The sequence below is a fragment of the Enterococcus sp. DIV0901a genome (assembly GCF_051711525.1).
GTDB lineage: Bacteria > Bacillota > Bacilli > Lactobacillales > Enterococcaceae > Enterococcus_B > Enterococcus_B faecium.
Genome location: NZ_JBIOMW010000002.1, coordinates 115,343 through 173,013, shown reverse-complemented (window position 1 = coordinate 173,013; position 57,671 = coordinate 115,343). Strand labels below are relative to the sequence as shown.

At 36.2% G+C, this 57,671-nt stretch carries 53 protein-coding genes and 14 pseudogenes (2 of these 67 running past the window's edge); 48 read left to right on the top strand and 19 right to left on the bottom strand.

The window, feature by feature from the left end:
* The 4 genes and pseudogenes from IGL70_RS13770 to IGL70_RS13755 form a co-directional block, all read right to left on the bottom strand.
* Window positions 1–417: pseudogene (locus IGL70_RS13770) on the bottom strand (IS30 family transposase); its annotated part reaches 147 nt to the left of the window's first position; the annotation flags it as partial.
* Between the two features lie 282 nt (window positions 418–699).
* Window positions 700–897, bottom strand: a complete 198-nt coding sequence (locus IGL70_RS13765; RefSeq protein WP_002293041.1) for a cold-shock protein — start codon at window positions 895–897, stop codon at window positions 700–702.
* A 195-nt stretch (window positions 898–1,092) separates the two neighbouring features.
* Window positions 1,093–2,046, bottom strand: a complete 954-nt coding sequence (locus IGL70_RS13760; RefSeq protein ID WP_010722054.1) for an IS30 family transposase — start codon at window positions 2,044–2,046, stop codon at window positions 1,093–1,095.
* Between the two features lie 161 nt (window positions 2,047–2,207).
* Window positions 2,208–2,888 (bottom strand): IS6-like element IS1216 family transposase, encoded by a 681-nt coding sequence (locus tag IGL70_RS13755; RefSeq protein ID WP_001015311.1) that lies wholly within the window; start codon window positions 2,886–2,888, stop codon window positions 2,208–2,210.
* 61 nt (window positions 2,889–2,949) lie between these two features.
* On the opposite strand from IGL70_RS13755, the gene IGL70_RS13750 reads away from it, so the two are divergent.
* From IGL70_RS13750 to IGL70_RS13735, 4 genes and pseudogenes are all read left to right on the top strand, one after another.
* The gene (locus IGL70_RS13750; protein ID WP_240187450.1) at window positions 2,950–4,071 is read left to right on the top strand and encodes a primase C-terminal domain-containing protein; all 1,122 of its coding nucleotides are present in this window, start codon (window positions 2,950–2,952) and stop codon (window positions 4,069–4,071) included.
* 308 nt (window positions 4,072–4,379) lie between these two features.
* A pseudogene (locus tag IGL70_RS13745) lies at window positions 4,380–4,529 on the top strand (IS1380 family transposase); the annotation flags it as partial.
* 559 nt (window positions 4,530–5,088) lie between these two features.
* Window positions 5,089–5,619: a DinB family protein gene (locus tag IGL70_RS13740; protein WP_021400993.1), complete on the top strand. Its 531-nt coding sequence runs from the start codon at window positions 5,089–5,091 to the stop codon at window positions 5,617–5,619.
* 68 nt (window positions 5,620–5,687) lie between these two features.
* Window positions 5,688–6,593, top strand: a complete 906-nt coding sequence (locus IGL70_RS13735) for an aminoglycoside O-phosphotransferase APH(2'')-IVa (protein ID WP_021401024.1) — start codon at window positions 5,688–5,690, stop codon at window positions 6,591–6,593.
* Between the two features lie 197 nt (window positions 6,594–6,790).
* On the opposite strand, the gene IGL70_RS13730 is transcribed toward IGL70_RS13735, so the two are convergent.
* Window positions 6,791–7,189, bottom strand: a complete 399-nt coding sequence (locus tag IGL70_RS13730) for a hypothetical protein (RefSeq protein ID WP_021401123.1) — start codon at window positions 7,187–7,189, stop codon at window positions 6,791–6,793.
* Window positions 7,190–7,707: 518 nt separating this feature from the next.
* Here IGL70_RS13730 and arr point away from each other — a divergent pair.
* Together arr and IGL70_RS13720 are read left to right on the top strand one after the other, a co-directional pair.
* On the top strand, window positions 7,708–8,121 hold the full coding sequence (gene arr / locus IGL70_RS13725) for an NAD(+)--rifampin ADP-ribosyltransferase (protein ID WP_069955805.1): 414 nt from the start codon (window positions 7,708–7,710) through the stop codon (window positions 8,119–8,121).
* A gap of 145 nt (window positions 8,122–8,266) precedes the next feature.
* Window positions 8,267–8,557, top strand: coding sequence for a hypothetical protein (locus tag IGL70_RS13720; protein ID WP_010733534.1), 291 nt, complete (start codon window positions 8,267–8,269; stop codon window positions 8,555–8,557).
* Between the two features lie 50 nt (window positions 8,558–8,607).
* Here the strand turns inward: IGL70_RS13720 and IGL70_RS13715 are convergent, their stop codons facing one another.
* Complete coding sequence (locus tag IGL70_RS13715; protein ID WP_002325145.1) at window positions 8,608–9,066, bottom strand: hypothetical protein; 459 nt, start codon at window positions 9,064–9,066, stop codon at window positions 8,608–8,610.
* Window positions 9,067–9,127: 61 nt separating this feature from the next.
* Here IGL70_RS13715 and IGL70_RS13710 point away from each other — a divergent pair, with 61 nt between their 5' ends.
* The 16 genes and pseudogenes from IGL70_RS13710 (at window position 9,128) to IGL70_RS13635 (ending at window position 23,742) form a co-directional block, all read left to right on the top strand.
* A complete protein-coding gene (locus IGL70_RS13710; RefSeq protein ID WP_002294511.1) occupies window positions 9,128–9,712 on the top strand; it encodes a recombinase zinc beta ribbon domain-containing protein in 585 nt (194 codons plus the stop codon).
* 442 nt (window positions 9,713–10,154) lie between these two features.
* Complete coding sequence (gene lsa(E), locus IGL70_RS13705; protein WP_002294513.1) at window positions 10,155–11,639, top strand: ABC-F type ribosomal protection protein Lsa(E); 1,485 nt, start codon at window positions 10,155–10,157, stop codon at window positions 11,637–11,639.
* Between the two features lie 53 nt (window positions 11,640–11,692).
* Window positions 11,693–12,496, top strand: a complete 804-nt coding sequence (lnu(B), locus tag IGL70_RS13700; protein ID WP_002294514.1) for a lincosamide nucleotidyltransferase Lnu(B) — start codon at window positions 11,693–11,695, stop codon at window positions 12,494–12,496.
* 780 nt (window positions 12,497–13,276) lie between these two features.
* A pseudogene (locus IGL70_RS13695) lies at window positions 13,277–14,005 on the top strand (recombinase zinc beta ribbon domain-containing protein); the annotation flags it as partial.
* A 142-nt stretch (window positions 14,006–14,147) separates the two neighbouring features.
* Complete coding sequence (locus IGL70_RS13690) at window positions 14,148–14,372, top strand: helix-turn-helix domain-containing protein (protein WP_002303393.1); 225 nt, start codon at window positions 14,148–14,150, stop codon at window positions 14,370–14,372.
* A 14-nt stretch (window positions 14,373–14,386) separates the two neighbouring features.
* A complete protein-coding gene (locus tag IGL70_RS13685; RefSeq protein ID WP_002303392.1) occupies window positions 14,387–15,256 on the top strand; it encodes a nucleotidyltransferase domain-containing protein in 870 nt (289 codons plus the stop codon).
* A complete protein-coding gene (locus IGL70_RS13680) occupies window positions 15,237–15,971 on the top strand; it encodes a class I SAM-dependent methyltransferase (RefSeq protein WP_000662263.1) in 735 nt (244 codons plus the stop codon). Before IGL70_RS13685 ends, IGL70_RS13680 begins: the two co-directional genes overlap by 20 nt.
* Before the next feature lie 32 nt (window positions 15,972–16,003).
* Window positions 16,004–16,867, top strand: a complete 864-nt coding sequence (locus IGL70_RS13675) for an aminoglycoside nucleotidyltransferase ANT(6)-Ia (RefSeq protein ID WP_002294505.1) — start codon at window positions 16,004–16,006, stop codon at window positions 16,865–16,867.
* A 43-nt stretch (window positions 16,868–16,910) separates the two neighbouring features.
* Entirely contained in the window at window positions 16,911–17,438 is a 528-nt protein-coding gene (locus IGL70_RS13670) for a phosphoribosyltransferase family protein (protein ID WP_002294507.1), read from the top strand.
* 227 nt (window positions 17,439–17,665) lie between these two features.
* Window positions 17,666–18,985, top strand: a complete 1,320-nt coding sequence (locus tag IGL70_RS13665; protein WP_002338419.1) for an IS1380-like element ISSsu5 family transposase — start codon at window positions 17,666–17,668, stop codon at window positions 18,983–18,985.
* A 151-nt stretch (window positions 18,986–19,136) separates the two neighbouring features.
* Window positions 19,137–20,663, top strand: coding sequence for a type IA DNA topoisomerase (locus tag IGL70_RS13660; protein WP_226061412.1), 1,527 nt, complete (start codon window positions 19,137–19,139; stop codon window positions 20,661–20,663).
* 102 nt (window positions 20,664–20,765) lie between these two features.
* Complete coding sequence (locus IGL70_RS13655; protein ID WP_104866222.1) at window positions 20,766–21,662, top strand: ParA family protein; 897 nt, start codon at window positions 20,766–20,768, stop codon at window positions 21,660–21,662.
* Window positions 21,663–21,753: 91 nt separating this feature from the next.
* Window positions 21,754–21,969, top strand: a complete 216-nt coding sequence (locus IGL70_RS13650) for a peptide-binding protein (RefSeq protein ID WP_001835296.1) — start codon at window positions 21,754–21,756, stop codon at window positions 21,967–21,969.
* 16 nt (window positions 21,970–21,985) lie between these two features.
* On the top strand, window positions 21,986–22,258 hold the full coding sequence (locus IGL70_RS13645) for an antitoxin (RefSeq protein ID WP_005237730.1): 273 nt from the start codon (window positions 21,986–21,988) through the stop codon (window positions 22,256–22,258).
* A gap of 1 nt (window position 22,259) precedes the next feature.
* The gene (locus IGL70_RS13640; protein WP_104765522.1) at window positions 22,260–23,123 is read left to right on the top strand and encodes a zeta toxin family protein; all 864 of its coding nucleotides are present in this window, start codon (window positions 22,260–22,262) and stop codon (window positions 23,121–23,123) included.
* A gap of 130 nt (window positions 23,124–23,253) precedes the next feature.
* Window positions 23,254–23,742 (top strand): molecular chaperone DnaJ, encoded by a 489-nt coding sequence (locus tag IGL70_RS13635; RefSeq protein WP_074603863.1) that lies wholly within the window; start codon window positions 23,254–23,256, stop codon window positions 23,740–23,742.
* Between the two features lie 84 nt (window positions 23,743–23,826).
* Here IGL70_RS13635 and IGL70_RS13630 read toward each other — a convergent pair whose 3' ends face one another.
* Window positions 23,827–24,423, bottom strand: a complete 597-nt coding sequence (locus IGL70_RS13630) for a TetR/AcrR family transcriptional regulator (protein ID WP_002326773.1) — start codon at window positions 24,421–24,423, stop codon at window positions 23,827–23,829.
* Window positions 24,424–24,734: 311 nt separating this feature from the next.
* Between IGL70_RS13630 and narA the strand changes: the two genes are divergently transcribed.
* The gene (narA, locus tag IGL70_RS13625; RefSeq protein WP_074626908.1) at window positions 24,735–25,616 is read left to right on the top strand and encodes an ionophore ABC transporter ATP-binding subunit NarA; all 882 of its coding nucleotides are present in this window, start codon (window positions 24,735–24,737) and stop codon (window positions 25,614–25,616) included.
* A 23-nt stretch (window positions 25,617–25,639) separates the two neighbouring features.
* The gene (gene narB / locus IGL70_RS13620; RefSeq protein ID WP_104765523.1) at window positions 25,640–27,253 is read left to right on the top strand and encodes an ionophore ABC transporter permease subunit NarB; all 1,614 of its coding nucleotides are present in this window, start codon (window positions 25,640–25,642) and stop codon (window positions 27,251–27,253) included.
* Between the two features lie 71 nt (window positions 27,254–27,324).
* Here the strand turns inward: narB and IGL70_RS13615 are convergent.
* Window positions 27,325–27,837, bottom strand: a pseudogene (locus tag IGL70_RS13615) (IS30 family transposase); the annotation flags it as partial.
* Here IGL70_RS13615 and IGL70_RS13610 point away from each other — a divergent pair.
* Window positions 27,836–28,215 (top strand): annotated as a pseudogene (locus IGL70_RS13610) (zeta toxin family protein); the annotation flags it as partial. The pseudogenes IGL70_RS13615 and IGL70_RS13610 sit on opposite strands and share 2 nt — an antisense overlap.
* A gap of 262 nt (window positions 28,216–28,477) precedes the next feature.
* Here the strand turns inward: IGL70_RS13610 and erm(B) are convergent.
* Together erm(B) and IGL70_RS13600 are read right to left on the bottom strand one after the other, a co-directional pair.
* Window positions 28,478–29,221: pseudogene (gene erm(B) / locus IGL70_RS13605) on the bottom strand (23S rRNA (adenine(2058)-N(6))-methyltransferase Erm(B)); the annotation flags it as partial.
* A 118-nt stretch (window positions 29,222–29,339) separates the two neighbouring features.
* Entirely contained in the window at window positions 29,340–29,423 is an 84-nt protein-coding gene (locus IGL70_RS13600; protein WP_031929417.1) for a 23S rRNA methyltransferase attenuator leader peptide ErmL, read from the bottom strand.
* A gap of 783 nt (window positions 29,424–30,206) precedes the next feature.
* On the opposite strand from IGL70_RS13600, the gene IGL70_RS13595 reads away from it, so the two are divergent.
* Window positions 30,207–30,524, top strand: a complete 318-nt coding sequence (locus IGL70_RS13595) for a hypothetical protein (protein WP_002300567.1) — start codon at window positions 30,207–30,209, stop codon at window positions 30,522–30,524.
* A gap of 317 nt (window positions 30,525–30,841) precedes the next feature.
* Here the strand turns inward: IGL70_RS13595 and IGL70_RS13590 are convergent, their stop codons facing one another.
* Window positions 30,842–31,522: an IS6-like element IS1216 family transposase gene (locus IGL70_RS13590; protein ID WP_001015311.1), complete on the bottom strand. Its 681-nt coding sequence runs from the start codon at window positions 31,520–31,522 to the stop codon at window positions 30,842–30,844.
* Between the two features lie 61 nt (window positions 31,523–31,583).
* Here IGL70_RS13590 and IGL70_RS13585 point away from each other — a divergent pair, with 61 nt between their 5' ends.
* A complete protein-coding gene (locus IGL70_RS13585) occupies window positions 31,584–32,108 on the top strand; it encodes a YdhK family protein (RefSeq protein ID WP_438734872.1) in 525 nt (174 codons plus the stop codon).
* A 105-nt stretch (window positions 32,109–32,213) separates the two neighbouring features.
* Here IGL70_RS13585 and IGL70_RS13580 read toward each other — a convergent pair.
* Window positions 32,214–33,340, bottom strand: a protein-coding gene (locus IGL70_RS13580) for an IS3 family transposase (RefSeq protein WP_094850654.1) whose coding sequence is annotated in 2 segments (ribosomal slippage) — window positions 32,214–33,112 and window positions 33,112–33,340 — 1,128 coding nt in all. Because the reading frame shifts where the segments join, the coding sequence is not laid out codon by codon here.
* A 77-nt stretch (window positions 33,341–33,417) separates the two neighbouring features.
* Between IGL70_RS13580 and IGL70_RS13575 the strand changes: the two are divergent.
* From IGL70_RS13575 to IGL70_RS13510, 14 genes and pseudogenes are all read left to right on the top strand, one after another.
* Window positions 33,418–34,416 (top strand): annotated as a pseudogene (locus IGL70_RS13575) (heavy metal translocating P-type ATPase); the annotation flags it as partial.
* Window positions 34,417–34,604: 188 nt separating this feature from the next.
* A complete protein-coding gene (gene tnpA / locus IGL70_RS13570) occupies window positions 34,605–35,009 on the top strand; it encodes an IS200/IS605-like element ISEfa4 family transposase (RefSeq protein ID WP_002287522.1) in 405 nt (134 codons plus the stop codon).
* Between the two features lie 16 nt (window positions 35,010–35,025).
* Window positions 35,026–36,174, top strand: coding sequence for an IS200/IS605 family element RNA-guided endonuclease TnpB (gene tnpB, locus IGL70_RS13565; RefSeq protein WP_002323589.1), 1,149 nt, complete (start codon window positions 35,026–35,028; stop codon window positions 36,172–36,174).
* Window positions 36,175–36,391: 217 nt separating this feature from the next.
* Window positions 36,392–36,598 carry a copper chaperone TcrZ gene (gene tcrZ / locus IGL70_RS13560; RefSeq protein WP_002335389.1) on the top strand — a complete coding sequence of 69 codons (207 nt, stop codon included), beginning with the start codon at window positions 36,392–36,394 and terminating at the stop codon, window positions 36,596–36,598.
* A gap of 138 nt (window positions 36,599–36,736) precedes the next feature.
* The gene (gene tcrB / locus IGL70_RS13555) at window positions 36,737–38,869 is read left to right on the top strand and encodes a copper-translocating P-type ATPase TcrB (protein WP_002346660.1); all 2,133 of its coding nucleotides are present in this window, start codon (window positions 36,737–36,739) and stop codon (window positions 38,867–38,869) included.
* A 224-nt stretch (window positions 38,870–39,093) separates the two neighbouring features.
* A complete protein-coding gene (locus tag IGL70_RS13550) occupies window positions 39,094–39,774 on the top strand; it encodes an IS6-like element IS1216 family transposase (protein WP_002346958.1) in 681 nt (226 codons plus the stop codon).
* A 53-nt stretch (window positions 39,775–39,827) separates the two neighbouring features.
* Window positions 39,828–39,941: pseudogene (locus IGL70_RS13545) on the top strand (Txe/YoeB family addiction module toxin); the annotation flags it as partial.
* Between the two features lie 76 nt (window positions 39,942–40,017).
* Window positions 40,018–40,347, top strand: a complete 330-nt coding sequence (locus IGL70_RS13540) for an AbrB/MazE/SpoVT family DNA-binding domain-containing protein (RefSeq protein ID WP_002292678.1) — start codon at window positions 40,018–40,020, stop codon at window positions 40,345–40,347.
* Window positions 40,337–40,624 carry a type II toxin-antitoxin system RelE/ParE family toxin gene (locus IGL70_RS13535; protein ID WP_002311051.1) on the top strand — a complete coding sequence of 96 codons (288 nt, stop codon included), beginning with the start codon at window positions 40,337–40,339 and terminating at the stop codon, window positions 40,622–40,624. Before IGL70_RS13540 ends, IGL70_RS13535 begins: the two co-directional genes overlap by 11 nt.
* 285 nt (window positions 40,625–40,909) lie before the next feature.
* Complete coding sequence (locus IGL70_RS13530; RefSeq protein ID WP_002292680.1) at window positions 40,910–41,767, top strand: ParA family protein; 858 nt, start codon at window positions 40,910–40,912, stop codon at window positions 41,765–41,767.
* Window positions 41,768–42,316 (top strand): hypothetical protein, encoded by a 549-nt coding sequence (locus IGL70_RS13525; RefSeq protein WP_002292681.1) that lies wholly within the window; start codon window positions 41,768–41,770, stop codon window positions 42,314–42,316. It abuts the gene before it with no gap.
* A gap of 310 nt (window positions 42,317–42,626) precedes the next feature.
* Window positions 42,627–42,905, top strand: a pseudogene (locus tag IGL70_RS13520) (thermophilic serine proteinase); the annotation flags it as partial.
* Window positions 42,906–42,941: 36 nt separating this feature from the next.
* A pseudogene (locus IGL70_RS13515) lies at window positions 42,942–44,443 on the top strand (S8 family serine peptidase).
* Window positions 44,416–44,925, top strand: a pseudogene (locus IGL70_RS13510) (IS30 family transposase); the annotation flags it as partial. The pseudogenes IGL70_RS13515 and IGL70_RS13510, both read left to right, overlap by 28 nt.
* A gap of 11 nt (window positions 44,926–44,936) precedes the next feature.
* Here IGL70_RS13510 and IGL70_RS13505 read toward each other — a convergent pair.
* Window positions 44,937–45,335 (bottom strand): annotated as a pseudogene (locus tag IGL70_RS13505) (transposase); the annotation flags it as partial.
* A 174-nt stretch (window positions 45,336–45,509) separates the two neighbouring features.
* Between IGL70_RS13505 and IGL70_RS13500 the strand changes: the two are divergent.
* A complete protein-coding gene (locus IGL70_RS13500) occupies window positions 45,510–46,877 on the top strand; it encodes an ISL3 family transposase (RefSeq protein WP_043921381.1) in 1,368 nt (455 codons plus the stop codon).
* 337 nt (window positions 46,878–47,214) lie between these two features.
* On the opposite strand, the pseudogene IGL70_RS13495 reads toward IGL70_RS13500, so the two are convergent.
* Both IGL70_RS13495 and IGL70_RS13490 read right to left on the bottom strand, forming a co-directional pair.
* Window positions 47,215–47,586, bottom strand: a pseudogene (locus tag IGL70_RS13495) (transposase); the annotation flags it as partial.
* A gap of 36 nt (window positions 47,587–47,622) precedes the next feature.
* Complete coding sequence (locus tag IGL70_RS13490) at window positions 47,623–48,990, bottom strand: ISL3 family transposase (protein ID WP_043921381.1); 1,368 nt, start codon at window positions 48,988–48,990, stop codon at window positions 47,623–47,625.
* Between the two features lie 157 nt (window positions 48,991–49,147).
* Between IGL70_RS13490 and IGL70_RS13485 the strand changes: the two genes are divergently transcribed.
* Window positions 49,148–49,414 (top strand): hypothetical protein, encoded by a 267-nt coding sequence (locus IGL70_RS13485; protein WP_002328812.1) that lies wholly within the window; start codon window positions 49,148–49,150, stop codon window positions 49,412–49,414.
* A gap of 130 nt (window positions 49,415–49,544) precedes the next feature.
* On the opposite strand, the gene vat(E) is transcribed toward IGL70_RS13485, so the two are convergent.
* Both vat(E) and IGL70_RS13475 read right to left on the bottom strand, forming a co-directional pair.
* Entirely contained in the window at window positions 49,545–50,189 is a 645-nt protein-coding gene (gene vat(E), locus IGL70_RS13480) for a streptogramin A O-acetyltransferase Vat(E) (protein ID WP_089143697.1), read from the bottom strand.
* 110 nt (window positions 50,190–50,299) lie between these two features.
* The gene (locus IGL70_RS13475; RefSeq protein ID WP_002328814.1) at window positions 50,300–51,475 is read right to left on the bottom strand and encodes an IS256-like element IS1310 family transposase; all 1,176 of its coding nucleotides are present in this window, start codon (window positions 51,473–51,475) and stop codon (window positions 50,300–50,302) included.
* A gap of 111 nt (window positions 51,476–51,586) precedes the next feature.
* Here IGL70_RS13475 and IGL70_RS13470 point away from each other — a divergent pair.
* Both IGL70_RS13470 and IGL70_RS13465 read left to right on the top strand, forming a co-directional pair.
* Window positions 51,587–52,234: pseudogene (locus IGL70_RS13470) on the top strand (conjugal transfer protein); the annotation flags it as partial.
* Window positions 52,235–52,508: 274 nt separating this feature from the next.
* Window positions 52,509–52,601, top strand: a complete 93-nt coding sequence (locus IGL70_RS13465; protein WP_113809452.1) for a hypothetical protein — start codon at window positions 52,509–52,511, stop codon at window positions 52,599–52,601.
* A gap of 34 nt (window positions 52,602–52,635) precedes the next feature.
* Here IGL70_RS13465 and IGL70_RS13460 read toward each other — a convergent pair whose 3' ends face one another.
* Window positions 52,636–53,952 (bottom strand): ISL3 family transposase, encoded by a 1,317-nt coding sequence (locus IGL70_RS13460; RefSeq protein ID WP_104770650.1) that lies wholly within the window; start codon window positions 53,950–53,952, stop codon window positions 52,636–52,638.
* A gap of 183 nt (window positions 53,953–54,135) precedes the next feature.
* Here IGL70_RS13460 and tet(M) point away from each other — a divergent pair, with 183 nt between their 5' ends.
* The 3 genes from tet(M) (at window position 54,136) to IGL70_RS13445 (ending at window position 57,382) form a co-directional block, all read left to right on the top strand.
* Window positions 54,136–56,055, top strand: a complete 1,920-nt coding sequence (gene tet(M) / locus IGL70_RS13455) for a tetracycline resistance ribosomal protection protein Tet(M) (RefSeq protein ID WP_000691727.1) — start codon at window positions 54,136–54,138, stop codon at window positions 56,053–56,055.
* Between the two features lie 162 nt (window positions 56,056–56,217).
* Window positions 56,218–57,147 carry an IS30-like element ISLpl1 family transposase gene (locus tag IGL70_RS13450; protein ID WP_002328816.1) on the top strand — a complete coding sequence of 310 codons (930 nt, stop codon included), beginning with the start codon at window positions 56,218–56,220 and terminating at the stop codon, window positions 57,145–57,147.
* A 73-nt stretch (window positions 57,148–57,220) separates the two neighbouring features.
* The gene (locus IGL70_RS13445; RefSeq protein WP_096709348.1) at window positions 57,221–57,382 is read left to right on the top strand and encodes a cysteine-rich KTR domain-containing protein; all 162 of its coding nucleotides are present in this window, start codon (window positions 57,221–57,223) and stop codon (window positions 57,380–57,382) included.
* Here the strand turns inward: IGL70_RS13445 and IGL70_RS13440 are convergent.
* Window positions 57,379–57,671 carry the 3' end of an ISL3 family transposase gene (locus IGL70_RS13440; RefSeq protein ID WP_043921381.1) on the bottom strand. It continues 1,075 nt past the right edge of the window, so only the last 293 of its 1,368 coding nucleotides appear in the window; the start codon falls outside the window, past its right edge; the stop codon is at window positions 57,379–57,381. The two genes, IGL70_RS13445 and IGL70_RS13440, sit on opposite strands and share 4 nt — an antisense overlap.

Genomic DNA, 57,671 nt, shown 5'->3' with positions numbered 1-57,671 from the left:
TGGTAGTCCATCTTTTCGGAGGAGTCCGTTTGAATGTTCATTTAATCCCCGTTGGGAAGGCGTTCCTGGGTCTGCGAAATAAATATCAATATCATTCGTATTACTAATACTTTTCCAATTAGAGAATTCTTTTCCACAATCAAAGGTAATTGATTTGAAAAGATTTTTGGGTACGGATTGAAGCCATTCATTAATCGAATTTTCAATATCAACTGCCTTACGGCCTTCTGGTTTCAAGGCGATAATGGCTTTTGAAAGTCGCTCAACGAGCGTGATGACGGCACTTTTATGGTGGATGCCGACAATCGTATCACCCTCTAAATGTCCAAATTCTTCTTCGAAAACGACATAATCTTTTTTACGCTCAGAAATATTTCTTTTGAATGCCTGTTTTCCACGTTTTTCCTTATAACCATTTCATTGTGATCCACCTCTTTTGTTTATTAGTTTAAACCATCAAACCATTTTTAATAAAATATGTAAATTCCTTTGCTCAAAAAAGTAGCTTCTTTACGATTCGACAATTTCAAATAAAGCAGGTAAAAACTGGCTGTCAGAAAATAGCCAAACTGAAGCAAAAAATAATGTTAAAATTAATTAATGAACGAAAAAAATCCCTCACCTAATATTACGGTGAGGAATTTTTTCTACCGACATAAACAAAAAAACCACCTCATATGAGGCGGTTAACGTTCAACATTATTTTACGATATTTACTGCTTGAGGACCACGTTGTCCTTCTTCAATATCATAAGTAACTGCTTGGCCTTCATCTAAAGACTTAAAGCCTTCTCCTTGGATTGCTGAGAAATGAGCGAATACGTCATTTCCATCTTCACCAGTGATGAAACCAAAACCTTTATCTGAGTTAAACCATTTTACTGTACCGTTATTCATATATATTTCCTCCTGATACGTATATAATACGTGTTTTATTGCAATTAATATTACTTGGTAAAAGGAGTTTTTATAGTGTGAATATATCGCTCAGATTACGTTTCAAATTAGATTACTTATTTACTATAACACGGATGTAATGCTAACACAAGGATAATCACTCGATATACGGTTTAAATATTATTATTTGTCAAATTAAGCGAGACAAAACTTTCCATTTACGTAACTCAAAAAAACTTCTAATGGTGTTTGGTAATTTAGTGATTTTCTAGGGATATGGTTTCTTTTGGACGCAACGGATGAGATGAATCCTTGATTGACTTGGTTGAAGTCCATTTCTTTTGGTAGTCCATCTTTTCGGAGGAGTCCGTTTGAATGTTCATTTAATCCCCGTTGGGAAGGCGTTCCTGGGTCTGCGAAATAAATATCAATATCATTCGTATTACTAATACTTTTCCAATTAGAGAATTCTTTTCCACAATCAAAGGTAATTGATTTGAAAAGATTTTTGGGTACGGATTGAAGCCATTCATTAATCGAATTTTCAATATCAACTGCCTTACGGCCTTCTGGTTTCAAGACGATAATGGCTTTTGAAAGTCGCTCAACGAGTGCGATGACGGCACTTTTATGGTGGATGCCGACAATCGTATCACCCTCTAAATGTCCAAATTCTTCTTCGAAAACGACATAATCTTTTTTACGCTCAGAAATATTTCTTTTGAATGCCTGTTTTCCACGTTTTTCCTTATAACCATTTGGTTTTCGTTTTCCTTGCATCGGTAAATGTAAAACATTGAATTCTCCCGTCTTAAACCGGCGATAGAGGGTACTTACTGAACAAGAGAAGGTTCGCTCTGCACGGCCAATAATGACGTCTGGGGTCCAACCTTCAGTTGATCTTTTTGCAATGTATTCTTTTTCCTCAGCAGGAAAAATGATTTCGGTTCTCCCACAACGTCGCTTATTTTCTTTGTATTGTTCAAAGTATTCAAGTGCTGTTCCACCACATTTGAGAAAGTTATAGACATTGTAAATTGTTTGGCGTCCACGTTTAAGCTGCTTCGCAACGATGGCAACCGGAGTTTCTTGATGAAAATATGCTTCTATCATTACAAGCTCGTTTGGTGTAAGATGGGTATAAGTCATTTATGTTCACTCTCCTTGTATGCTTTAGCGGGTATTACAATTTGAGTGTAACATAAATGGCTTTTTTATTTGTCTCGCTTAATTATACAAACGGCGTTTTATAAAGCGGTTCTGTTGCAAAGTTTTAAATAAAGAATAAAATCCCTTACGGTATCTATGATTTAAGCTGGGATTCCCAATAATACCTTGATTTCAGTACAGACCGAAAACCCGAAGAGAGTGCCTTCTTTTCGGGTTTTCTTATATAATCCTCGAATGGCTTCCATGCCTTTAATCGTGGTAGAGGCAGTGCGTAAACTTCGATAGAATTTATTGCGTCTCTTTACTGGACGATGGTCTTGTTCAATCAAATTATTCAGGTATTTAATGGTACGATGTTCTGTCCCTTGATAAAAGCCGTATTCTTTTAGTTTCTTAAAGGCACTTGTAATAGAGGGGGCTTTATCTGTGACTACAACCTTCGGTTCATCAAACTGCTTCACTAACCGCTTAAGAAAAGCATAGGCTGCTTGTGTGTCCCGTTTTTTACGTAACCAAATATCCAAGGTTAAACCATCTGCATCGATGGCTCGATACAAATAATGCCATTTTCCTTTAATTTTGATGTACGTTTCATCCATTTTCCATGAATAAAAGGATTTTTTATTTTTCTTTTTCCAAATTTGATAGAGTAGTTTGCCATATTCTTGCACCCAACGATAAATCGTCGTATGAGAAACGTTAATGCCACGATCATATAAGATTTCTTGAACCTCACGATAGCTAAGGTTATAACGAAGATAGTAGCCCACGGCTACAATAATCACATCCTGCTGAAATTGCTTTCCTTTAAAATGATTCATCGTCATTCCTCCTGCTATCTTTTTCTATTATTCTACCTTATTTGATAGTAGATTTAAAACTTTGCAACAGAACCATTTAGGTTTTATGCCTACGTTAATTATCAAATCTGATAAAGGTTATCAAGCATATTTTGTTTTAGAAACGCCAGTCTATGTGACTTCAAAATCAGAATTTAAATCTGTCAAAGCAGCCAAAATAATCTCGCAAAATATCCGTGAATATTTTGGAAAGTCTTTGCCAGTTGATCTAACGTGCAATCATTTTGGGATTGCTCGTATACCAAGAACGGACAATGTCGAATTTTTTGATCCCAATTACCGTTATTCTTTCAAAGAATGGCAAGATTGGTCTTTCAAACAAACAGATAATAAGGGCTTTACTCGTTCAAGTCTAATGGTTTTAAGCGGTACAGAAGGCAAAAAACAAGTAGATGAACCCTGGTTTAATCTCTTATTGCACGAAACGAAATTTTCAGGAGAAAAGGGTTTAATAGGGCGTAATAACGTCATGTTTACCCTCTCTTTAGCCTACTTTAGTTCAGGCTATTCAATCGAAACGTGCGAATATAATATGTTTGAGTTTAATAATCGATTAGATCAACCCTTAGAAGAAAAAGAAGTAATCAAAATTGTTAGAAGTGCGTATTCAGAAAACTATCAAGGGGCTAATAGGGAATACATTACCATTCTTTGCAAAGCTTGGGTATCAAGTGACTTAACAAGTAAAGAGTTATTTGTCCGTCAAGGGTGGTTTAAATTCAAGAAAAAAAGAAGCGAACGTCAACGTGTTCATTTGTCAGAATGGAAAGAAGATTTAATGGCTTATATTAGCGAAAAAAGCGCGATAGATAAGCCTTATTTGGTGACGACCAAAAAAGAGATTAGAGAAGCGTTAGGCATTCCTGAACGGACATTAGATAAATTGCTGAAGGTACTGAAGGCGAATCAGAAAATTTTCTTTAAGATTAAACCAGGAAGAAATGGTGGCATTCAACTTGCTAGTGTTAAATCATTGTTGCTATCGATCATTAAAGTAAAAAAAGAAGAAAAAGAAAGCTATATAAAGGCGCTGACAAATTCTTTTGACTTAGAGCATACATTCATTCAAGAGACTTTAAACAAGCTAGCAGAACGCCCTAAAACGGACACACAACTCGATTTGTTTAGCTATGATACAGGCTGAAAATAAAACCCGCACTATGCCATTACATTTATATCTATGATACGTGTTTGTTTTTTCTTTGCTGTTTAGTGAATGATTAGCAGAAATATACAGAGTAAGATTTTAATTAATTATTAGGGGGAGAAGGAGAGAGTAGCCCGAAAACTTTTAGTTGGCTTGGACTGAACGAAGTGAGGGAAAGGCTACTAAAACGTCGAGGGGCAGTGAGAGCGAAGCGAACACTTGATTTTTTAAGTTGCTATCATTTATAGGTCAATAGAGTATACCTTTATTTAACTATGTCTTTATTATGAATGTTTCCATATTGTGAATATAGGCAGCAGATAAAGACATTTCGCTTGAAATACGTTTTTCTTGCGGCCAAAATTATCAAAACAGCTAGGTCTGTGATTATGAAGCTCTCAAGCAAATATCCTTATCAAGAGGTGTATAAAAAATGTATCTGCTTAGAGTCGTAACGATTGATAAATTGGCGCTTGAATCGCTTGAATGAATCGAGTGGTTTATTAATTGAACCTAGAATTGTGATATTTGCAACTTAATTGAGAATAATGGGTATATCTTATTCAAATGTGTTGAGGAAGGGGTGTGAATAATGTTAAAATGTAGGAGTAACTACTTGAATTCTTCGTAGGTTCAGCGAAAATATCGATTTTTAATGGTTTTCGTAAAACAACGTGGAATTTAGGTATTTAATAAATGCTTTATTTATAGGATTCAGAACAAAAAAAGTTTGTGAATAAACCTCATTTCAGAGGAATTGGGTGTTATTAATATGAAAGATACATTTAATCTCTCGTCAGACAGGCACCTGACTGATAAGGAACGATCATTAGTCTCGCCTAAACTTTCTGCTATTTTGGGAGCAGACATAAAACAGATGATGGAAGGTGAAATTATATCCGGTACAAAGTCCAGTTTTAAGAGTCCCACTTCTCAAGAGTGGTAAATTGTATGTTTATTGTATAGATCATGGACTTTTTGTCTATAATGACAATTTAAAAGGGGAAATTAGTAATGAAAAGCTTTCAGATAAGAGATAGCATCTTATTTCAGTTAGACATGTGCTGGCAGCTCTATAAATACCATACGGAAAATCTGGAAGAAGCAGAAGCATACTGGGCGTACAGCTTCGAAAGCCTTCAGGTACGAAAGGTAAATGATGGTTGGATCATAGACTGGCCGGAAAGTGAGAGCTATGAAATGGGACCGATGAGTATAGCCTGGTTAATGTGGCATATCATATATTGGTGGTCCACTGCATTAGATTACAACTTTGGAAATGGATCGATAAAAAAAGAAGATATCACATGGCCTGGAAGTATAGAAAACGCTAAAGAAGTCATAGAATCCCTGCACGAGAAATGGGTATCTAAATTAAGTGAGTTATCCGATGGGGAACTTTTAATGAAACACAATGCTAAATGGCCATTAGATGAGAGGAACTTTGCAGATACTGCACTTTGGTTAAATGCAGAGTTAATGAAAAATGCTGCAGAGATAGGTTATGCAAGATTTTTATATGGAAATAGCATGAAACAAAAATGAATTAACTATAATTACTAAATTCTTATTTACAGTCAATCAGATTTTTGATTAAAAGGAGTAGAGAAGTCATGAGAACTTATACTTTCGACCAGGTAGAAAAGGCAATAGAGCAGTTATATCCTGATTTTACTATCAATACAATAGAGATTTCAGGAGAAGGCAATGACTGTATTGCATATGAAATAAACAGGGATTTCATTTTTAAATTTCCAAAGCATTCAAGAGGATCTACTAATCTTTTTAATGAAGTAAATATACTCAAAAGAATCCACAATAAATTACCCCTCCCCATTCCGGAGGTGGTTTTTACAGGAATGCCATCAGAAACGTACCAAATGTCTTTCGCAGGTTTTACAAAAATTAAAGGAGTACCATTGACACCTCTTCTACTCAATAATCTGCCGAAGCAATCTCAAAATCAGGCAGCTAAGGACCTGGCCCGATTTCTAAGTGAACTTCACAGCATAAACATCTCTGGATTCAAAAGTAATCTGGTATTAGATTTTCGAGAGAAGATAAATGAAGATAATAAAAAAATCAAAAAGTTACTATCCAGGGAATTAAAGGGTCCCCAGATGAAGAAAGTGGATGATTTTTACAGGGATATTCTAGAGAACGAAATCTACTTCAAATACTATCCTTGTCTTATTCATAACGATTTTAGCAGTGATCATATTTTATTTGATACCGAAAAAAATACTATTTGTGGAATAATCGATTTTGGAGATGCAGCTATTTCTGATCCCGACAATGATTTTATAAGTTTGATGGAAGATGATGAAGAATACGGCATGGAATTTGTATCAAAAATATTGAACCATTACAAACATAAGGATATACCGACAGTTTTGGAAAAATATAGGATGAAAGAAAAATACTGGTCGTTCGAAAAGATTATCTATGGAAAGGAATATGGTTATATGGATTGGTATGAAGAGGGATTAAATGAAATCAGAAGCATTAAAATTAAATAGATATTTAATATAAAGGACTGCTAATGTACTCATCAATAGCAATCCTTTTTTAGAATCCGGAATCTTTTTTATTTTATTTCTAATGCCGAGGCAAATAAATCTACACAGGAATCGATTGGTATTTACTTTGGAGGTGGTTTTCCAGTAACATATAATACCTCATGTCATCTTTTGTATACTTCTCCATAAAAAAGAGCCTATACGGTCGTTTTAAAAACAACCTGATAAGCTCCTTTTCTCCTAAAAGCCTCTTTCCGATTCCCTATTAAAAGAAATTCTAAAAGGAAGAGACGCTGTCTTTCTTCTTTGACGTTGAGGATTTCTATTAATCCTCGTTTCTCCAGCTTTTTAAGTTGCTGAAGCATTCCTTCATGGGTTGTTGCTCTCATTTCCATCCCCTTGATTTTATCCGGGGGATTGTTAAAGAGAGAGAACAATTCCCTTGCGAAGTCTCGCCCACAATTCTTTCCACTTATCTTCAGCATCAGAAACCGAAGGGCACAATAAGGCCTTTGGGTAATCCGAATATGCTTCCACCTGAAAACGTAGGCAAGATAAGGATTGAGATTGTGTGGTATGATTGGCAAGTTAAACATAATAATCACCTCCATATGGGTGTCAAAAAAACGAGCAGCTCCAAAACGAGTCTGGTGCTGCTATACTAATAAACTTAATAAAATTAAAACTTAATGAGGTATTATTATTATACCACAAAATGGACATTCTGGCGGAGATTTTGACTCATCATAACATTCAATTAATTTGGAGGTAAGATTAGATGAATAAAAAATTTGATCCAAATAACGTTATTATTAAAATCTGCATGAGTGGGATGGGATTGGAGGACTGTGGAAACAGTGAGGGTGCGATTGCGATGTTTCATAAAGCATGGCACGAAGCAACGGATGACTATGAAAGATTTATCGCAGCTTATCATTTAGCTCGTATACAAGAAAATATTACAGATAAATTAAAATGGATGGAAACATCCTTACAGTGTGCACAAAATATAGATGATGATAACGTTAAGAGTGCTTACTCCACGTTGTATATAAACATTGCCAACTGTTATGAGGAGTTGGGTGATTCTGAACAGGCAACTAGAAATTATGAATTGGCCAAATCATATAATGGTGCACTAACAGATAAAGGCCCATTTTACCATGGGACAAAGGCAGATTTGAAAGTTGGTGATTTTCTGATAGCGGGTGGAAATTCAAATTACAAACCTGGGCTTAAAATGAACCATATTTATTTCACTGCTAATGTCAATGGGGCAGGTCTTGCAGCAGCATTAGCAAAAGGAAAAGGAAGAGAACGCGTTTATATAGTAGAACCTACAGGTGAATTTGAAAACGACCCAAATGTTACTGACAAAAAGTTCCCTGGTAACTTAACGCGTTCTTATCGCTCACAAGAACCTTTAAAAATTATTGGTGAAGAAACAGAGTGGACGAAACCGACAGCTACTAAGCGACGAGAATGGCATGAAAATTTAGCTAAAAACAAAGGCGATATTATTAACTAAACACATTTAATGGTGTGATAGTTGAAGGTCGATATGTTCCCGCCTACCGATAGTGCCAAAAACGTAGTGGATATGTTTCCGAGAACGGATACGCTCAAATGACATTCATTCTGTCCTCTCGAGCCACGTTGAGACGTGTGTTTTATTGTCCCACAAAAGTGCAGACGATTTTATCAGTGTAAAAATGGAGTACGCAGACGACCGAAAAATCCAGCCAGATCGTATCACCTACAGGCTTATTCAGGAGTATATCGAAGAAAAGTACGGCTTCAAAGTTCACACTGCAAACATTGCAGAGGTCAAAAGAAACTTAGGCCTGCCGATGTACGACGCACCAAACGCAGTTGAAGAACTAAAACGCCCATATAAACCAGCACCAGAATATAAAGTAGAAGCTATTAAAGACGCATTAAGGCACTTCAAGGTCATAGATTAAAGTAAAGTACCCTTTCAGCAGATCATTACTGTTGAGAGGGTCTTACTTTTTCAGAAGCCGGCCAATGTAAGGATAGCCCTACAAGATTGCGGGTCTTTCTCTTCGAGCCATGTTTCCAGATTGCTTATAGCGATATCCTTTTGAATATGGATGCTCTCTTCAAATCGATATTCGATTGCACATGTAAGGATATCAACAGGTTCATCAAGAACCTTACCGCCAAGAACTGGGTATTCGTCAATTACAATCCAGTCAGGTGGGAGACCATCAAAGAGAGCCTGCGGATACAATTCCCTAAAGTGAATCTCAATTTCCATAGCTTCGATCTCACCTTGTTCTTTATCTGGGTAACAAGTGGCATAAGATACATCGAAGCCTCTAGTGAGCAGCATCTGAACGACATTGATGAGTTCAATATCAACAGGAATGGTCTTATCGGCGCATTTACAACAAGGCTTCGACCAAATTTCACTGTATAGCTCTAAACATCGTGGACACATCGTCATCATACAATCACTTCCTTCACCAGTTTATAGAAAGTAGTTCTTTTAAGATTAAGTGCCTGCATAGTTGCAGTTGCAGTTTGCTCGCCAGTGCGGTGATATTTACCGCCGGGTACACTGGAATAACCGAGGTTACAAGTCTATTGTTTGGAGATGCGTCAGCCGTTTGGAGGAAAAAGGATCTGAATGTACTGCCCCTACCATAAACGAGGAAACATTGCAGACAGCAGTGGTCAAGGCTATTAACGAACTTTTGGCTAACAAAGAACCCTTCCTCCAGGCGTTGCAGAAAAACATAGCTACTATACTTAATGAAGAAAATGATAATGCCACCAATGATATTGATAGCAAATTGGAAGAATTACAACAACAGCTTCTTATCCAAGCAAAATCCAAGAATGACTATGAAGATGTGGCTGATGAAATCTACCACCTTCGAGAATTGAAGCAAAATGCACTTGTTGAAAATGCAGAGCGTGAAGGAAAAAGGCAACGAATCGCTGAAATGACTGATTTCTTTAATGAACAATCCTGTGAGTTAGAGGAATATGATGAGCAGTTAGTAAGGAGGCTTATAGAAAAAGTTACGGTATTTCATGATAAGTTCGCCGTTGAATTCAAATCAGGAGTCGAGATTGATGTAGAAGGGTAATCTTTAGAAAGAGAACAGAAGAATTATATTGGATTTTTAAAGATAATATGATATAATAAAACGACTTGGAGGTGGAAGAATGTATAACTTTTCTTGCTAATTATATGATGCATAATAAGATATTTAAAGAAACGGCTATAGAACCGTTTGTTTTGTTATGCAAATTGCAAGAAAGTTAAGTATTCTACACTCAATAATACATTACAGTAACCTTATGTTATGTATAACAAAAGGTAATAATAGTATTTGTTTTTGAGCCGTAAGAATTTACTTTCTTGCGGCTTTTAATATTTGTAAAAGAAAGGAAGATAAACGTGATAGACAATGATACTATGTCATTCATGACAAAATCCTTGCAGAGTTGGATAACATTATAGAGTAATTAATGCCGAAAACCGACTTTGCTTATAAAATTTTTATAATGTAAAGGAGGAAGAAATATATGTCCTTAATAAATGTTTCAAATCTAACTTTTTCATATGAAGGAAGTTATGACAATATTTTTGAAAATGTAAGTTTTCAGATAGATACAGATTGGAAACTCGGTTTTATTGGAAGAAACGGACGCGGTAAAACTACTTTCTTAAATTTACTGCTTGGCAAATATGCGTATTCCGGCAATATAAGTTCTACAGTTAAGTTTGAGTATTTTCCTTATGATGTGGAAGATAAGAGTCTATATACAATTGAAGTAATGAAGAGTATTTGTACGGAATGTATGGATTGGGAGATTTTTCGTGAAATATCATTGCTTGATGTTCAAGAAGATGCTTTATATCGTCCGTTTAATACATTGTCAAATGGTGAGCAAACGAAGGTCCTTCTTGCAGCTTTATTCCTTACAGCGAGTTGTTTCCTGCTTATTGATGAACCTACAAACCATCTTGACATCGATGCACGTAATGTAGTGCAAAACTATTTGAAACGCAAGAAGGGGTTTATTTTGGTATCTCATGATAGAAGCTTACTTGATCAATGTGTTGACCATATACTATCTATCAATAAAACGAATATCGAAATCCAAAAGGGAAATTTTACTTCTTGGTGGGAGAACAAAACGTTACAAGATAATTTTGAACTGGCAGAAAACAAGAAACTCCTTAAAGAAATAGGAAGGTTGTCTTATGCAGCAAAACGTAGTTCAAACTGGTCAAATAAAGTAGAAAAAAGTAAATATGGAACAACAAATTCTGGTTCAAAACTGGATAAGGGTTATGTTGGACATAAGGCTGCAAAAGCGATGAAACGTGCCAAAAATATTGAGTCAAGACATCAGGAAGCCGTTTTACAAAAATCAGAACTGCTCCACAACATTGAACAATATGATGACTTAAAAATTTCACCACTTGAATTTCACAAAGAGTGCTTAATAGAAGCGAATGATTTATCATTGTCTTATGGAGATAAAGAAGTATGCAGTAATCTTAATTTCAGAGTCAATATTGGTGATAGAGTTGCCATTATCGGAAAAAATGGGAGTGGTAAGTCTAGTATCCTAAAATTGATTAATGGAGATGATATTAAATTTACCGGAAATTTTATGCTAGCAAGTGGACTAAAAATTTCTTATATTTCGCAAGATACTTCATATTTAAAAGGTAATCTATCTGAATTTGCCTATAATAATAAGATCGATGAAACTCTATTTAAAACGATTCTTCGTAAACTGGATTTTAATAGAGAGCAGTTTGATAAGAACATGGTGGATTTTAGTGCTGGTCAGAAAAAGAAAGTACTAATTGCTAAAAGCCTTTGTGAAAGTGCACATTTGTATATATGGGATGAGCCATTGAACTATATTGATATTTTTTCACGTATCCAAATTGAAAAAATGATTTTGGAATATTGTCCTACACTATTGTTTGTGGAGCATGATGATGCTTTTTGCAATAACATTTGTACGAAAAATATTAATTTAGGTTTGTAGAGATTTTGAGTTGCCACAATAACTAAAAGATATTTACATGAAAGGGTGAAGAAATGTTAAAACAAAAAGAATTAATTGCAAACGTTAAGAATCTTACTGAGTCAGATGAACGAATTACAGCTTGTATGATGTATGGATCGTTTACCAAAGGAGAAGGTGACCAATACTCTGATATAGAGTTCTATATATTTTTGAAAGATAGTATAACCTCGAACTTTGATTCATCCAACTGGTTGTTTGACGTAGCTCCGTACTTGATGCTTTATAAAAATGAGTACGGAACAGAGGTAGTTATTTTTGATAATCTTATACGTGGGGAATTTCATTTCCTTTCTGAAAAAGATATGAACATAATCCCCTCGTTTAAAGATTCAGGTTATATTCCTGATACGAAGGCTATGCTTATTTACGATGAAACAGGGCAATTAGAAAATTATTTATCAGAGATAAGTGGTGCAAGACCAAATAGACTTACTGAAGAAAATGCTAATTTTTTGTTGTGTAATTTCTCTAATCTATGGTTGATGGGAATCAACGTTCTAAAAAGAGGAGAATATGCTCGTTCATTAGAACTCTTATCACAACTTCAAAAAAATACACTACAACTTATACGTATGGCAGAAAAAAATGCTGATAATTGGCTAAACATGAGTAAAAACCTTGAAAAAGAAATTAGCCTTGAAAATTATAAAAAATTTGCAAAGACCACTGCTCGATTAGATAAGGTAGAATTATTTGAAGCCTATAAAAATTCTTTGCTATTAGTTATGGATTTGCAAAGTCACCTTATTGAACAATACAACTTAAAAGTTACACATGACATTTTAGAAAGATTGTTGAATTACATTAGTGAATAGGAGAGTAACGTTATTCACAGTATTGGGTACTGAAAATTAACAGCATACCTCAGTTTTTCAAAAAACAGCGAAGCCTATGGATATGTTCCCGTCTACCGATAGTGCAAAAAGTGTCGTGGATATGTTTCCGAGAACGGACATACACAAATGACATTCATTCTGTCCTCTCAATCCATGTGGAAGCAGTATGTCTGTTAACAAGAAAATAATTATTGTTCGTCCTGACGAGTTGTTAGACTCGAAAAGGATAAACATCATTTTTAGAACCGGTAGCCGATTTTTGGCTAGCGGTTTTTTGGGCTCTTTGGCAAATAGTGGTGATTGAATCTCGCGCTATCCTATGGAAAACCGCCTTGTGTGAGGGGCTGCGAGACCGCTTCGATCCTAGAATTGCTGAAGCACGAATCTAGCGTCACTCACATTTCATCTTTTGACGTAGCTGAGACAAGGTGTTTTTCTTCGATCCGCTAGTGGTTAATCTCTTTTTGGTGCAAATATGGTTTAGAATTTCTTTGCATGGCTTAAGGGAGTGGAGAATCGGATATTAGTAGGATTTACATCCACAGATAAAAATAGGCTTGATTTTAACAGCGAAACTAAAATACCCTACTTAAATGAAGTGATAGATTAGATGTTGGGTTGTTAGGAGATGCTTAAAAATCCTATGCAATCAATAGTTTTTAGTGTTTGTTGACTTGATCCCTAAATCGCCTGAGTACTAAACGTTGAGTGTGTCTGCTTACTGTCACTAGCCAGTAAGTGAGACTGTAGTTAATCTCTCATTTTCCCCAGTATTATGTTGAAAATAGCCATGAAGCGATTATTTCTAAAGAGTTATTTTTGCAGGCTCAAGAAGAAATTTATCGGAGAAGTAATATCTACACAGGAGAAGGCAAGAACAAAAGAATTTATAGTAGCAAGTACGCTTTAAGTGCCATCACCTTCTGTGGATATTGTGGCGATATTTATAGGAGAACCTATTGGAATATTCATGGCAGAAAAGAATTTGTCTGGCGATGCGTGACTAGAATCGAGCAGGGTCCCGAGGTATGTAAGAACCGAACCGTAAAAGAAGATGAACTCTATGGTGCGGTAATGACCGCAATTAATAAGCTACTTGCTGGTGGCAACAATATGATAAAGACACTGGAAGAAAATATTCATGCTGTGATTGGAGAAACCACAGAATACCAAATTTCAGAGATTAATACCCTACTAGATGAAAAACAAAAAGAACTAATCAAGCTGGCCAATAAAGGTCAAGATTATGAATACCTGGTAGATGAGATCGATGAGATGCGAGATAAGCGTCAGACTCTTTTAGTAGAAGATGCCTCCCTCAGTGGCGAGAACGAGCGCATCAATGAGTTGATTGAATTTATCCGCAAGAACAAATTCCGCACCTTAGAATATGATGATAAGCTTGTAAGGAAGATAATCCAGAACGTTAAGGTCTATGAAGACCACTTCGTCATAGCCTTCAAACCAGGTATCGAAATGGAAATATGAAAACCAGAAGTAAATAGCCCATGACTCTGAAGTAGAGTTGTGGGTTTTCTTTTAATTGCTGATTATAATAATATTTTAATGACTATTGCATTTATCAACCAAATGGTTTATGTTATTCTTAGCATAAACTTGGAGGTGCTGTATGACTACGGCAGAAATGATTAAAGAACTGTGTGAGCAAATGAATATAAGTGTTTCCGAACTTGCTAGACGTATTGGCCAGACTCCACAGAATTTCAATAAAAAATTACAACGAGAAACAGTAACCTTGGATGAGTTGAAGGCCATTGCTGATGTGCTAGGTGTCAAGTTTGTGCAGGCATTTATTTTACCAGATGGAGATGAAATAAAAATATCTAACGAATAAAGGAGGATGTTTATATGGTAGGTAATGTTATTCAAATAGTAACAGAGAAATTATCATCTTTGCCTTTTATAGAAGGCATTGTATTAGGGGGCTCACGTGCAAGAAGCACCCATACAGAAAATTCTGATATAGATATCGGAATCTATTACAATTCAGACTCATTTGACCTGACAGCGATTAATCAAATTGCTACAGAGTTGGATGATGAGAATAGAAACAACCTTGTTGTACCTCCCGGAGCGTGGGGTGATTGGGTTAATGGCGGTGGATGGTTAGTTATAAACGGGTGTCATGTTGACTTGATATTACGTGATATAAAACGGGTGGAACAAATAATCAAAGATACGGAGCAAGGAATTGTTACTGCCAATTATCAGACCGGGCATCCCCATGGTTATATAAGTGCTATGTATCGTGGAGAATTAGCGATTAGTAAAATACTATATGCTAAGAACGAAAGCTTATGCGAATTAAAAAAGCAGGCAGAAATTTACCCTACTGCTCTAAAGAAAAGCTTGATGAACTTTTTTATATTTGAAGCTGAATTCTCTTTAATGTTTGTAAAAGCAAATGCGGGGGCAGAGGATAAATATTATATTGCAGGCCATGTTTTTCGTATTATTTCATGCTTAAATCAAGTACTATTTGCATGTAATAATGCTTATTGCATTAACGAAAAGAAAGCTATAAAACTGCTTGAAACTTTTGAATATAAACCTGAAAAATATGCCGAAAGAGTTAATCATATTTTTGAAGTACTCGGTCTTTCTCTTTTTGAATGCTACGATATGACCGAGAAACTTTATAAAGAAGTGAATGAAATTGTATCGGAGATAAATAACTTTTTAAACGAGGAGAGTTCAGATGAAAGAAAACAAATATGATGATAATATATTTTTTCAAAAATACAGTCAAATGAGTCGCTCGCAGAAAGGACTGGCTGGTGCGGGAGAATGGGAGACTTTGAAAAAGATGCTACCTGATTTTAAGGGTAAGCGTGTGCTTGATTTAGGATGCGGCTATGGATGGCACTGTATATATGCGATGGAAAACGGTGCTTCCTCTGTAGTAGGTGTTGATATTTCTCATAAAATGCTCGAAGTAGCAAAAGGAAAAACCCATTTTCCACAGATTGAATATGAATGCTGTGCCATAGAAGATGTGGATTTCCCAGAGGAGAGCTTTGATGTAATACTAAGTTCGCTTGCGTTTCATTATGTAGCAGACTATGAGAATTTAATAAAAAAGATATATAGGATGCTGAAGGCTGGTGGCAATTTAGTTTTTACAGTTGAACATCCTGTTTTTACTGCTCATGGAACACAAGACTGGTATTATAACGAAAAAGGAGAAATACTGCATTTCCCGGTGGACAATTATTATTATGAGGGCAAACGGACAGCTATGTTTTTGGAAGAAAAGGTTACAAAATATCATAGAACACTGACCACATATCTAAATACACTGCTTTCAAATAGTTTTATAATAAATCAGATTGTGGAGCCACAGCCGCCAGAGAACATGATGGATATTCCGGGGATGGCGGATGAAATGCGACGCCCAATGATGCTGATTGTATCGGCAAAAAAGAAGATGTAATAATATAGAAAAAATAAACGAGGAGTATGTAAATGAGATCAGAAAAAGAAATGATGGATTTAGTACTTTCTTTAGCAGAACAGGATGAACGTATTCGAATTGTGACCCTTGAGGGGTCACGCGCAAATATTAATATACCTAAAGATGAATTTCAGGATTATGATATTACATATTTTGTAAGTGATATAGAACCGTTTATATCTAATGATGACTGGCTTAATCAATTTGGGAATATAATAATGATGCAAAAGCCGGAGGATATGGAATTATTCCCACCTGAAGAAAAGGGATTTTCCTATCTTATGCTATTTGATGATTACAATAAAATTGATCTTACCTTATTGCCCTTGGAAGAGTTAGATAATTACCTAAAGGGCGATAAATTAATAAAGGTTCTAATTGATAAAGATTGTAGAATTAAAAGGGACATAGTTCCGACTGATATAGATTATCATGTAAGAAAGCCAAGCGCAAGGGAGTATGATGATTGCTGCAATGAATTTTGGAATGTAACACCTTATGTTATTAAAGGATTGTGCCGCAAAGAGATACTGTTTGCAATCGATCATCTGAACCAGATTCTACGGTTTGAACTACTTAGGATGATGTCGTGGAAGGTTGGGATAAAGACAGAATTTTCATTAAGTGTTGGGAAAAATTATAAGTATATTAACAAATACATTGATGAAGATCTATGGAATAGATTATTATCTACATATCGCATGGATTCCTATGAAAATATTTGGAAGTCATTATTTATATGCCACCAATTGTTCAGGGAAGTGTCCAAAGAGGTAGCAGAACTACTGGGGTTTGATTATCCAGAGTATGGTAAGAACATAACAAGATATACCGAGGACATGTATAAAAAATATGTTGAAAATGACTATTTTTAAAGATTAGCAAAGATTATTAACCATAAGCAAGGGGTGTAAATGTATGGAAAGTACTGATGTTATAAATGAAATTAGAGGTATATTACCTCGTAACTCAATTGGAAAATATGATTTACTAACTATTTTTACACATAAAACCGTTTTTGATAAAATTGTAAAAGTACTATCATTGGATTTTCAAAATAAAGTAGATTATGTGGCTGCCCCAGAAGCAATTGGATGGATACTAGGCACTGCCATAGCCAAAGAACTTGGAGTGGGGTTTATTGGAGTAAGAAAAGGTGATAAGCTGCCATACGCAAAAGAAGAGATTATTTCGACACATTTTACCGACTATTCAGGTCAAGATAAAAGCTTTGAAATATCTAAGAGTTCTATTGTGAGGAACAAAAGAGTTTTGATTGTAGATGATTGGATAGAGACAGGTTCTCAAATGAAGGCTTTAATAGCTTTGTTAGAGAAATTGGATTGCAGCATTATTGGGTTGGCTACTATTGGGATTGATATAAATGAGGTTACTCAAAAATGGATAGACAGCAGTTTTGTAGCTTATATTGGCTCAAACATATAATAAACCGAAAGAAAATCTTGAATCAAAATTTTGGATGGCGTTAATTTACAATACAACGAAAGATGTTTACCCTGAATAATTCATACTTTTTAATTGAAACCGTCTGAAACTGCCTAACGGCAGTCTGATAATTACTTTTTTAGTTTCACCCCTTAAGTGATGAAAAAAGAACCCCATTCTGCTATGGTAAAGGTGACGAAACCAACCATAAGAAAGGAGTTCTTCTCATGACTAGCTTACACAAAAATCAAGTTAAATTCAATTCAAATATCACTATTTCACATACCGGTGGTCGTCTATCAAGTGATTCGGGGTTAGTCCTGGTTAAAGAATTAATGAATACCTTCGGCTTTTCGCACTTAGCTAAACAATGGCTCCATATTACAGATCATCGGGCTTATTTTACCCATGATAACTTAGCGATATTGGAACAGCTTATTATGCAATTAATTGCTGGTTACTCGGCAGACTCATCAGCTAATCTATTAAGACGGGATCCTGTCTTTCAAGCTGTACTCGGTAAAAAACAGTTGGCATCACAATCCTCAATCTCACGGTTTCTGGATCGTTTCACCGAGGAGAACATCGATCAACTCCAAGCATTAAATCAGTCATTGATTGATAAAGCACGTTTAATTCGCAATGACACCGAGTTAATCATTGATGTCGATTCCACACATTCGGATACCTTTGGACGCCAAGAACAAACAGATTATAATGCCCATTATCAAACCTACGGCTATCACCCATTAGTTGCCTTTGATGGACTGACCGGAGATTTCTTAAAAGCTGAACTGCGTTCAGGCAATCAGTACACATCTAAAGGGGTAAAAGCCTTTATCAACCCGCTTTTACACCACTACAAGAGCACGTTACCTCATACCGAGATATTGGTTCGGGGTGACAGCGGCTTCGCCACACCAGAGGTGTATGAGTCTTGTGAAGCAACTGAAAGCCAGTACGTTATCCGATTAAAGAGCAATCGGAGGTTAAGTCAGTTAGCTGAACATTCTGTTCTTTACGGGGACAATCAAGAATGGGAAGAGCGAGAAGTGCAGTATTTTTCACTACCTTATCAAGCACAATCCTGGTCGAAACCTCGTCGTGTCTGTATACGCTCCGTCCGTGAAGGAGGAGAATTGCTATTTCATCATGCGTTTATTGTGACTAATCTATCCGACAATGTCTCGCCTGAAGTCATATTTTCTCTTTACGGCAAGCGAGGAACAATGGAAAATTTCATCAAAGAAGCGAAAGGTGGCTTTTACTTCGATAAAACAGATAGCCCGCGTTTCTTAGAAAATCATGTCAGAATGATGATCAGTGTCCTTGCATACAACCTCGTTAATTTTTTAAAAAGCATTGGTTTTGATAAAGTGAACCAGGGCATGACGATTCATTCCATCCGGCTGATATTGCTTAAAGTAGCCGGTAAACTTGTTCAGACTGGGAGACAGGTCTATCTCAAACTGTCAAGTTATCATGTGTATCAAACTGAATTTTATAAGGTTTTTGAACGCCTGCGGCGATCCAAACAATGGATTTAGACTAGTTATCACACAAATTTTTTAACCGATTCTTTTTCAAGGGATTCGTCTGCCCTTAAATAGACAAATAATTTTTATTATGATCTTCTTCCGTAGGCATCCTGTTCGAAAACACATTATTTTGGAAGAAAGTATCTGCCTAATTTAAAAATTGGCAATTTGTTCAAAAAAACAGGTTAAATTTAGAGCTATGAATTATTCAGGTTTTTTCGAGGTGGAAGCTAGTATAAAAGTAAACCAAGGGTCGTTTAAGGGCGTTCTAAGCCCCACACAGCGTTTTAAGAGCCAAGAGGAACTTTTATCCTTTGTTTCTTCTAAACAAGCTAAAATAGGCAATCAAGAGGGGATAATTGCTGATGTTCAAACCAAAGAGAAGAAAACGAATAGTCCGAGTTTGTTTTCTTTAAGTAGTTTACAATCAAAAGTCAATCAGCTTTATAAAGCGACAGCAAGCCAAACTTTAAAAGCTATGCAAGGACTGTATGAAGCAAAATTATTGAGTTATCCAAGAACAGATACACCATTTATTACAGAGAACGAATTTGCTTATTTAAAAGCAAATTTTGGCAAATATAGCGGTTTTTTAGGACTTGATCTCGAAATGGTTCAAACAGAGCCTAGAAAGCGTTATGTGGACGGTAGTAAGGTACAGGAACACCACGCCATTATCCCAACAAAACAAGTACCTACCGAATCTGCATTAGCAAAAATGGACGATTTACAACGAAAAATATATGCTTTAGTCGTTAAAACGACCGTTGCCATGTTTTTACCTGATTACTTGTATGAAGAAACCAAGATACAAACGAAAGTAGCTGATTTGCTGTTTCAATCGATCGGAAAGACACCAAAACAAGAAGGTTGGAAAATTCTTTTCAAACAACAAACCAAAGAAGAAAAAGAGGACGTTCAAACGTTACCCTTGGTTATCATTGGAGAACATGCCGAGGTTGACGTTAAGAGTGCCGAAAAAGAAACACAACCACCGAAAGCTTTTACAGAGGGTACATTATTAACTGCTATGAAAACCGCTAATAAAACGGTTGATGATGAAGAAGCAATCAAGATTTTACAAGAAGTCGAGGGGATCGGAACAGAAGCGACAAGAGCAAGTATTATTGAAGCGTTAAAACAAAAAGAATATATCCAAGTGATTAAGAATAAGCTTGTTGTAACTGAAAAAGGAAAATTATTGTGCCAGGCAGTTGAAAGTCAGCACCTTTTAACGAGTGCTGAAATGACGGCTAAATGGGAAACGTATTTAAAAAAAATCGGTAAAAGAGAAGGCAATCAAGAAAACTTTATTAATAATATCAAGAAGTTTATCGTTCATTTACTGGAAGCTGTACCTAACGATATAGAAAAACTAAATTTTTCTGATTACCAGGTACAGAAAGAAAAAGAAGCTGAAAAAAGTATTGTAGGAAAATGTCCTAAGTGTGGTAACAATATTGTATTAAAAAAATCGTTTTATGGTTGTTCAAATTATCCTGAATGTAAGTTTACTTTAGCTGAACATTTTAGAAAGAAAAAACTAACCAAAACGAATGTAAAAGAATTACTGGAGGGAAAAGAAACCCTGGTAAAAGGAATCAAAAACAAAGAGAAAAAGCCCTACAATGCCGTTGTAAAAATCGGAGAAAAGGGATATATTGATTTTATCTCTTTCTCAAAATAAACATAAAAGCCCTTTAAACAGGGCTTTTATATATTAATCACAAATCACTTATCACAAATCACAAGTGATTAATCACAAATCACTTGTGATTTGTGATTCCTAATGATACAATATTACTATACAAAAAAAGAATGGGGCGTAGTTATGGAGAAGGAAGAACTAAAAATACTTGAAGAATTAAGACGTATTTTAAACAGTAAAAATGAAGCAATTGTTATCTTAAACAATTATTTTAAAGGTGGTGTTGGAAAGTCAAAATTATCGACTATGTTTGCTTACTTGACAGACAAATTTAATTTAAAAGTTTTAATGATCGATAAGGACTTACAAGCAACATTGACAAAAGACTTAGCAAAAACTTTTGAGGTAGAATTGCCACGTGTCAATTTTTATGAAGGCTTGAAAAATGGAAACTTGGCTTCTTCTATTATTCATTTGACTGATAATTTAGACTTGATCCCTGGCACGTTTGATTTGATGTTACTGCCAAAATTAACTCGCTCATGGACGTTTGAAAATGAAAGTAAATTACTAGCTACTCTGTTGGAACCTTTAAAAAGTGACTATGATCTCATTATTATTGATACTGTACCAACGCCAAGCGTTTATACAAATAATGCAATCGTGGCAAGTGATTACGTTATGATCCCTTTACAAGCAGAAGAAGAAAGTACAAACAACATTCAAAACTATATTTCCTATTTGATTGATTTACAAGAACAATTTAACCCTGGACTAGATATGATCGGTTTTGTTCCTTATTTAGTTGATACGGACAGCGCAACGATAAAATCAAACCTGGAAGAACTGTACAAGCAACATAAAGAAGATAACTTGGTTTTCCAAAATATTATCAAGCGAAGTAATAAAGTAAGTACCTGGTCTAAAAACGGAATTACAGAACACAAAGGCTATGACAAAAAAGTTTTATCCATGTATGAGAACGTATTTTTTGAAATGCTTGAGCGAATTATTCAATTAGAAAACGAAAAAGAATAGAATCACAAATCACAAGTGATTAATCACAAATCACTTGTGATTTGTGATTGTTGATGATAAAATAAGAATAAGAAGAAATAGAAAGAAGTGAGTGATTGTGGGAAATTTAGGCGCACAAAAAGCAAAACGAAATGATACACCAATCAGTGCAAAAAAAGATATAATGGGAGATAAGACGGTTCGTGTTCGTGCTGACTTGCACCATATCATAAAAATCGAAACAGCAAAGAATGGCGGAAACGTAAAAGAAGTTATGGATCAAGCCTTAGAAGAATATATACGGAAATATTTACCTGACAAACTTTAAAAGGAGTGAAAATGAAATGGCAGTTACGTATGAAAAAACATTTGAAATAGAGATCATTAACGAATTATCGGCAAGTGTTTATAATCGGGTATTAAATTATGTTTTGAATCATGAATTAAATAAAAATGACTCTCAATTATTGGAAGTCAATTTATTAAACCAATTAAAGCTTGCAAAACGTGTAAATCTTTTTGAATATTCTTTAGAAGAATTACAAGCCGTTCATGAGTATTGGCGGTCAATGAATCGTTACTCAAAACAAGTTTTGAATAAAGAGAAAGTGGCTTAATATGGCAAATATAGTCAATTTTACTGACAAACAGTTTGAGAATCGCTTAAATGATAATTTAGAAGAATTGGTTCAAGGAAAAAAAGCGGTTGAATCGCCAACCGCTTTTTTACTTGGTGGGCAACCAGGGTCAGGAAAAACCAGTTTGCGATCAGAAATTTTTGAAGAAACACAAGGGAATGTTGTTGTCATTGATAATGATACCTTCAAACAACAGCACCCTAATTTTGATGAATTAGTGAAACTTTATGAAAAAGACGTAGTAAAACACGTTACCCCTTATTCGAATCGCATGACAGAAGCGATTATAAGCCGTTTGAGCGATCAAGGGTATAATTTGGTGATTGAAGGTACTGGACGAACAACAGACGTTCCCATTCAAACTGCAACAATGCTTCAAGCCAAAGGTTATGAAACAAAAATGTATGTCATGGCAGTACCTAAAATCAACTCATATTTAGGAACAATTGAACGGTATGAAACTATGTATGCAGATGATCCAATGACAGCCAGGGCAACACCAAAACAAGCGCATGATATTGTTGTCAAAAACTTACCGACCAATTTAGAAACCCTTCATAAAACGGGCTTATTTAGCGATATAAGGCTTTATAATAGAGAAGGAGTGAAACTCTATTCAAGCTTAGAAACGCCTTCCATTAGTCCGAAAGAGACCTTAGAAAGAGAATTAAATCGTAAAGTATCAGGGAAAGAAATTCAACCGACTTTGGAGAGAATAGAGCAAAAAATGGTTCAAAATCAACACCAAGAAACCCCTGAATTTAAAGCAATTCAACAAAAATTGGAAAGCTTGCAGCCACCTACACCACCAATACCCAAAACACCTAAACTTCCAGGACTTTAAACCTTAAAAAAGGAAAAGAGTAGTTACCAAAAAACGGTAACTACTCTTTTTTTATAAAAACATTTCCTCAAACGCCTAACAAAAATGGTTGTCAAAAAGCCAAAAATCAAAAAGAAAAGGAATGATAAAAATGAAATACATTAAAAATGTTGAAACATTGGAAGAATTGAAAAAAGCCTACAAAAAGTTAGCTTTTAAGTTACATCCCGATTGTGGCGGAAATGAAGAAGAAATGAAAATTTTGAACAATGAATATGACGAACTGTTTAGCAAACTTAAAAACACTCATAAGAATAAAGAAGGTAAAACTTACACCAAAGAAACAACAGAAACACCCGAACAGTTTAAGGATATTATTAATAAATTGTTCAATCTAAAAATGGACGGCGTAGCAATCGAAGTAGTAGGAACATTTATATGGCTAACAGGTAATACAAAACCATATAAAGAAGATATAAAAGCCCTAGAATTCCGATATTCACCTAAAAAATATGCTTGGTATAAAGCCCCTAAAGATTACAAAAAAAGAAGCCGACTACGATCAATCTGTGAGAAGCGGCTGTCTCTGAGACAATTGCATCACATTTTAGTTGTGAATATGTATCTCAAATACACCTAGCAGATGAATCGATTCTGATTTGTATGCATACATTTTATTTTTTTGTGGATTCGGCGAGTATTTCTTCTTTTGTTGTTCGTAAAACTATTGTCTCGGAGCGATTCCTTTTACCAACAGCTCAGTCCATTCCGCTGTATAAGGCAGGATTTTCTCATAAATCTGCGGATTAGAGATGCCTTCGATCATGGCTTGAAAATACAACATCAAAAATTCATCTGAATATTTTAAATCGACTTTTCCTTCTTTACGCCCGCGATGGAATAGATCCAACATAATGCCAAAACTTTGCTTTGTATAAGCTTCCATCATTCGGGTAAAGCCGCTGTCTTCTTTTTTAGTGTAATAGCTCATTAAATCTAAGTAAAATTGTTTATTGATTTTTTCGAGGTAATCGATTTTATTTTGACTCATGGCGATCAAGGTTTCTTCAAATGATGCATTTTTCTCCATGATTTTTTTAGCTTTTTCCCCCATTTCATCCATTGACCGGATAAAGACTTCATGAATGAGCTTTTCTTTGCTGCCAAAATATTTAAAAATAGAAGTTTTTCCTACATTGGCCTTTTTGGCCACAGCATCGATCGTTAAATTCTCGATTCCCGTATCTGTATTCATCAGATCAAAAGCAGCTCGTAAAACTTTTTTCTTTTTTTCTTCTGTTCTTCGTTCAAAACCATCCATTAAAAATGCCTACTTTCTATAAAAAAAGAACTTTTTGTTTATTGTAGTTTAAAACTAACTTCGTATATATTATATAGGAAAGAATACGAACTAACAATGGAATTGCAGGTTTAAATTTAAAATTATTTTTATTGACTGTTAAAATAAAAAAGAATATTATTGGAGTTGTAAAAGAGTTTTGGTTTGAAACAAAGTATAAAAGGGTATTTTATGAACGATACATATTGTATTAGTTCATAAAAAAGGTGCGTTTTGTTCAGAATGGAAAGCTCGTTATAAAATCATGTCAAAAGAAAAAGGAGTTATGTACCATGACAGAAATTGTAAAAGTACAAGGCTTGCAAAAAAAATTTGGTAAATTACAGGCGTTGAAAGATGTCTCATTCACAGTAAACGCCGGTGAAGTTGTTGGTTTTATCGGACCAAATGGAGCAGGAAAGTCAACGACGATCCGTACACTGCTAGGAATCATCAACCGAGACGAAGGAGATGTCCAAATATTCGGAAAAGATGTTTGGAAAGATAGTCTAGAAATCCATAAACGAATTTCGTATGTTCCTGGAGATGTTGCTCTTTGGGGCAGCCTGACTGGTGGAGAGATCATTGATCTATTTATCAAACTTCATGGCGGCGGGAGCAAAGCAAAGCGCGATTATTTAATCAAACGATTTGAACTTGATCCAAAGAAAAAAGCCAAAGGTTACTCTAAAGGAAATCGTCAAAAAGTCGGTTTGATTGCTGCACTTTCAGTTGAATCTGATCTGTATATTTTAGATGAACCGACTTCAGGACTAGATCCATTGATGGAAGCAGTATTCCAAGAAGAAGTAGAAAAAATCAAAAATGATGGCAAAGCGATTCTATTATCTTCACATATTTTAAGTGAAGTTGAACGATTAGCAGATAAAGTAGCAATCATTCGACGTGGAGAAGTAGTTGAAACAGGTACATTAGATGAATTGCGTCATTTGACTCGCTCAACAGTTACATTGGTGACAAAAGGCGATATTGAGAAACTTGCGACGCTCTCTGGCGTGCATGATTTTGTTCAAAAAGACGGCAAAGCGACTTTTTCTGCTGACAATGAAGCGATAAATACGATTCTGACCGAGGCAACCAAATTAGGTGTGACAAAAATCGAATCTGTACCGCCAACGCTTGAAGATTTATTCATGCGTCACTACGAAGGCTGATTGTCGGAACGGAGGAAAAGAAAATGAATGAAAAATTTGCCCGTTGGAACGTATTGTTCATTCAATACGTGAAACGCGATTGGAAAAAAATAATTGTTTGGGTTTTAGGTTTGGGTTTGTTCTCAGGAGCATATGTACCAGCATTTGAAGAGATTGCTAAAGGACAAGGCCTTTTAGGGATGTTTGAAACGATGCAAAATCCAGCGATGATCTCGATGGTTGGACCTACACCAATCAAAATAGGTACGGATTATACTTTAGGAGCGATGTATGCTCAAGAGATGTTGCTGTTTTGCGGATTGTTCGCAATGATTATCTCAGCACTCCATGTGGTGAGCCACACGCGAAAAGAAGAAGAATTAGGTTTGACTGAATTGGTTCGCTCATTTCGAGTAGGACGACAAGCCAATTCATTAGCTGTTATCAATGAGATGCTGTTGATCAATCTTTTATTAGGTCTTTTAATCGGCGGACTCATGATGAGTTTTGGTGTAAAAACGATTGATGCCGAAGGAGCTTTCTTGTTCGGAGGATCAATTGCATTGGCGGGAATTATCGGTGGTGTATTGGCACTTGTGATGTCGCAGATTATGGCGACTTCTACTGGAGCAACCGGCTCGACATTAAGTCTTATAGGACTTTTGTATATTGTGCGCGCTGGAACAGATGTGTCTAATCTTGATCTATCAATGTTCAATCCAATGGGATGGATTTACTTGACCTATCCTTTCACAAAAAATAACTGGCTACCATTATTATTTGCTTTGATTTTTAGTCTTGTTTTTACCGTACTTGCGTTTGTGTTGGAAGAACATCGCGACATGGGCGCAGGTTATCTTCCTGAACGAGAAGGACGTGCGACGGCGAAGAAATCACTACTTTCTGTACCTGGTTTGTTTTTCAAGATTAATAAAGGAGTAATGATTGGTTGGATGATCGCATTTGTGGTTATGGGAGCTGCGTATGGCTCCATTTATGGAGACATGCAAGTCTTTCTTGGCGGAAATGAACTGATGAAACAAATGTTCACTCAATCTGGCGTTTCCATTGAAGAATCCTTTACGGCAACGATCATGATGGTAATGATTGGATTAGTCACAATCTTGCCAATCGCGGTGGTCAATAAATTATTTGCAGAAGAAACAAGACTGCATCTGAGTCAACTGTATGTAACGAAGATTACGCGAGGCCAATTATATTGGACAACGATATTTTTAGCTATTTTTGCTGGAGTCGTAGGCATTGGCTTAGCATCAGCGGGATTAGGTGGAACGGCGATTTCTGCGATGAAAAATGAATCGACTATGGATCTGACCGATTTCTTAGCTGCTGGATACAATTTTCTCCCTTCCATCTTATTTTATATTGGTTTGGCTGCTTTAGCGTTAGGCTGGTTGCCAAAATTTGGAAAAGTAATCTATGCTTATCTAGGCTATTCCTTTGCTTTGAATTATTTCGGCGGAATCTTAGATTTGCCGGATTGGTTCTCAAAAACTGCAATTCAAAGTTGGATTCCACGCTTACCGATGGAAAAATTTGATGGAACGATTTTTGCAGTAATTACTGTTATCAGTATCGTCTTCTTATTTGTCGGCTATTTAGGATACAAACGCCGTGATATGGTAGAAGGCGCTTAAAAATTGAATTTCTAAAAAACCGTTCATATTTACGAAAGTCGATTTGAGCGGTTTTTTTATGGCTTCAATTGTCAAATTAAGTGCAACGATTCATTAAAAAATACTTCATAAGGGGTTTTCCAATTTAGACATTTCCGTGGTCGCGTGTTTAATTTATTCGCCCATTCTTGAATTTGACTATCGAAAATACCTGAAATATCTTCACCTTTGGGTGAATATTCTCGTAATAAACCATTAGTATTTTCGTTTGTACCACGTTGCCATGGAGCATGTGGATCTGGAAAATACACTTTAGTGCCATTTAATTCTAGCGTTATTCGACTATGTTGGGAGAATTCTTTTCCTCTATCGGGTGTAACGGTTTTACATTTATCTTCTCCTACATTTCTTAGTAGATTGATCATACAATCAACCACATTTTTAGAGATTTTCTTTTCAACTTTACCAAGTAGGGAGAAACGAGATCTACGATCGACTAGAGTTACAATACGAGCCCTACCTGTTTTACCGGCTACAGTATCAGCTTCCCAATTACCAATCTCAAGGCGCTCATTGGCAGCAGATGGCCTTTCATGGATCTTATTGTATGCAGATGATCCAATGACAGCTAGGGCACCACCAAAACAAGCGCATGATATTGTTGTCAAAACCTACCGACCAATTTAGAAACCCTTCATAAAACGGGCTTATTTAGCGATATAAGGCTTTACAATAGAGAAGGAGTGAAACTCTATTCAAGCTTAGAAACGCCTTCCATTAGCCCGAAAGAGACCTTAGAAAAAGAATTGAATCGTAAAGTATCAAGTAAAGAAATTCAACCAACTTTAGAACGAATAGAGCAAAAAATGGTTCTAAATAAACACCAAGAAGCCCCTGAATTTAAAGTAATTCAACAAAAATTAGAAAGCTTGCAGCCACCTACACCACCAATACCCAAGACACCTAAACTTCCAGGACTTTAAACATTAAAAAAGGAAAAGAGTAGTTACCAAAAAACGGTAACTACTCTTTTTTTATAAAAACATTTCCTCATGTTGGGGTCCCGAGCGCCTACGAGGAATTTGTATCGATAAGAAATAGATTTAAAAATTTCGCTGTTTTTTTCTAATTTCATTTTGAGGTGAATTAATTGGTAGTTATTAGAGGTGCCCTATACCTAATAATTTATCTACATTCCCTTTAGTAACGTGTAACTTTCCAAATTTACAAAAGCGACTCATAGAATTATTTCCTCCCGTTAAATAATAGATAACTATTAAAAATAGACAATACTTGCTCATAAGTAACGGTACTTAAATTGTTTACTTTGGCGTGTTTCATTGCTTGATGAAACTGATTTTTAGTAAACAGTTGACGATATTCTCGATTGACCCATTTTGAAACAAAGTACGTATATAGCTTCCAATATTTATCTGGAACATCTGTGGTATGGCGGGTAAGTTTTATTAAGACACTGTTTACTTTTGGTTTAGGATGAAAGCATTCCGCTGGCAGCTTAAGCAATTGCTGAATCGAGACTTGAGTGTGCAAGAGCAACCCTAGTGTTCGGTGAATATCCAAGGTACGCTTGTAGAATCCTTCTTCAACAATCAGATAGATGTCAGACGCATGGCTTTCAAAAACCACTTTTTTAATAATTTGTGTGCTTAAATGGTAAGGAATACTCCCAACAATTTTATACCTCTGTTTGTTAGGGAATTGAAACTGTAGAATATCTTGGTGAATTAAAGTGACACGAGTATTCAGTTTTAATTTTTCTGACGATAAGTTGAATAGATGACTGTCTAATTCAATAGACGTTACCTGTTTACTTATTTTAGCCAGTTTCGTCGTTAAATGCCCTTTACCTGTTCCAATTTCGTAAACGGTATCGGTTTCTTTTAAATTCAATTGTTTTATTATTTGGTTGAGTACTTTTTCACTCGTTAAAAAGTTTTGAGAATATTTTATATTTTTGTTCATGTAAACACTCCTGAAGTGATTACATCTATAAACAAATACAGAAGTTAAACGATTTGTTTGTAATTTTAGTTATCTGTTTAAAAAGTCATAAGATTAGTCACTGGTAGGAATTAATCTAACGTATTTATTTATCTGCGTAATCACTGTTTTTAGTCTGTTTCAAAACAGTAGATGTTTTATCTACATAACGCATTTGGAATACCAACATGACGAATCCCTCCTTCTTAATTACAAATTTTTAGCATCTAATTTAACTTCAATTCCTATTATACAAAATTTTAAGATAATGCTCAACACACTCTTAAGTTTGCTTCTAAGTCTTATTTCCATAACTTTAGGGTTAACCATACGCAAGACCAATCACTCTCGGACAATACTCATGATTTTAATGATAAAATCCATGTTAAACCCATAGATAAGAAATACACCTGCAATAACCGTTACCTGTTTGTGCCAATTTAAAAATGCACCACTTTTTTATAATTAAAACTGTTGAAAACTGTACCACTAATAACTCACAATAGAGAGATGTCACCGTCAAGTTAAATGTACAAAATAACAGCGAAATTTTTAAATCTATTTCTTATCGATACAAATTCCTCGTAGGCGCTCGGGACCCCATGTTTTAAAAGCTGATCGAGAAATAAAACACACAACGGTATTCTTTCTTTTTTCAGTTGGTACATTTTGCAGTCTGTAACGTGTCATTTACTGTTTGTTACCTTAACCTATCCAGTCGAAAACACAAGGGTATATAAACGAGCAAGCTCGCCCTTGTGTTTTCTTTGTGTCTATGTTGCGTACTCGTCACAGCAAACGACACGAACACACTGGCGAAAATGAACCAACAAAACGAAAAAAGAAAGGAGCGTACACTGTAATTTATTTCTAGCTTTTAAAACATGAGGAAAACAGCTTCACTTCCTCAAACGCCTAACAAAAATGGTTGTCAAAAAACTAAAAATCAAAAAAAAGAAAAGAGGAAAAGAAAATGGAAAAAACAAAAAAATTACAATTAGAAGATTTTACAGAAAATGAGTTTTTTGGAACACAAGAACAGCAATATCTAAAAGCTCAAGTAAGAGAAGAGCTAAAAGAGCAAGGCTTTATCATAGATAGCAGTTTTGAGGGCGATTTTAAAACATGGATAGGTGTATACGCAAGACCAAAAGATAAACCGACCTACTTAGACCCTCAAAACGATAAAGAAGCAGAAGAACAAGAGCAATATTCTATTAACGGCTTTAAACAAGATTTTAGCGAATGGTTTGAGTGGGAAATAAAAAATTTGAAAATTAAAGAAATGTAAAAGAAAAGCCTAGCAAAAAAAGCTAGGTTTTTCTTTTACATAAAACACCAAAAAGAAAAACCTAAGAAGGATAAAATAAGTTGTTCCACTTGCGGTGCAGTTGCTCCTCGTTCCAAACCCAACTTATTTCTTTGCAAAGATATTTGTATTTGACTAACACCTTTCCTCGAATGGTAAAAGCTAACCGTTCGTTACTCTACCTCAGATACTTTCTTTTTTCAGTTGGTACATTTTGCAGTCTGTAACGTGTCATTTACTGTTTGGGTTCTGTTGCAAAGTTTTAAATAAAGAATAAAATCCCTTACGGTATCTATGATTTAAGCTGGGATTCCCAATAATACCTTGATTTCAGTACAGACCGAAAACCCGAAGAGAGTGCCTTCTTTTCGGGTTTTCTTATATAATCCTCGAATGGCTTCCATGCCTTTAATCGTGGTAGAGGCAGTGCGTAAACTTCGATAGAATTTATTGCGTCTCTTTACTGGACGATGGTCTTGTTCAATCAAATTATTCAGGTATTTAATGGTACGATGTTCTGTCCCTTGATAAAAGCCGTATTCTTTTAGTTTCTTAAAGGCACTTGTAATAGAGGGGGCTTTATCTGTGACTACAACCTTCGGTTCATCAAACTGCTTCACTAACCGCTTAAGAAAAGCATAGGCTGCTTGTGTGTCCCGTTTTTTACGTAACCAAATATCCAAGGTTAAACCATCTGCATCGATGGCTCGATACAAATAATGCCATTTTCCTTTAATTTTGATGTACGTTTCATCCATTTTCCATGAATAAAAGGATTTTTTATTTTTCTTTTTCCAAATTTGATAGAGTAGTTTGCCATATTCTTGCACCCAACGATAAATCGTCGTATGAGAAACGTTAATGCCACGATCATATAAGATTTCTTGAACTTCACGATAGCTAAGGTTATAACGAAGATAGTAGCCCACGGCTACAATAATCACATCCTGCTGAAATTGCTTTCCTTTAAAATGATTCATCGTCATTCCTCCTGCTATCTTTTTCTATTATTCTACCTTATTTGATAGTAGATTTAAAACTTTGCAACAGAACCAATCGAATAATTCTAAAAGCACAAACGAGGAATCGACTTCTACAGCGTCTAGTGAAATGAATAGTATGGAGGGAATGAATCACGAAGGTATGGTTCCTTCTTCAATGAAAGATGCTGCGAACCCTAAATTCCCGGTGGGAAGTAATGTTATACTGCTAGGCGATCATATGGAAGGGATGAAAGGTGCAAATGCTCAAGTTGTAGGGGCCTTTGATACTACAATGTATGAAGTAAGCTATGAGCCAAAAACTGGGGGACCAATGGTTAACAATCATCGATGGGTAGTACAAGAAGAGTTAAAAAATACTGAGACTGTAGCAAATGAGGGCGATACTGTTATCTTGAATGCCGATCACATGGATGGGATGATGGGAGCTGAAGCAAAAGTAGATAAATCTATTACAGGAACTGTTTACGTTGTTAATTACACTCCAACCGATGGTCAAGAAGAAGTTAAGAATCATATGTGGGTAACTGAAGATGAGATGGAATATGACGAAAATAATGAGTAATTTTATATACTAAACCAATGAAAATTTAGGGCTCTTTGTCAAATGATGTTGGTAAAGAGAAATTGGATTTGAGTCAATATCTTGGACACATTTTAGTAGAGACGGTTAAGCCATTTTTTCTTTTGCTAATTCTTCAAATTCCTGTGGGGTTAGATAGTGAATCGAGCTATGGATTCGATTTCGGTTATAAAATCCTTCAATGTAGCTAAATAGCGCTCGATTTGCTTCTTCAAAATCTGAGTAGCTAGTCGTGTAGACTTCTTCTTTTTTCAATGAGGCATGGAAAGATTCGATTCCAGCATTATCATAAGGTGTTCCTTTTCTACTATAAGAATGCCTTATTTTGTTGGTTTTAAGCCATTGTTCCACTTCTCTTGCTGTGTATTGGCTGCCCAAGTCAGTGTGTAGAATCATTCCTTCTGGAATGTGATAATGTATTTTTGCTTTATTCAATGTTTGAATGACACAATCCACAGTCATTCGTTTTGAAAATGTATAACTAATAATTTTTTTCGTGTGTAAATCCATGATTGAAGATAAGTAACACCAACCATTTTTCTTAGTAGGAATGTACGTAATGTCAGCTGCCCATTTCTCACAGATCGTTTCAGTAGAAAAGTCCTGATTTAAGAGATTCTCTTTTGAAATGATCGGTTTATTAGACCTTTGAGGTCTATATTTTTTAACTACAATCGACCTTAAATTTAATTGTTTCATTAGCTTTTGGACATGTTTAAGAGATACTGAAATCCCTTCTTTTAATAAAACTTGATGGATCTTTGTGGCACCATAGCGTTGTTTATTCGTAAAAAAAATTGTTGAAATCTTCTTTTTCAACTTATTATTTCTGATTTCTGTAGCTGTCAACGGTTTATTCTTATAAAAATAATAGACACTTCTAGGGATTTCTAATAACCGACACAACAAAGAAACAGTGTAATCCTTACACCATTTTTCAATAAATTGAACAAGCGAATTTAGGTTTTCCGAGAGAATATGGCTGCGGCTTTTTTTAAGATTTCAAGTTCCTCATTTAAACGAGCATTTTCTTTTCTCAGTTCAGCTACTTCTTTTCCAGTCAGTCCTGTGGACTGATCAGGTAAATATAAATTCTTCCATTTGTAAATCGTTGCTTCAGATAAGCCATATTCTTTCGCTAACCCTCGAACAGAACGTCCAGTTTGATTCAGTTCAACAATCATTTGTTTAAAATTTTCTTCATATCGGGTCATAAAAATTCATCCTCTCGTAGATAAGTTTAATTTATTCTTGTCTCTACGAAAAGCTGTCTAAGATTTGATACTAACACCAAAGTGGTGAGGCGTTAGAAACCACTCATAATTTAGACACGATTGTATTTGATAAAACAGGGACACTGACAGAAGGTAAACCTATCGTGACGGATATTTTGGTAACTCCTCTTATTACTAAAGAAAATCTTTTATATTATGCAGCTTCTGGTGAAACAGGTTCTGAACACCCATTAGGCGAAGCCATCGTACAAAAATCAAAAGAAGAGAACATGACATTAGCTAAACCAGATCATTTTGAAGCGATTCCTGGACACGGGATTCGAGTTGAAATTGAGGGCAAAGATATGTACATTGGAAACCGTAAACTGATGCTAGAGCAAAAGATTGATTTATCAAGCATGGAAAAAGAATCCAATCGTTTAGCAGACGAAGGAAAAACACCGATGTATCTCTCTGTTGATGGAGAACTAGCTGGAATTATCGCAGTAGCTGACACACTCAAGGAAAATAGTATGAAGGCTGTTAAAGAACTTAGAAGACGCGGTGTTGAAGTAATCATGATTACTGGAGATAACAAACGTACAGCCAAAGCGATTGCTAAGCAAGTGGGTATAGACAGTGTATTAAGTGAAGTATTACCTGAAGATAAAGCAGAGGAAGTCAAAAAACTACAAGAGGCAGGCAAGAAGGTAGCGATGGTTGGAGACGGCATTAACGATGCACCCGCATTAGCTCAAGCAGATATCGGTATTGCAGTTGGATCAGGTACAGACGTGGCGATTGAATCGGCTGATATTGTCCTTATGCGTAATGATTTAACCGCTGTATTGACTGCGATTGATTTAAGTCATGCAACGCTACGAAACATTAAACAAAACTTGTTCTGGGCTTTTGCTTACAACCTTGTAGGTATTCCAGTCGCGATGGGTCTCTTGTATATTTTTGGCGGACCATTGATGAATCCAATGTTTGCGGCAGTCGCCATGAGTTTCAGCTCCGTATCGGTCTTGCTCAATGCTTTACGGTTAAGACGATTCAAACCAGCAGTTGTTTAGAAAACACGTAGCTTATCTGGGATTTAACAGAATTAGGCAGAAGTCGCCCATCCTCTATAGGTGGGTGATGAATGCCGTTCGGTATGAGGGTTACCGTTGGTAACTCGAAGACCGACAACTAAGGCGTATTGCCTTTTTATTTTGTCCCATGTTACAATCAGTCTATACAAGAAATGAGTTGATATAACATGGAATTAGATACAAATAATCATTCAGTATTTCTTCTTTATTACCACCTTGTTTTAGTAACGAAATATCGTAGACAAGTGATTGATGATGAAATATCTGATTATGCCAAAACTACTTTTGAAAGAATTTCAGAATCGTATCACATTACTTTAGTGGAGTGGAATCATGATAAAGACCACGTTCATATTATGTTCAAAGCTCAACCTAAAACAGAATTGACAAAATTCATCAATGCCTATAAAAGTGCCAGCTCAAGATTGATAAAACGTGACTTTCCAAGAGTCAAACAATTTCTTTGGAAAGAAATGTTCTGGTCTAAAAGCTTTTGTCTTCTGACAACTGGTGGCGCACCAATTGATGTGATTAAGAAGTATATCCAAAATCAAGGAAACAATCATAAATAGAAAGTAGGTGAACTTTATGGAACAACTAAAAGCATACAAATTCAGAATCTATCCAACAGAGGAACAAGAAATCTTCTTTGCCAAATCTTTTGGTTGTGTCCGTAAGGTCTACAATCTAATGCTTGATGACCGAAAAAAGGCGTATGAAGAAGTTAAAAATGATTCTTCTAAAAAAATGACTTTTCCGACACCAGCTAAATACAAGAAAGAATTTCCGTTTTTGAAAGAAATTGATAGCCTTGCTTTAGCCAATGCCCAACTTAATTTAGATAAAGCATACAAGAATTTTTTTCGGGATAAATCCGTTGGATTTCCACGTTTCAAAAGTAAGAAAAATCCTGTTCAGAGTTATACAACGAATAATCAAAATGGTACAATTGCTTTGATTGATAGTAAATTCATCAAAGTTCCTAAATTGAAGTCATTAGTAAGAATTAAGCTTCATAGACAACCAAAAGGGATTATCAAATCTGCTACAATATCACGTCATTCTAGCGGTAAATACTATATTTCTTTGTTGTGTAAAGAAGAAATTATCGAATTACCTAAAACTAATTCCACAATTGGTATTGACTTAGGCATTATGGACTTTGCGATTCTTTCTGATGGACAAAAAATTGATAATAATAAATTCACGTCCAAAATGGAAAAGAAACTAAAGCGTGAACAACGCAAATTGTCTAGGCGTGCTTTATTGGCTAAAAATAAAGGTACCAATCTATTTGAAGCTAAAAATTATCAAAAACAAAAACGCAAAGTAGCTAGATTGCATGAAAAAGTAATGAATCAACGTACTGATTTTCTGAATAAGTTGAGTACAGAAATGATCAAAAATCACGATATTATCTGTATTGAAGACTTAAACACAAAAGGTATGTTGCGAAATCATAAATTAGCTAAAAGTATTTCTGATGTTTCTTGGTCAAAGTTTGTGACTAAATTACAATACAAGGCTGACTGGTATGGACGAAAAATCATCAAAGTAGATAAATGGTTTCCGTCTAGTCAGATTTGTTCAGAGTGCGGACATAAAGATGGCAAGAAATCTCTTGAAATTCGAGAATGGACTTGTCCTGTTTGTCATACTCATCATGATCGTGATATCAATGCTAGTATCAATATTCTGACCGAAGGTCTAAGACTACATTCTATGGGATTGGCTTAGATCCAATCATCAAGAACCGTAGGAACTACGGGGATAGCTTGGTAAATAAGAGACACCGCTGTTAGTAAAGAAATACGCTATCAAGTATGCTCTATTCCCAAGAAGCTCCCACTTCAAGCGTTAAGAACCGTCAGGTTTAGCTAAGTGGTGAGTAGTTCACACTTCTTCCTATTCTAATAATAGGAGAAGATAAAAAAATAAAAAGGGGAATAGAATAATGAAAAAAGAAGTCTTATTAGATGGCGTAAAATGTGCAGGTTGTGCCAATACAGTGCAAGAAAAATTTTCAGCTATTGAAGGGGTTGAATCTGTAGAGGTTGATTTAGCGACTAAAAAAGCAGTACTTGAAAGTCAAACAGAGATTGATACCGAAACGCTCAATGCTGCTTTAGCAGAAACTAACTATTCAGTATTAAGTGTATAAAGTACGAATACCATTTATTCATAGATAGTAGATAGAGATAAAATATAGAACCCTTTTCATGAGAATTATATGCAGTGTTAGATGAGAAAGTTCTAAAATTTTAAAATCAGTCTCTAATATAATAAGGAGGAATTAAAAATGAGGAATAACAAAAAGCATTCGTCACATAGTCATCATAATCACGGCGACATGGATCACTCAAAACACGACCATAATGAAATGGAACATAGTCAGATGGATCACAGCAAGATGAATCATAGTGCGATGGATCACAGCAAGATGAATCATAGTCAGATGGATCACAGTGAAATGGATCATGGCGCAATGGGAGGGCATGCCCACCACCATCACGGTAGCTTTAAGGAGATTTTCTTGAAGTCACTCCCATTAGGAATTGCAATCTTACTCATTACTCCTATGATGGATATTCAGTTGCCTTTCCAAATCATCTTTCCTTATGCAGACGTTGTAGCAGCTGTATTGGCAACAATTCTATACATTTATGGCGGAAAACCATTCTACATGGGTGCGAAAGATGAGTTTAATTCAAAAGCTCCAGGCATGATGTCCTTGATTACTTTGGGAATAACGGTTTCTTATGCCTATAGTGTTTACGCAGTGGCCGCTCGATATGTAACTGGAGAACATGTCATGGACTTCTTCTTTGAGTTTGCAACGTTAATTTTAATCATGTTATTAGGACACTGGATTGAAATGAAGGCATTGGGTGAAGCAGGGGACGCGCAAAAAGCATTGGCTGAGTTGGTGCCGAAAGATGCTCATGTTGTTTTAGAAGACGATTCGATTGAGACGCGCCCTGTGTCTGAACTTCAGGTTGGAGATGTTATCCGTGTTCAAGCAGGAGAAAATGTTCCAGCTGATGGTATCATTATTCGCGGAGAATCCCGTGTAAACGAAGCGCTTGTGACTGGGGAATCGAAACCAATTGAAAAAAATCCCGGAGATGAGGTCATCGGTGGATCAACCAATGGTGGCGGAGTCCTCTATGTGGAAATAAAGCAGACGGGCGATAAGTCCTTCATTTCTCAGGTTCAGGCATTAATCAGTCAAGCTCAAGGCCAATCTTCTCGAGCAGAAAATCTTGCACAAAAAGTTGCAGGATGGCTCTTTTATATTGCGGTTATTGTAGCGCTTATTGCCCTTGTTATATGGATGATTATCGCTGATGTACCAACGGCAGTTATTTTTACAGTCACCACATTAGTTATTGCTTGCCCGCATGCCCTGGGTCTGGCTATTCCATTGGTGACTGCTCGTAGTACCAGCTTAGGGGCCAGTCGGGGATTATTAGTGAAAGACCGGGACGCTTTGGAGTTGACTACAAACGCAGATGTTATGGTTTTAGATAAAACTGGAACTTTAACAACTGGTGAGTTTAAAGTATTAGATGTTGAACTCTTTAATGATAAATATACGAAAGATGAAATCGTTGCCTTATTGTCAGGTATCGAAGGTGGATCTAGTCACCCTATCGCTCAGTCAATTATTAGTTACGCAGAACAGCAAGGGATACGTCCAGTAAGTTTTGATTCGATTGATGTTATTTCTGGCGCTGGTGTAGAAGGTCAAGCTAACGGACATCGTTATCAATTAATCAGTCAAAAAGCATATAGACGTAATCTGGATATGGATATTCCAAAAGGAGCAACCCTCAGTGTCTTAGTAGAAAACGACGAAGCAATCGGTGCTGTAGCTTTAGGGGATGAATTAAAACCGACAAGTAAAGACTTAATACAAGCCCTTAAAAAGAACAAGATTCAGCCGATTATGGCAACGGGTGACAATGAAAAAGCGGCTCAAGGAACTGCAGAAATTTTAGGTATTGATTATCTAGCTAATCAATCTCCTCAAGATAAATATGAATTAGTTGAAAAACTTAAAGCAGAAGGAAAGAAAGTTATCATGGTCGGTGACGGGGTCAACGATGCACCTTCTCTTGCATTAGCAGACGTTGGTATAGCTGTTGGTGCCGGAACTCAAGTAGCATTGGATTCAGCCGATGTCATCTTGACACAGTCAGACCCTGGCGATATTGAATCCTTTATCGAGTTGGCTCAGAAGACCACACGTAAGATGAAAGAAAATCTTGTTTGGGGAGCAGGGTATAACTTTATCGCGATCCCAATAGCTGCAGGAATACTAGCACCAATTGGCATAACATTAAGTCCAGCAGTCGGTGCCGTCTTGATGTCACTTTCGACTGTAATTGTTGCCATCAATGCTATGACATTGAAATTAGATCCAAAATAAACAGTTATTTGGCACATGAAATAATTGAATGACCTTATCGTGTAAAAATACAATAGTTTCACAGGAAAGGAAGAGATGAAATGATTTAAAAAATCATCTCTTCCTTTTTTAGTTTATAAGGAGGAAAAATTATGAGGCTAGTCCTTTTAGGGTTCTGTTGCAAAGTTTTAAATCTACTATCAAATAAGGTAGAATAATAGAAAAAGATAGCAGGAGGAATGACGATGAATCATTTTAAAGGAAAGCAATTTCAGCAGGATGTGATTATTGTAGCCGTGGGATACTATCTTCGTTATAACCTTAGCTATCGTGAAGTTCAAGAAATCTTATATGATCGTGGCATTAACGTTTCTCATACGACGATTTATCGTTGGGTGCAAGAATATGGCAAACTACTCTATCAAATTTGGAAAAAGAAAAATAAAAAATCCTTTTATTCATGGAAAATGGATGAAACGTACATCAAAATTAAAGGAAAATGGCATTATTTGTATCGAGCCATCGGTGCAGATGGTTTAACCTTGGATATTTGGTTACGTAAAAAACGGGACACACAAGCAGCCTATGCTTTTCTTAAGCGGTTAGTGAAGCAGTTTGATGAACCGAAGGTTGTAGTCACAGATAGAGCCCCCTCTATTACAAGTGCCTTTAAGAAACTAAAAGAATACGGCTTTTATCAAGGGACAGAACATCGTACCATTAAATACCTGAATAATTTGATTGAACAAGACCATCGTCCAGTAAAGAGACGCAATAAATTCTATCGAAGTTTACGCACTGCCTCTACCACGATTAAAGGCATGGAAGCCATTCGAGGATTATATAAGAAAACCCGAAAAGAAGGCACTCTCTTCGGGTTTTCGGTCTGTACTGAAATCAAGGTATTATTGGGAATCCCAGCTTAAATCATAGATACCGTAAGGGATTTTATTCTTTATTTAAAACTTTGCAACAGAACCAAGGTAGGTATTTTAGAAGATTGAATAGACAACACCGGGTTGTTTATAAGGTAGATGAAGATGTACACGTGGTTGAAATTTATTCAGCAAGGACGCATTACGAGTCACAGTAATTACTTGTAAATACATTATCTCGTGGTATAATGTATTTACTAAGTAATTACATACTGTTAGAAATGAGGGATTTAAATGATTACAAAAACAAGAAAACAAGGCAATTCAATCATGTTGACAGTACCTAAAGATTTTAATGTTCCTAATGGAGTCGAAGTTGAAGCAAAGTTGGTAGAGAATGGTATTCTTTATGAATTTGTTGAACCACAAAAAGAATTTTATGATTTTAGCGAAGATATTTTGTCTGATATAATTGCAGAAGGCTACGATAAAGATGAGATTCTTGTAGAATTTAAGAATAGAAAAAACAAAATGCATTCTTCCTTTAGAGATATTGCTGAAGATACACTTACTAATTCTAAAGTAATGACTAAAGAGGAGTTGGCAACAGAAATTGGCTTATGAAATCGTTCCTTCAAAACATGTCATTAAGTATTTAAAAAAGCTAAAAGAGAAGCCATTGAAAGAAAAATTTTTGAATTTAATTTATGATGAAATTGCGATTGATCCATATAAGGGTGAACAAAAAACTGGGGGTTTATCAGGTATTTGGTCTAGTGGGTTCAAATATGCGGGCACAACATATAGAGTAGCTTACGAGATTATAGAAAACAAGGTTATTCCAGTATTGTTATGTGGAACGCATGAAAACTTTTATGAACAGTTGAAAAAATTAATCTAGTGATTTGTTGTCGTTCTTAAGAAGGACGGCTTCTTTTTTATCGAAAATCTGATTCGTCTACATGACTAAAGTCGCGAGTATTCTCTGCTTCTCGATAAATTAAATAACGTCATTACTTTGAGGAAAGCTATAAATCAATATATTTCAGCTTTTCCTTATTTATGTACTACCTTTTACTTATTAATTATAAGGTAGTACATATATATCTTTTTTTTGGTAGTAACTAAAAATAAATATGTTATAATAGTATCAAATGAATATTGCTAAAAGAAAAGAGGTAGGAACGTGGTAGCGAAGAAATATGTAATCGGTAATTTTAAAGGTGGCGTAGGTAAAAGCACGTGCGCGCAAATGTTAGGGTTTGAATCAGCAGTTAATGAAGGAAAAAGAACCTTGATAATTGACTTGGATATGCAAGGAAATACTTCTGATGTGATGAACTTAACGCATATGAACTTCACTAACGAAGAAGGAGGCGGAGAAGGTGAACCGATTGTTTACGAAAATACTGTGACTGACGTGTTGATAAACAATCTTCCACCTAAAGAGGCCGTCTATAAAGTAATCAATAACCTCTATATACTTCCAGCAGACATGTCCTTTGAAATGTATGATGATTGGATCAAAGACCAATATAATGATTCATTATCCCAATTCAAATATATGAAAGAAAAGCTAGAACCATTATTTGATGAGTTTGACGTCATCTATTTAGATGTTCCACCTTCTATTTCTGTATATAGTAAATCCGCGATGTACATTGCGGACTGGGCAATCGTCGTCTTGCAGACCCAAGTAAAATCGATGAGAAATGCGATGCAATATCTTGAGTATATGGACTTTTTTGTGAAAGAATTTGATACAAATTTATATGTTGCTGGTGTTATTCCTTTCATGTTGGAAAGCGGTGACGCAGTAGATCAGGAAATGTATAAACAAGCCCAAGAGATTTATGGGGAACATTTGATTAAAAATGTTGTACTCAAAAATGCGCGCTTAAAACGATACGACGGATCAGGTATTACGATGGAGAAGACAAAGAAAGGTCTCTTAAAACAATGGGATCGCAAAAGCCACGAATTATTTATCAGTATTTTGAAAGAATTGGAAGAACACGAGAATTGGTATGCGGAGGTGGAGTAATTGGCTGACATCAAAGGACTTGATATTTTTGGGAACAACAAAGGACTCGCCAAAATAAAAAAAGAAGCAGAAGCAAAGAAAAAGCAGCAAGCAATTACACCATCTGAAAATAAGCAATTAGAAGTGCACCAAGTTCAAGAAATAAAAACTTCCTCCAATGTTGAAAGACAGAGTAGAGGAAGAACAAAAAAAGTTGGCGCACCAATCAGAAAGTTTGATAAGGTTTATTCTACCAAGCATCCTTTAAAACTGTCGACTTTGTTAAATGCGACTTCCAGAGTTTTAGTAGAAAAGTATGAGACTAATATGACAAGAGATGAATTGCTTAGAAAAGCTTTAGATGAGTATATTAAACAGAATCTTACGCAAGAAGATAAGCAAGATTTGTTTAATGACGTGGTGAAAGAACTAGACTTGTTCAGAGAAAAATATCCAATTGTTCCAGAATTAGATGATCGTGGAGAAATAATAAGAACTACCAGTCAGATAAAACAAGATACCGAAGACTCACTGCGCAAAGGGTGGGGAATGAATAATAAAGTTAGATAATAATCAAAGAAGAACTAAGTAACTACCTTTAAACGGTAGTTACTTAGTTCTTCTTTGATTTGCGTGAAATAGAGAGGATTTATTTTTCTGGTTACGTGATTAAAAAATCCAAAAAATGAGCATAGGAACGGTTATGATTTTAGGGTGTGTTTTAATGAGATATTGTAATTTCATTAACAAGTGTATGATAATCTGTTGTTGAGTTAGTAAATAAGTAATAGAGCTAACTCTAAAATAAAACTATTAGGAGGAGATGTAGGTGAAAAAGTTTAAAAAGAAAATATATTTAGGATTGGTTGTTGGGGTGAGTATGTTTGGGTTCATGGCTCATACTAAACAAGTAACTGCAGATACTAACCAAAAAGAAAGGATTATGAGCCAATTAGATGACTCTCAAATAGAGTATGTACCCAATGAGCTAATTGTCAGTTTAAAGGCTACACAAAGAATTTTAACAGAGAAAAATAAACCGCAAAATTTATTGGGTGTAAAAGTTATGGTGGAAAAAGATTTGACTCTTAGGACAAATGAAAGCGATTATAATAAGCGAGATCAAGTATTATTAGTGAAATTGAACGAAGAAATTAGTGTGGAAGAGGCAGTAAGAACATTTAATGCTTCTGATATGGTCAATTATGCAGAGCCAAACTATGTGGTTGAACTAGAGCCGTTGAATGATGTTGAGGAGCCAAATACAACTGATTCTTTAGGAAATCGATCAATTATTCTTAACGATCCTAATTGGAGTAAACAAGCTAATTTAAGAGAGATTAGCATGCCATCCGCTTGGGAAGAAACCAAGGGTTCTAAGGATGTGAAGGTAGCGGTCATTGATTCAGGAATTGATTATCAACATGAAGATCTTTCTGGAAATGTAGATGAAAGTTTGAGATACGATTTTTTTGACGATGATACAGATCCTATGGATACTATGGGACATGGACACATATTGCCGGGATTATTGGTGCTCAAACAAACAACGAATTAGGTGTTGCTGGAATAAATTGGGATGTTACGATGGTACCTATACGTGTATTTGGTAGTAGTGGAGGTACCAGTTTGGCAATCTTAACTGAAGCTATTAATTATGCATCCCAAAAAGGGTTTCCAATTATCAATTTTAGTATAGGTAGTGTTGTTTATAGCAGTACAGAAGAAGCAATTAAAAACTATCCTGGATTATTCGTAGCAGCAGCTGGAAATAATGGGATAGATATGACTGATAAACCTTTTTACCCAGCTTCTTTGGATATACCTAATATTATTACTGTAGGAAATTCTAGTGGTTATGAACGAAGTTCTGATTCAAATTATAGTAAAACAGGTGTTGATTTATTCGCTAGAGGGTTTCGTGTTTTTAGTACATTTCTAGGAAGTAAATACACGTATATGTCAGGTACCTCGATGGCAACACCTCATGTCACTGGTAGTGCTGCATTAGCATTGTCACTAGATCCTGATCTATCTACTGATGAATTAAAAAAAATCATTTTAAATAGTGTTGATTCATTTTATGAACTATCTGATTTATGTCTTACAGGGGGAAGACTAAATACGAATAATGTCGTACGACAAGTAACGGGTAAACTTACTGCATCTAATATCACATTAAGATTAAATAGTGAATGGTCAGATGAAATTGCTAAAGAGATGTGTCACGTTCACTGGATTGACCAGTCAGGAAATGATTTGACGGATCAAGTGGTTGTTCTAAAAAACGAAGTGGATACATCTAACTTTGGCGATTACGAAGTAGTATTTGCATCACCTGATTTAACAGATCAAATCTCAGTTACAGTGACCGTACCTCGATTACGTAAACTTACGCTAGGAAAAGAAACAGCAACCATTGATATTGGTTCCGCATGGGATAGTGTCATAGCCATTAATACTTTTCAAGTGAAAGCTATAGATGATTTTGGGAATGATGTTACAAATCAAGTACAGGTTACTATTAATGCTGATATAGATACAATTAATTCAATTCAAGCAGTGATTAAGTTTGAAGTTCCAGAATTAGGCTTAGCCCAAATTGGTAGACTGAATATTACTGCAAAAAATAGTACAATCAATGGATTGAATGAAGTTAGCATCGAGCACGTAAAAAAGATTATGTCGTTTTCGTAGAAGAATTTGGACATTTAGAGGGTGATACGATTGTCGGCATCCACCATAAAAGTGTCGTCATCACACTCGTTGAGCGACTTTCAAAAGCCATTATCGCCTTGAAACCAGAAGGCCGTAAGGCAGTTGATATTGAAAATTCGATTAATGAATGGCTTCAATCCGTACCCAAAAATCTTTTCAAATCAATTACCTTTGATTGTGGAAAAGAATTCTCTAATTGGAAAAGTATTAGTAATACGAATGATATTGATATTTATTTCGCAGACCCAGGAACGCCTTCCCAACGGGGATTAAATGAACATTCAAACGGACTCCTCCGAAAAGATGGACTACCAAAAGAAATGGACTTCAACCAAGTCAATCAAGGATTCATCTCATCCGTTGCGTCCAAAAGAAACCATATCCCTAGAAAATCACTAAATTACCAAACACCATTAGAAGTTTTTTTGAGTTACGTAAATGGAAAGTTTTGTCTCGCTTAATTTGACAAATAATAACCATTTGGTTTTCGTTTTCCTTGCATCGGTAAATGTAAAACATTGAATTCTCCCGTCTTAAACCGGCGATAGAGGGTACTTACTGAACAAGAGAAGGTTCGCTCTGCACGGCCAATAATGACGTCTGGGGTCCAACCCTCAGTTGATCTTTTTGCAATGTATTCTTTTTCCTCAGCAGGAAAAATGATTTCGGTTCTCCCACAACGTCGCTTATTTTCTTTGTATTGTTCAAGGTATTCAAGTGCTGTTCCACCACATTTGAGAAAGTTATAGACATTGTAAATTGTTTGGCGTCCACGTTTAAGCTGCTTCGCAACGATAGCAACCGGAGTTTCTTGATGAAAATATGCTTCTATCATTACAAGCTCGTTTGGTGTAAGATGGGTATAAGTCATTTATGTTCACTCTCCTTGTATGCTTTAGCGGGTATTACAATTTGAGTGTAACATAAATGGCTTTTTTATTGGTTCAGTATAAATTCTTGTGTAAATAGAAATTAGATAACAAAAAAAGAAGGGTTGTCCCTTACAATGTTAATAACGACAAAAACATGGGGAGCCCTTCTTACTATGAATTATACAGAACTGTCAGTTACTACTCAAGATGTTATGCCTAACAAAGGTGTCTTATCCTTTAATTCTGGTCTTACCGACTTTATTCAAGTTGGCGAGCCAATTCAAAATGAAGGTGGATTAACCTTTGTAGGAAAGCTAGATGAGCGTGGTGATACCTTCTGTCCTAATTGCTCAAGAAAACTAGTTAAAAATGGGTCTTTAGAATCTACCCTTAAGCACGTCGCTATTGGTGGAGTACACACCAATATCAGAGTGTCCTATGCACGTTTTCGTTGTCTTAACATTGATTGCCAATTCAACACTAGAAGCCAGTCTATCCCTTTTAAAGCTGATGGTTATCGCATCACCAAACCTTTAAAAGAATACACTGAGAAACTGTTAAGCTATGGCCTTACTCTAAAGGCAGTGGCTTGGCTTACTGGCTTGGACAAGATGACTGTAAAGTCAATTCACAAGTCTCTTCTACTGTCTAAATTTACAACTGATGGCAAGACACTCATAAAACCTGAAAGGCAGGCAAAATACTTAGCCATTGATGAGTTTAAGCTCCACGATGGCCATAAGTACGCCACCGCAATCATAGACTGGGAAACAGGGTATATTCTCTACTTAGCCCATGGCAAGAAGAAAGCCGTTGTTTTCGAGTTTATGGATCATGTTGGCGATGAGTGGATGTCAAAAGTTGAGGCGGTGGCTTGCGACATGAATTCAGACTTCGAAGAAGCTTTTAAAGGGCGCTATCCCAAGCTAGACATCGTCTATGATCGCTTCCACATTATCAAGAATTTCAACGATAAAGTGGTTTCAGAGATCAGAAAGGATGAACAAAGACGGCTGGCTGAAGAAGGCTCTCCAGAGGCTGCTAAGTTGCTTAAGAACTCACGTTACATCTTGATGTCTAAGAGGTCCACATTAGTTCAGAAGGACGAGGATGCCCGTCAAGGCAAGCTAGTGTCTACTGCTGGTGAAATATTCAATACACCAGAAATAAAGGCTTATGGCGGTAATGAAGCATGGTATGACGAGCTGTTGGAAGAAAACAAGCTCTTCTTCACAATAGACCTCGTCAAAGACTTGCTAGACCAGGCATACAACTCACATGACGAGGTGGAAATGTGCGTTAGACTTGAAGGGATCATAGACATCTGCAAGGCAACTGAGAATAGCCACTTTATTTGGTTTGCGCGTCTCTTAAATAACCATTTGAGAGGGATCTACACGTTCGCCAAATACGGGATATCAACTGGCAAACTTGAGGGTATCAACAATAAGATCAAGACTGAGAGACGTAAGGGTTATGGGTATCCAGATGATGAATACTTCTTTCTGCGATTAATGGAAATATCCCGAAAGGCATCCTAAATCTCACAGCCGTTTACACAAGAATTTATACTGAACCTTTTTATTTGTCTCGCTTAATTATACAAACGGCGAGAATATCGACAAGACTAGGATATTTTTTTATATATGCATATCCTTGTGGTGCAGTAACTCCTAAATTTTTTAAATTAGACAGACTTATTGGTAAAAGTATTTCTTCTAGGTGGATAATTTCGTAAGCATATTTTCCCTTTTAAACTAATTGTTCAAACTCATCGTCTCCTAAAAAGTAGTGTTGATTTTTCTTAAGTTTAGTAATTGGATTTTTTAGTCAAGTCCAGACTCCTGTGTAAAATGCTATACAATGTTTTTACCATTTCTACTTATCAAAATTGATGTATTTTCTTGAAGAATAAATCCATTCATCATGCAGGTCCATAAGAACGGCTCCAATTAAGCGATTGGCTGATGTTTGATTGGGGAAGATGCGAATAATCTTTTCTCTTCTGCGTACTTCTTGATTCAGTCGTTCAATTAGATTGGTACTCTTTAGTCGATTGTGGGAATTTCCTTGTACGGTATATTGAAAGGCGTCTTCGAATCCATCATCCAATGATGCGCAAGCTTTTGAATATTTTGGTTGATCGATATAATCATGAATCAATCGATTTTTAGCCTCACGCGCTAAGTTAATATCTGTGAACTTAAAAATTCCTTTAACAGCTTCTCTGAAAGATCTTGAATTTTTTTGGTTCAGTATAAATTCTTGTGTAAACGGCTGTGAGATTTAGGATGCCTTTCGGGATATTTCCATTAATCGCAGAAAGAAGTATTCATCATCTGGATACCCATAACCCTTACGTCTCTCAGTCTTGATCTTATTGTTGATACCCTCAAGTTTGCCAGTTGATATCCCGTATTTGGCGAACGTGTAGATCCCTCTCAAATGGTTATTTAAGAGACGCGCAAACCAAATAAAGTGGCTATTCTCAGTTGCCTTGCAGATGTCTATGATCCCTTCAAGTCTAACGCACATTTCCACCTCGTCATGTGAGTTGTATGCCTGGTCTAGCAAGTCTTTGACGAGGTCTATTGTGAAGAAGAGCTTGTTTTCTTCCAACAGCTCGTCATACCATGCTTCATTACCGCCATAAGCCTTTATTTCTGGTGTATTGAATATTTCACCAGCAGTAGACACTAGCTTGCCTTGACGGGCATCCTCGTCCTTCTGAACTAATGTGGACCTCTTAGACATCAAGATGTAACGTGAGTTCTTAAGCAACTTAGCAGCCTCTGGAGAGCCTTCTTCAGCCAGCCGTCTTTGTTCATCCTTTCTGATCTCTGAAACCACTTTATCGTTGAAATTCTTGATAATGTGGAAGCGATCATAGACGATGTCTAGCTTGGGATAGCGCCCTTTAAAAGCTTCTTCGAAGTCTGAATTCATGTCGCAAGCCACCGCCTCAACTTTTGACATCCACTCATCGCCAACATGATCCATAAACTCGAAAACAACGGCTTTCTTCTTGCCATGGGCTAAGTAGAGAATATACCCTGTTTCCCAGTCTATGATTGCGGTGGCGTACTTATGGCCATCGTGGAGCTTAAACTCATCAATGGCTAAGTATTTTGCCTGCCTTTCAGGTTTTATGAGTGTCTTGCCATCAGTTGTAAATTTAGACAGTAGAAGAGACTTGTGAATTGACTTTACAGTCATCTTGTCCAAGCCAGTAAGCCAAGCCACTGCCTTTAGAGTAAGGCCATAGCTTAACAGTTTCTCAGTGTATTCTTTTAAAGGTTTGGTGATGCGATAACCATCAGCTTTAAAAGGGATAGACTGGCTTCTAGTGTTGAATTGGCAATCAATGTTAAGACAACGAAAACGTGCATAGGACACTCTGATATTGGTGTGTACTCCACCAATAGCGACGTGCTTAAGGGTAGATTCTAAAGACCCATTTTTAACTAGTTTTCTTGAGCAATTAGGACAGAAGGTATCACCACGCTCATCTAGCTTTCCTACAAAGGTTAATCCACCTTCATTTTGAATTGGCTCGCCAACTTGAATAAAGTCGGTAAGACCAGAATTAAAGGATAAGACACCTTTGTTAGGCATAACATCTTGAGTAGTAACTGACAGTTCTGTATAATTCATAGTAAGAAGGGCTCCCCATGTTTTTGTCGTTATTAACATTGTAAGGGACAACCCTTCTTTTTTTGTTATCTAATTTCTATTTACACAAGAATTTATACTGAACCAAAATTATTAGTGTTAACATAATATACGCTGAATTAATTATGGGGGTGTAATTATGTTAGGGATTATTTTTATTGTAGTTTCAATCGCCTCTCTGATTCTTGAGAAATATGTGCTAGGTAACAATTCACATGTTTGGTTAGGCGCAATTATTCCATTTTTAGCAATTGCCTTTATCGTTGGAATGATGCTCACTAATAACATGAAATTCGATGTTTTCAATATAATATTGGCTGTCGTTTATGTTTCACTAAGCTTTATTTTCTGGGGACAGGGAAGTGACCTTTATCATCAGAAGGTCGTAAATAAAATATACGAGTAGAGTACCGCCAGAGGTGGCTAGTGTATTTTTTACTGGTATATCATATCTATTATTAATAAATTGGATTCACTAAATAGTAAAGGCCGTGTAAACAATCATTCTTGGATTGCTTGCACGGCCTTTTTTGCTTTTATTTTTCCATTAAACTGTTTATCAATTCAACTGTGGGCGTTGTTTGCATTAGTTTAGGAACATTAACAGTTATCCATTCAACATCTTTATTCCACCATGCCAGGTTTTCTAATGCTTGAATAACTTCTGGTTCAAATCTTGGTTTGATGAGTTGAATTGGATTGCCACCGACAATTGTATATGGAGCGACGTCTTTTGTTACGACACTATTTGCTCCGATAATGGCACCGTCACCTATTTTTACGCCTGGTAGGACGGTCACATTTTGCCCAAACCACACGTCATTTCCGACTACAGTATCACCTTTCAACGGCAAATCAGTCAGTTCAGGAGTATATTTCTGCCAATCGCCACCCAAAATATTAAATGGATAAGTTGAAATACCTTTCATTACGTGATTGGCACCGTTCATAATAAATTCAATACCACTGGCGATAGAACAGAATTTACCGATGATTAATTTGTCGCCTAGAAATTCATAGTGATGGGTAACGTGTTTCTCAAAATCGGTGGGATTTACTGGGTCATCATAATAGGTGTAGTCCCCAATTTCAATATTGGGACTTTTGATCACGTTCTTGATAAAGACAACCTCTTTGATGGCTGGATTGGGATAAATTGCATTTGCGTCAGGTATGGTCATGTTAGTACCTCCGAATTGAGTTATTTGATTTTAATTATAGTCTAGAAGATTGGTAGCGTCAAGAATCTTGTGTAAATGAAATGCCTTCGTACATATAATATGTAACTAACTCAAATAAATGATGCTTCCAAGGTGTCCTGGAGTCCTTTAAAGCCTCGGTGGATCCGCTTCAGAGACTTCTCGTTATAAGCATTAAACTGAGAAACCAGGAATCGATCCAGTGAATCTTCCGTTGGAAATTGTTCTTTGCGGTGGGTGGTGCGCTTGAGATGCTTGTTAAAGTTCTCAATCAAGTTAGTGGAGTAGAGTGATTGCCGAATGGCTGGTGGAAAGTCCATGAAAGTGAGCAGATTCGGCATTTTAAGCAGATCTTTGATTAACTTGGGATAGGTACGATGCCAGTTGTTGGCGAACTCATTCAGTTTCAGTTCGGCTGCTTCACGATTGGCAGCCCAATGAACTTGTTTAAAGTCATTGATCACGGCCTTACGGTCTTTCACCCGAACTTTGTTTATCAAATTACGCCCAACATGAACCAGGCAACGTTGTCGTTTAGCTTTGGGAAAATGCCGATTTAAACCTTCATCCAAACCAACTAACCCATCGGCCACAAACAACAGCACATCTTTGACACCTTGCTTAATCAGGGTTCCCAGTAATTCAGTCCAGATCCCAGTTGATTCCGTCGGCGCCACTTGGTAGTTCAGCACTTCTTTCGTACCATCTGGACGAATGCCAATCGCAATATGAACCGCTTCTTTTTGAACGGTATCCCGCTTTAACGGCAAGTAAGTGGCATCTAAGAAGATAGCCGCATATTGTGAAGCCAGTCGACGTTGCTGGAAAGCTTGAACCTGTTCATTGACGGCTTTAGTCATGTTGGAAACCGTGGCTTTGGAGTAGTGAGCACCGTACATATTCTCAATGAGTTCGGCAATTTCAGCAGTGGTAATTCCCTTGGTATACAACTGAATAACCGTTGTTTCTAAATTATCACTGTGCCGACCGTAGGCTGGCAAGGTATGATTTTCAAACCGGCCATTGCGATCTCGAGGAATGGTTAAGTTAAGTTGGCCGTACTTCGTATCAAACGAGCGCTCATAACTGCCGTTGCGGTTATTACCAGTGTTAATCCCAGCGTATGAGTAGCGTTCGTAACCCAAAAACTCTGCCAATTCAGTTTGAAGCAGCTGGTTGATGGCGATTTCAAGGTGGTGACGAAAAACTTCGTCCAAATCTTGTTTTTGGGCTAGTGCAGCGATAATTTCTGTGGTAAGTTCATTCATGGGGAATGCCTCCTGTGATGTTTTCTGTGGTTACTAAATATCATAAGGGAAGGCATTCCCTATTTCTATACAATTTAGAAATCTTTTGTGCGTTTACACAAGATATTTTACGCTCTCCAATCCCAAGAAGCCATTGATAAACGAAATGAGAAATTGACCCATTATTTGACGGAAGAATTGCAGGTATTAAATGAAGAAATGATTCGTAAGGATATTCCTACTAGTTCTAGTGTGAACGATATACAGGTGTGGCAGGTTTCTCAAGTGAATGAGAACACCTTTGAGGTACTGTTTTCTGTTGAACAAGTTATTACCGAAGACAAAGACAAGGAAACTATATCGTCTAGCTTTCATGTGGTTGTCCATATAGATGAATCAGATAATATGGTTATTATCAAAAATCCGACAATGAGTAAGAAACCTCAAAAATCGGACTACCAACCCAAACAGCTAGAAAGTGACCATACAGTAGATACAGAAACGATGGACGAAATCATTAGCTTTTTAGAAACGTTCTTCCAGCTCTATCCTACCGCCACAGAAAAAGAATTGACTTACTATGTAAGTAATCATGTGTTACCTATGATTAACAAGGAATATGTTTTCGAGGAATTGGTGAATCCTATCTTTACCAGAAAAGATAACCAAGTAATCGTGAATGTCGCTGTGAAATATTTAGATCAAGAAACAAAGGCAACCCAAATCTCGCAATTTGAGTTGATATTAGAAAAACAAGATAATTGGAAGATTGTAAAATAACAAATATTGGTACATGATTACAGATACTTTGTAATCATGTACTCTTTTTGATAAAAAATTGGAGATTCCTTTACAAATATGCTCTTACGTGCTATTATTTAAGTGACTATTTAAAAGGAGTTAATAAATATGCGGCAAGGTATTCTTAAATAAACTGTCAATTTGATAGCAGGAACAAATAATTAGATGTCCTTTTTTAGGAGGGCTTAGTTTTTTGTACCCAGTTTAAGAATACCTTTATCATGTGATTCTAAAGTATCCAGAGAATATCTGTATGCTTTGTATACCTATGGTTATGCATAAAAATCCCAGTGATAAAAGTATTGGCTCATTGTCAAATGGTGTTGTTTTAATTAAATCACCTTGAGGAAACGTTTCGGCGTTTCCTCTTTTTTTTGTTATTAAATAATCTCACAGAGATTTTGTTGGATCAAGACTCGCATACGCAGATGTCGAAACGTCCGAAAGCCAAACGCGATGCGTTTAATGACCTTGATTAAATTGTTTTTCCCTTCCAATTTGCCGTTAGAATAGGGATATTTCAAAGCATTGATGATGCCTTTTTTATATTTGTTTAACGAAAGAATCGCTTTTTTAAATCCTTTATCCAATGATACTGGTAATGTGTCGATCAACTCGAAGAAGGCAGTAAAATCTTTTGTTTCCAAAGCAGCCAACAATTCCTGATAGACTTCATAACTTTCACGTAAGTGCTTATCGATTGAGAGCAGATAGTCTAGGACCTCTGATTCGGTCACGTATTTCCGTTGGAAAAGCGGAAATTGTCGAAGAGAAGTATAGTTGATTTTTGTTTCTTTCTTCAAGATCGTTCGCCAGTATTTTTTTAATTTACGATAATCTTTCATTGCTTTAGGATTGTTTTTCTTTAACTGGTTCATGGTTTGGATTCGTTGCTTATTGAAGGCACGAGTCAATTGTTGGACTATGTGGAACCGGTCGATCGATACACAGGCATTCGGAAAAAGAGCTCGTGTCACTACGTGATAAGAAGCATTCATATCCATTACGATATGAGTCACATTTTGCCTTGCTTTTAGGGTGAAGCGTTGGAAATAGGCGGTTAATTTAAAGTTTCTCCGATCATCTAAAATATCAAAAATCATTCCAGTGTCGGCATCACTGAGAATAAAGCACATCGCGCCTTCACAATCTTTGGTTCCTTTGAATTCATCAATCATCAAATGTTTCGGTAAGTAAGCAGGTTTTAACTGTGGTTCTTCAAAGAAAGAGTCTAGTACGCGTTCGACCGTTTTGGTCGATACAAAGTATCGAGCCGCAATATCTTTCATGGAGATCTTCTTCTTTAAATCAATAGCGATCGCAAATTTCAATGGTTGCGAAAGATAGCAGTTTTCAGCGACATAATCAGTTTTGGCTGTAAATGTGTGTCGACAATGTTTACAATAAAAGCGCTGCTTGAATAAACGAAGATAAGAAGGAACTTCTTGATAAGGAATCAGCTGGATCAAGCTCTCTTTATACGAATGATAAATCACTGTTTCAAAGCCGCACAGTTCGCAGTGGTGCGGTTTATAAGTCAATATTCCCGTAAAGACATTGGCCATTCGGCCATGGACCCGTTCTTTGGTCAGCGCATCTTTGGGAAAAGCGATGTTTGAATCTTTGATATTTAACAATTCTTTGATCATTTGGTCTGTATTTTCATCTTTTATTTTGATATTCTTAGGTAAAGACATTTGGATTCTCCTTCTATAAGTGGTTCAGCGACTTAATTATAGAGGAATCAAATGTCTTTTTGTTATAAAAAAATATTTGGTGTCCTTACTCGATTTGAGTAACAACACCAAATATCATAGAACCAAAGTATTTATCACTGGGATTTTTATGCCCTTTTGGGTTTTTGAATGGAGGAAAATCACATGAAAATTATTAATATTGGAGTTTTAGCTCATGTTGATGCAGGAAAAACTACCTTAACAGAAAGCTTATTATATAACAGTGGAGCGATTACAGAATTAGGAAGCGTGGACAAAGGTACAACGAGGACGGATAATACGCTTTTAGAACGTCAGAGAGGAATTACAATTCAGACAGGAATAACCTCTTTTCAGTGGGAAAATACGAAGGTGAACATCATAGACACGCCAGGACATATGGATTTCTTAGCAGAAGTATATCGTTCATTATCAGTTTTAGATGGGGCAATTCTACTGATTTCTGCAAAAGATGGCGTACAAGCACAAACTCGTATATTATTTCATGCACTTAGGAAAATGGGGATTCCCACAATCTTTTTTATCAATAAGATTGACCAAAATGGAATTGATTTATCAACGGTTTATCAGGATATTAAAGAGAAACTTTCTGCCGAAATTGTAATCAAACAGAAGGTAGAACTGTATCCTAATATGTGTGTGACGAACTTTACCGAATCTGAACAATGGGATACGGTAATAGAGGGAAACGATGACCTTTTAGAGAAATATATGTCCGGTAAATCATTAGAAGCATTGGAACTCGAACAAGAGGAAAGCATAAGATTTCATAATTGTTCCCTGTTCCCTGTTTATCACGGAAGTGCAAAAAACAATATAGGGATTGATAACCTTATAGAAGTGATTACGAATAAATTTTATTCATCAACACATCGAGGTCCGTCTGAACTTTGCGGAAATGTTTTCAAAATTGAATATACAAAAAAAAGACAACGTCTTGCATATATACGCCTTTATAGTGGAGTACTACATTTACGAGATTCGGTTAGAGTATCAGAAAAAGAAAAAATAAAAGTTACAGAAATGTATACTTCAATAAATGGTGAATTATGTAAGATTGATAGAGCTTATTCTGGAGAAATTGTTATTTTGCAAAATGAGTTTTTGAAGTTAAATAGTGTTCTTGGAGATACAAAACTATTGCCACAGAGAAAAAAGATTGAAAATCCGCACCCTCTACTACAAACAACTGTTGAACCGAGTAAACCTGAACAGAGAGAAATGTTGCTTGATGCCCTTTTGGAAATCTCAGATAGTGATCCGCTTCTACGATATTACGTGGATTCTACGACACATGAAATTATACTTTCTTTCTTAGGGAAAGTACAAATGGAAGTGATTAGTGCACTGTTGCAAGAAAAGTATCATGTGGAGATAGAACTAAAAGAGCCTACAGTCATTTATATGGAGAGACCGTTAAAAAATGCAGAATATACCATTCACATCGAAGTGCCGCCAAATCCTTTCTGGGCTTCCATTGGTTTATCTGTATCACCGCTTCCGTTGGGAAGTGGAATGCAGTATGAGAGCTCGGTTTCTCTTGGATACTTAAATCAATCATTTCAAAATGCAGTTATGGAAGGGATACGCTATGGTTGCGAACAAGGATTATATGGTTGGAATGTGACGGATTGTAAAATCTGTTTTAAGTATGGCTTATACTATAGCCCTGTTAGTACCCCAGCAGATTTTCGGATGCTTGCTCCTATTGTATTGGAACAAGTCTTAAAAAAAGCTGGAACAGAATTGTTAGAGCCATATCTTAGTTTTAAAATTTATGCGCCACAGGAATATCTTTCACGAGCATACAACGATGCTCCTAAATATTGTGCGAACATCGTAGACACTCAATTGAAAAATAATGAGGTCATTCTTAGTGGAGAAATCCCTGCTCGGTGTATTCAAGAATATCGTAGTGATTTAACTTTCTTTACAAATGGACGTAGTGTTTGTTTAACAGAGTTAAAAGGGTACCATGTTACTACCGGTGAACCTGTTTGCCAGCCCCGTCGTCCAAATAGTCGGATAGATAAAGTACGATATATGTTCAATAAAATAACTTAGTGTATTTTATGTTGTTATATAAATATGGTTTCTTATTAAATAAGATGAAATATTCTTTAATATGGTAGATTGTAAAATTAATCCGAACGCTGTTCGGACAAAAAAGATCAGCTTCCTTTAAAATGGTGTTTACCACAAACCCATCTTTTAGGAGCTGATCTTTTGTCTAGTATAACCTATTCCGAACGAATTAAAATCGAAACCTTTTGTGAACTAGGGCTGTCCAATATCCAAATGGGCGTTCGGCTGAACCGATCACCGTCAACAATTTCTTATGAATTATCTCGATGTCAACCCTATCAGGCTGAATTAGCACAAACAGATGCCGAATACAAGCGATCACGATGTGGTCGGAAAACTAAGCTGAGCGATGAGTTAAAGCAAAAAATTCTCAACCATTTACGTCTAAGCTGGTCACCAGGAATGATTGCTCACGAATTTAAACTAGCTACTAAATCTATTTATAATTGGCTAAATCAGGGGAGAATTGGTTTCTCCTTGAATGATCTACCTGAACATGGCGTACGCCAACGGCGTAACGTTGACCAACGATCCAAATATAATCAATCTTTGGGGCGATCAATTGAACAGCGTCCCATGATGATTAATCAACGTAATCGCATCGGCGATTTTGAACTAGATACAGTCGTTGGTCCTCGTGGGCATAGTAAGGCAGTTTTATTAACTTTAATCGATCGAAAATCACGGTTCCTTTGGGCATACCGGTTAAAAGATCGGACGACAGCGACTGTTAATGAAGCACTAACTAAGTTCCTAACCACTTTTAATGGTCCGGTGCACAGCTTTACTGTGGACCGTGGCACTGAGTTTAGTGGGCTAGTATCACTTGAATCACAATATGGTATTAAGACCTATTACTGCCATGCTTATACGCCAGCTGAACGTGGTAGTAATGAACGCTTTAATCGGAATTTACGTTATTTTTATCCTAAAGGGACTCGTTTTGAGCACATTAGTGCTCAAGATTTAACGACGACGTTACTCCAAATTAACCAGCGACCGCTTAAAATACTCGACTGGCAAACACCGTATCAGGTTATGCTGACAAATTTGTCCAAAAATTTGGATTAAATTTGCAATCTACCATATAGATTTGAATTAAAGTGGAAAGGAGGAGATTGTTATTATAAACTACAAGTGGATATTGTGTCCTATTTGTGGAAATAAAACAAGACTACGAATACGAGTGGATACTATACTTAAAAATTTCCCTTTATACTGCCCCAAATGTAAGAACGAAACTTTAATTAATGTTCAAAAAATGAGGTTCAGTATAAATTCTTGTGTAAACGGCTGTGAGATTTAGGATGCCTTTCGGGATATTTCCATTAATCGCAGAAAGAAGTATTCATCATCTGGATACCCATAACCCTTACGTCTCTCAGTCTTGATCTTATTGTTGATACCCTCAAGTTTGCCAGTTGATATCCCGTATTTGGCGAACGTGTAGATCCCTCTCAAATGGTTATTTAAGAGACGCGCAAACCAAATAAAGTGGCTATTCTCAGTTGCCTTGCAGATGTCTATGATCCCTTCAAGTCTAACGCACATTTCCACCTCGTCATGTGAGTTGTATGCCTGGTCTAGCAAGTCTT

Excerpts from the sequence above, each read along its gene's own strand:
- IGL70_RS13635 (WP_074603863.1), top strand. The coding sequence starts at position 23,254 with ATGAAATACATTAAAAATGTTGAAACATTGGAAGAATTGAAAAAAGCC.
- IGL70_RS13485 (WP_002328812.1), top strand. The coding sequence starts at position 49,148 with ATGTTAGGGATTATTTTTATTGTAGTTTCAATCGCCTCTCTGATTCTT.
- IGL70_RS13490 (WP_043921381.1), bottom strand. The coding sequence starts at position 48,990 with ATGAATTATACAGAACTGTCAGTTACTACTCAAGATGTTATGCCTAAC.
- IGL70_RS13715 (WP_002325145.1), bottom strand. The coding sequence starts at position 9,066 with ATGATGACGATGTGTCCACGATGTTTAGAGCTATACAGTGAAATTTGG.
- IGL70_RS13600 (WP_031929417.1), bottom strand. The coding sequence starts at position 29,423 with ATGTTGGTATTCCAAATGCGTTATGTAGATAAAACATCTACTGTTTTG.
- narB (WP_104765523.1), top strand. The coding sequence starts at position 25,640 with ATGAATGAAAAATTTGCCCGTTGGAACGTATTGTTCATTCAATACGTG.
- IGL70_RS13685 (WP_002303392.1), top strand. The coding sequence starts at position 14,387 with ATGGTAGGTAATGTTATTCAAATAGTAACAGAGAAATTATCATCTTTG.
- IGL70_RS13670 (WP_002294507.1), top strand. The coding sequence starts at position 16,911 with ATGGAAAGTACTGATGTTATAAATGAAATTAGAGGTATATTACCTCGT.
- IGL70_RS13630 (WP_002326773.1), bottom strand. The coding sequence starts at position 24,423 with ATGGATGGTTTTGAACGAAGAACAGAAGAAAAAAAGAAAAAAGTTTTA.
- IGL70_RS13765 (WP_002293041.1), bottom strand. The coding sequence starts at position 897 with ATGAATAACGGTACAGTAAAATGGTTTAACTCAGATAAAGGTTTTGGT.
- IGL70_RS13690 (WP_002303393.1), top strand. The coding sequence starts at position 14,148 with ATGACTACGGCAGAAATGATTAAAGAACTGTGTGAGCAAATGAATATA.
- IGL70_RS13730 (WP_021401123.1), bottom strand. The coding sequence starts at position 7,189 with ATGTTTAACTTGCCAATCATACCACACAATCTCAATCCTTATCTTGCC.
- IGL70_RS13735 (WP_021401024.1), top strand. The coding sequence starts at position 5,688 with ATGAGAACTTATACTTTCGACCAGGTAGAAAAGGCAATAGAGCAGTTA.
- IGL70_RS13550 (WP_002346958.1), top strand. The coding sequence starts at position 39,094 with ATGAATCATTTTAAAGGAAAGCAATTTCAGCAGGATGTGATTATTGTA.
- IGL70_RS13640 (WP_104765522.1), top strand. The coding sequence starts at position 22,260 with ATGGCAAATATAGTCAATTTTACTGACAAACAGTTTGAGAATCGCTTA.
- IGL70_RS13475 (WP_002328814.1), bottom strand. The coding sequence starts at position 51,475 with ATGAATGAACTTACCACAGAAATTATCGCTGCACTAGCCCAAAAACAA.
- IGL70_RS13755 (WP_001015311.1), bottom strand. The coding sequence starts at position 2,888 with ATGAATCATTTTAAAGGAAAGCAATTTCAGCAGGATGTGATTATTGTA.
- IGL70_RS13595 (WP_002300567.1), top strand. The coding sequence starts at position 30,207 with ATGGAAAAAACAAAAAAATTACAATTAGAAGATTTTACAGAAAATGAG.
- IGL70_RS13675 (WP_002294505.1), top strand. The coding sequence starts at position 16,004 with ATGAGATCAGAAAAAGAAATGATGGATTTAGTACTTTCTTTAGCAGAA.
- tcrB (WP_002346660.1), top strand. The coding sequence starts at position 36,737 with ATGAGGAATAACAAAAAGCATTCGTCACATAGTCATCATAATCACGGC.
- IGL70_RS13760 (WP_010722054.1), bottom strand. The coding sequence starts at position 2,046 with ATGACTTATACCCATCTTACACCAAACGAGCTTGTAATGATAGAAGCA.
- IGL70_RS13500 (WP_043921381.1), top strand. The coding sequence starts at position 45,510 with ATGAATTATACAGAACTGTCAGTTACTACTCAAGATGTTATGCCTAAC.
- narA (WP_074626908.1), top strand. The coding sequence starts at position 24,735 with ATGACAGAAATTGTAAAAGTACAAGGCTTGCAAAAAAAATTTGGTAAA.
- tnpB (WP_002323589.1), top strand. The coding sequence starts at position 35,026 with ATGGAACAACTAAAAGCATACAAATTCAGAATCTATCCAACAGAGGAA.
- IGL70_RS13465 (WP_113809452.1), top strand. The coding sequence starts at position 52,509 with ATGCTTTGTATACCTATGGTTATGCATAAAAATCCCAGTGATAAAAGT.
- IGL70_RS13655 (WP_104866222.1), top strand. The coding sequence starts at position 20,766 with ATGATACAATATTACTATACAAAAAAAGAATGGGGCGTAGTTATGGAG.
- IGL70_RS13460 (WP_104770650.1), bottom strand. The coding sequence starts at position 53,952 with ATGTCTTTACCTAAGAATATCAAAATAAAAGATGAAAATACAGACCAA.
- IGL70_RS13540 (WP_002292678.1), top strand. The coding sequence starts at position 40,018 with ATGATTACAAAAACAAGAAAACAAGGCAATTCAATCATGTTGACAGTA.
- IGL70_RS13740 (WP_021400993.1), top strand. The coding sequence starts at position 5,089 with ATGAAAAGCTTTCAGATAAGAGATAGCATCTTATTTCAGTTAGACATG.
- tnpA (WP_002287522.1), top strand. The coding sequence starts at position 34,605 with ATGGAATTAGATACAAATAATCATTCAGTATTTCTTCTTTATTACCAC.
- IGL70_RS13645 (WP_005237730.1), top strand. The coding sequence starts at position 21,986 with ATGGCAGTTACGTATGAAAAAACATTTGAAATAGAGATCATTAACGAA.
- tcrZ (WP_002335389.1), top strand. The coding sequence starts at position 36,392 with ATGAAAAAAGAAGTCTTATTAGATGGCGTAAAATGTGCAGGTTGTGCC.
- IGL70_RS13680 (WP_000662263.1), top strand. The coding sequence starts at position 15,237 with ATGAAAGAAAACAAATATGATGATAATATATTTTTTCAAAAATACAGT.
- IGL70_RS13665 (WP_002338419.1), top strand. The coding sequence starts at position 17,666 with ATGACTAGCTTACACAAAAATCAAGTTAAATTCAATTCAAATATCACT.
- IGL70_RS13590 (WP_001015311.1), bottom strand. The coding sequence starts at position 31,522 with ATGAATCATTTTAAAGGAAAGCAATTTCAGCAGGATGTGATTATTGTA.